This window comes from Brevibacterium sp. VCM10 (assembly GCF_000583215.1).
GTDB classification, from domain to species: Bacteria; Actinomycetota; Actinomycetes; order Actinomycetales; family Brevibacteriaceae; genus Brevibacterium; species Brevibacterium linens.
The window spans coordinates 1-57671 of record NZ_JAJB01000007.1 but is presented as its reverse complement, the minus strand read 5'-3'; the positions used below and the strand labels follow the sequence as shown (position 1 = coordinate 57671).

51 protein-coding genes and 1 tRNA gene (1 of these 52 running past the window's edge) are annotated in these 57671 nt (G+C 64.9%); 40 read left to right on the top strand and 12 right to left on the bottom strand.

What is annotated here, in order from left to right:
- The 5 genes from tig to AD89_RS0101305 form a co-directional block, all read left to right on the top strand.
- Positions 1–573, top strand: the 3' portion of a protein-coding gene (gene tig / locus AD89_RS0101325; protein ID WP_025776811.1) for a trigger factor. Its footprint begins 804 nt before the window's first position; 573 of the gene's 1377 nt are visible here — the last part of the coding sequence; the start codon falls outside the window, past its left edge; it ends in the stop codon at positions 571–573.
- Between the two features lie 238 nt (positions 574–811).
- A complete protein-coding gene (locus AD89_RS0101320) occupies positions 812–1372 on the top strand; it encodes an ATP-dependent Clp protease proteolytic subunit (RefSeq protein WP_051504969.1) in 561 nt (186 codons plus the stop codon).
- Between the two features lie 26 nt (positions 1373–1398).
- Positions 1399–2043 (top strand): ATP-dependent Clp protease proteolytic subunit, encoded by a 645-nt coding sequence (locus tag AD89_RS0101315; RefSeq protein WP_025776809.1) that lies wholly within the window; start codon positions 1399–1401, stop codon positions 2041–2043.
- Positions 2044–2239: 196 nt separating this feature from the next.
- Positions 2240–3523, top strand: coding sequence for an ATP-dependent Clp protease ATP-binding subunit ClpX (clpX, locus tag AD89_RS0101310; protein WP_025776808.1), 1284 nt, complete (start codon positions 2240–2242; stop codon positions 3521–3523).
- Between the two features lie 11 nt (positions 3524–3534).
- Positions 3535–4821 (top strand): MFS transporter, encoded by a 1287-nt coding sequence (locus AD89_RS0101305; protein WP_025776807.1) that lies wholly within the window; start codon positions 3535–3537, stop codon positions 4819–4821.
- A gap of 297 nt (positions 4822–5118) precedes the next feature.
- On the opposite strand, the gene AD89_RS0101300 is transcribed toward AD89_RS0101305, so the two are convergent.
- Both AD89_RS0101300 and valS read right to left on the bottom strand, forming a co-directional pair.
- Positions 5119–5811, bottom strand: coding sequence for an AIM24 family protein (locus AD89_RS0101300; protein ID WP_025776805.1), 693 nt, complete (start codon positions 5809–5811; stop codon positions 5119–5121).
- Between the two features lie 228 nt (positions 5812–6039).
- Positions 6040–8685 carry a valine--tRNA ligase gene (gene valS / locus AD89_RS0101295; RefSeq protein ID WP_025776804.1) on the bottom strand — a complete coding sequence of 882 codons (2646 nt, stop codon included), beginning with the start codon at positions 8683–8685 and terminating at the stop codon, positions 6040–6042.
- A gap of 186 nt (positions 8686–8871) precedes the next feature.
- Here valS and AD89_RS0101290 point away from each other — a divergent pair, with 186 nt between their 5' ends.
- From AD89_RS0101290 to ndk, 6 genes are all read left to right on the top strand, one after another.
- Positions 8872–10062 (top strand): acyltransferase, encoded by a 1191-nt coding sequence (locus AD89_RS0101290; RefSeq protein ID WP_025776803.1) that lies wholly within the window; start codon positions 8872–8874, stop codon positions 10060–10062.
- A 79-nt stretch (positions 10063–10141) separates the two neighbouring features.
- A complete protein-coding gene (locus AD89_RS0101285) occupies positions 10142–10897 on the top strand; it encodes an SDR family oxidoreductase (RefSeq protein WP_025776802.1) in 756 nt (251 codons plus the stop codon).
- Positions 10898–11210: 313 nt separating this feature from the next.
- Positions 11211–14474, top strand: a complete 3264-nt coding sequence (ileS, locus tag AD89_RS0101280) for an isoleucine--tRNA ligase (protein WP_025776801.1) — start codon at positions 11211–11213, stop codon at positions 14472–14474.
- A complete protein-coding gene (locus AD89_RS0101275; RefSeq protein WP_025776800.1) occupies positions 14471–15970 on the top strand; it encodes a bifunctional folylpolyglutamate synthase/dihydrofolate synthase in 1500 nt (499 codons plus the stop codon). The genes ileS and AD89_RS0101275 overlap by 4 nt, the downstream gene beginning before the upstream one ends.
- A complete protein-coding gene (locus tag AD89_RS0101270) occupies positions 15967–16332 on the top strand; it encodes a DUF4233 domain-containing protein (RefSeq protein ID WP_025776799.1) in 366 nt (121 codons plus the stop codon). The genes AD89_RS0101275 and AD89_RS0101270 overlap by 4 nt, the downstream gene beginning before the upstream one ends.
- Positions 16333–16415: 83 nt before the next feature.
- Positions 16416–16835: a nucleoside-diphosphate kinase gene (ndk, locus tag AD89_RS0101265; protein WP_025776798.1), complete on the top strand. Its 420-nt coding sequence runs from the start codon at positions 16416–16418 to the stop codon at positions 16833–16835.
- Between the two features lie 153 nt (positions 16836–16988).
- Here the strand turns inward: ndk and AD89_RS0101260 are convergent, their stop codons facing one another.
- Complete coding sequence (locus AD89_RS0101260) at positions 16989–17636, bottom strand: vitamin K epoxide reductase family protein (protein ID WP_025776797.1); 648 nt, start codon at positions 17634–17636, stop codon at positions 16989–16991.
- A 243-nt stretch (positions 17637–17879) separates the two neighbouring features.
- On the opposite strand from AD89_RS0101260, the gene AD89_RS0101255 reads away from it, so the two are divergent.
- Positions 17880–20912 carry an Rne/Rng family ribonuclease gene (locus AD89_RS0101255; RefSeq protein ID WP_081770299.1) on the top strand — a complete coding sequence of 1011 codons (3033 nt, stop codon included), beginning with the start codon at positions 17880–17882 and terminating at the stop codon, positions 20910–20912.
- An 89-nt stretch (positions 20913–21001) separates the two neighbouring features.
- Here AD89_RS0101255 and AD89_RS17905 read toward each other — a convergent pair whose 3' ends face one another.
- Positions 21002–21895, bottom strand: a complete 894-nt coding sequence (locus AD89_RS17905; RefSeq protein ID WP_231488339.1) for an SPFH domain-containing protein — start codon at positions 21893–21895, stop codon at positions 21002–21004.
- Between the two features lie 643 nt (positions 21896–22538).
- Here AD89_RS17905 and AD89_RS0101245 point away from each other — a divergent pair.
- From AD89_RS0101245 to AD89_RS0101190, 12 genes are all read left to right on the top strand, one after another.
- Positions 22539–24068, top strand: a complete 1530-nt coding sequence (locus AD89_RS0101245; protein ID WP_025776792.1) for an alanine/glycine:cation symporter family protein — start codon at positions 22539–22541, stop codon at positions 24066–24068.
- Positions 24069–24193: 125 nt separating this feature from the next.
- Positions 24194–24511: a chorismate mutase gene (locus AD89_RS0101240; protein WP_025776791.1), complete on the top strand. Its 318-nt coding sequence runs from the start codon at positions 24194–24196 to the stop codon at positions 24509–24511.
- A gap of 247 nt (positions 24512–24758) precedes the next feature.
- Positions 24759–25067, top strand: a complete 309-nt coding sequence (gene rplU / locus AD89_RS0101235; protein WP_025776790.1) for a 50S ribosomal protein L21 — start codon at positions 24759–24761, stop codon at positions 25065–25067.
- Between the two features lie 15 nt (positions 25068–25082).
- Positions 25083–25334: a 50S ribosomal protein L27 gene (gene rpmA / locus AD89_RS0101230; protein ID WP_025776788.1), complete on the top strand. Its 252-nt coding sequence runs from the start codon at positions 25083–25085 to the stop codon at positions 25332–25334.
- Positions 25335–25436: 102 nt separating this feature from the next.
- Entirely contained in the window at positions 25437–27002 is a 1566-nt protein-coding gene (gene obgE, locus AD89_RS0101225) for a GTPase ObgE (RefSeq protein ID WP_025776787.1), read from the top strand.
- Positions 26999–28165 carry a glutamate 5-kinase gene (proB, locus tag AD89_RS0101220; protein WP_025776786.1) on the top strand — a complete coding sequence of 389 codons (1167 nt, stop codon included), beginning with the start codon at positions 26999–27001 and terminating at the stop codon, positions 28163–28165. The genes obgE and proB overlap by 4 nt, the downstream gene beginning before the upstream one ends.
- Before the next feature lie 3 nt (positions 28166–28168).
- Positions 28169–29458, top strand: a complete 1290-nt coding sequence (locus tag AD89_RS0101215; protein ID WP_025776785.1) for a glutamate-5-semialdehyde dehydrogenase — start codon at positions 28169–28171, stop codon at positions 29456–29458.
- Between the two features lie 174 nt (positions 29459–29632).
- Positions 29633–29794 carry a hypothetical protein gene (locus AD89_RS19805; protein ID WP_155807341.1) on the top strand — a complete coding sequence of 54 codons (162 nt, stop codon included), beginning with the start codon at positions 29633–29635 and terminating at the stop codon, positions 29792–29794.
- Position 29795: 1 nt separating this feature from the next.
- Positions 29796–30401, top strand: a complete 606-nt coding sequence (nadD, locus tag AD89_RS0101205; RefSeq protein WP_035319614.1) for a nicotinate-nucleotide adenylyltransferase — start codon at positions 29796–29798, stop codon at positions 30399–30401.
- Positions 30394–31881, top strand: coding sequence for a hypothetical protein (locus tag AD89_RS0101200; RefSeq protein WP_025776783.1), 1488 nt, complete (start codon positions 30394–30396; stop codon positions 31879–31881). Before nadD ends, AD89_RS0101200 begins: the two co-directional genes overlap by 8 nt.
- Before the next feature lie 53 nt (positions 31882–31934).
- Positions 31935–32312, top strand: coding sequence for a ribosome silencing factor (rsfS, locus tag AD89_RS0101195; protein WP_025776782.1), 378 nt, complete (start codon positions 31935–31937; stop codon positions 32310–32312).
- Complete coding sequence (locus AD89_RS0101190) at positions 32309–32905, top strand: histidine phosphatase family protein (RefSeq protein WP_025776781.1); 597 nt, start codon at positions 32309–32311, stop codon at positions 32903–32905. The genes rsfS and AD89_RS0101190 overlap by 4 nt, the downstream gene beginning before the upstream one ends.
- Before the next feature lie 56 nt (positions 32906–32961).
- Here AD89_RS0101190 and AD89_RS0101185 read toward each other — a convergent pair whose 3' ends face one another.
- Positions 32962–34101 (bottom strand): glycosyltransferase family 4 protein, encoded by a 1140-nt coding sequence (locus AD89_RS0101185; RefSeq protein ID WP_197021692.1) that lies wholly within the window; start codon positions 34099–34101, stop codon positions 32962–32964.
- 122 nt (positions 34102–34223) lie between these two features.
- Between AD89_RS0101185 and AD89_RS0101180 the strand changes: the two genes are divergently transcribed.
- From AD89_RS0101180 to AD89_RS0101155, 6 genes are read left to right on the top strand one after another with little or no spacing between them, the layout of a single operon-like run.
- Positions 34224–37262, top strand: coding sequence for a DUF4040 family protein (locus AD89_RS0101180; RefSeq protein ID WP_025776779.1), 3039 nt, complete (start codon positions 34224–34226; stop codon positions 37260–37262).
- Positions 37259–37591, top strand: a complete 333-nt coding sequence (locus AD89_RS0101175) for a sodium:proton antiporter (protein ID WP_025776778.1) — start codon at positions 37259–37261, stop codon at positions 37589–37591. The genes AD89_RS0101180 and AD89_RS0101175 overlap by 4 nt, the downstream gene beginning before the upstream one ends.
- On the top strand, positions 37588–39105 hold the full coding sequence (locus AD89_RS0101170; RefSeq protein WP_025776777.1) for a monovalent cation/H+ antiporter subunit D family protein: 1518 nt from the start codon (positions 37588–37590) through the stop codon (positions 39103–39105). The genes AD89_RS0101175 and AD89_RS0101170 overlap by 4 nt, the downstream gene beginning before the upstream one ends.
- Positions 39105–39479 carry a Na+/H+ antiporter subunit E gene (locus AD89_RS0101165; protein WP_025776776.1) on the top strand — a complete coding sequence of 125 codons (375 nt, stop codon included), beginning with the start codon at positions 39105–39107 and terminating at the stop codon, positions 39477–39479. Before AD89_RS0101170 ends, AD89_RS0101165 begins: the two co-directional genes overlap by 1 nt.
- Positions 39476–39736, top strand: coding sequence for a monovalent cation/H+ antiporter complex subunit F (locus AD89_RS0101160; RefSeq protein WP_025776775.1), 261 nt, complete (start codon positions 39476–39478; stop codon positions 39734–39736). The genes AD89_RS0101165 and AD89_RS0101160 overlap by 4 nt, the downstream gene beginning before the upstream one ends.
- The gene (locus AD89_RS0101155) at positions 39736–40125 is read left to right on the top strand and encodes a cation:proton antiporter (protein WP_025776774.1); all 390 of its coding nucleotides are present in this window, start codon (positions 39736–39738) and stop codon (positions 40123–40125) included. The genes AD89_RS0101160 and AD89_RS0101155 overlap by 1 nt, the downstream gene beginning before the upstream one ends.
- A 63-nt stretch (positions 40126–40188) precedes the next feature.
- Here AD89_RS0101155 and AD89_RS0101150 read toward each other — a convergent pair whose 3' ends face one another.
- Both AD89_RS0101150 and AD89_RS0101145 read right to left on the bottom strand, forming a co-directional pair.
- On the bottom strand, positions 40189–40911 hold the full coding sequence (locus AD89_RS0101150; RefSeq protein ID WP_025776773.1) for an alpha-ketoglutarate-dependent dioxygenase AlkB family protein: 723 nt from the start codon (positions 40909–40911) through the stop codon (positions 40189–40191).
- Between the two features lie 83 nt (positions 40912–40994).
- A complete protein-coding gene (locus AD89_RS0101145) occupies positions 40995–42206 on the bottom strand; it encodes an NAD(P)/FAD-dependent oxidoreductase (RefSeq protein WP_025776772.1) in 1212 nt (403 codons plus the stop codon).
- A 161-nt stretch (positions 42207–42367) separates the two neighbouring features.
- Here AD89_RS0101145 and AD89_RS0101140 point away from each other — a divergent pair.
- The 4 genes from AD89_RS0101140 (at position 42368) to AD89_RS0101125 (ending at position 45658) form a co-directional block, all read left to right on the top strand.
- Positions 42368–42440: transfer RNA gene (locus AD89_RS0101140), tRNA-Ala, on the top strand.
- 117 nt (positions 42441–42557) lie between these two features.
- Complete coding sequence (locus AD89_RS0101135) at positions 42558–42908, top strand: DoxX family protein (RefSeq protein WP_035319612.1); 351 nt, start codon at positions 42558–42560, stop codon at positions 42906–42908.
- 111 nt (positions 42909–43019) lie between these two features.
- The gene (locus AD89_RS0101130) at positions 43020–44372 is read left to right on the top strand and encodes a GH1 family beta-glucosidase (RefSeq protein ID WP_025776770.1); all 1353 of its coding nucleotides are present in this window, start codon (positions 43020–43022) and stop codon (positions 44370–44372) included.
- The gene (locus AD89_RS0101125) at positions 44369–45658 is read left to right on the top strand and encodes an MFS transporter (protein ID WP_035319611.1); all 1290 of its coding nucleotides are present in this window, start codon (positions 44369–44371) and stop codon (positions 45656–45658) included. The genes AD89_RS0101130 and AD89_RS0101125 overlap by 4 nt, the downstream gene beginning before the upstream one ends.
- A 31-nt stretch (positions 45659–45689) precedes the next feature.
- On the opposite strand, the gene AD89_RS0101120 is transcribed toward AD89_RS0101125, so the two are convergent.
- From AD89_RS0101120 to AD89_RS0101100, 4 genes are all read right to left on the bottom strand, one after another.
- Positions 45690–46232, bottom strand: coding sequence for a YdeI/OmpD-associated family protein (locus AD89_RS0101120; RefSeq protein ID WP_025776768.1), 543 nt, complete (start codon positions 46230–46232; stop codon positions 45690–45692).
- A gap of 210 nt (positions 46233–46442) precedes the next feature.
- The gene (locus tag AD89_RS0101110; protein WP_025776767.1) at positions 46443–47918 is read right to left on the bottom strand and encodes a 3-hydroxyacyl-CoA dehydrogenase NAD-binding domain-containing protein; all 1476 of its coding nucleotides are present in this window, start codon (positions 47916–47918) and stop codon (positions 46443–46445) included.
- Positions 47915–48826, bottom strand: a complete 912-nt coding sequence (locus tag AD89_RS0101105; protein WP_025776766.1) for a 3-keto-5-aminohexanoate cleavage protein — start codon at positions 48824–48826, stop codon at positions 47915–47917. The genes AD89_RS0101110 and AD89_RS0101105 overlap by 4 nt, the downstream gene beginning before the upstream one ends.
- Positions 48823–49779, bottom strand: a complete 957-nt coding sequence (locus tag AD89_RS0101100; protein ID WP_025776765.1) for a TetR family transcriptional regulator C-terminal domain-containing protein — start codon at positions 49777–49779, stop codon at positions 48823–48825. The genes AD89_RS0101105 and AD89_RS0101100 overlap by 4 nt, the downstream gene beginning before the upstream one ends.
- A gap of 160 nt (positions 49780–49939) precedes the next feature.
- Here AD89_RS0101100 and AD89_RS0101095 point away from each other — a divergent pair, with 160 nt between their 5' ends.
- Positions 49940–51313, top strand: coding sequence for a pyridoxal phosphate-dependent decarboxylase family protein (locus AD89_RS0101095; RefSeq protein WP_025776764.1), 1374 nt, complete (start codon positions 49940–49942; stop codon positions 51311–51313).
- A gap of 60 nt (positions 51314–51373) precedes the next feature.
- Here AD89_RS0101095 and yczE read toward each other — a convergent pair whose 3' ends face one another.
- Positions 51374–52069 (bottom strand): membrane protein YczE, encoded by a 696-nt coding sequence (yczE, locus tag AD89_RS0101090; RefSeq protein WP_025776763.1) that lies wholly within the window; start codon positions 52067–52069, stop codon positions 51374–51376.
- 108 nt (positions 52070–52177) lie between these two features.
- On the opposite strand from yczE, the gene yczR reads away from it, so the two are divergent.
- From yczR to AD89_RS0101065, 5 genes are read left to right on the top strand one after another with little or no spacing between them, the layout of a single operon-like run.
- The gene (yczR, locus tag AD89_RS0101085; RefSeq protein ID WP_025776762.1) at positions 52178–53668 is read left to right on the top strand and encodes a MocR-like transcription factor YczR; all 1491 of its coding nucleotides are present in this window, start codon (positions 52178–52180) and stop codon (positions 53666–53668) included.
- Positions 53669–53709: 41 nt separating this feature from the next.
- Positions 53710–54489, top strand: a complete 780-nt coding sequence (locus AD89_RS0101080; RefSeq protein ID WP_025776761.1) for a YggS family pyridoxal phosphate-dependent enzyme — start codon at positions 53710–53712, stop codon at positions 54487–54489.
- 46 nt (positions 54490–54535) lie between these two features.
- The gene (locus AD89_RS0101075) at positions 54536–55528 is read left to right on the top strand and encodes an arsenic resistance protein (RefSeq protein ID WP_155807340.1); all 993 of its coding nucleotides are present in this window, start codon (positions 54536–54538) and stop codon (positions 55526–55528) included.
- A gap of 32 nt (positions 55529–55560) precedes the next feature.
- Positions 55561–57018, top strand: a complete 1458-nt coding sequence (locus tag AD89_RS0101070; protein ID WP_025776759.1) for an AlkA N-terminal domain-containing protein — start codon at positions 55561–55563, stop codon at positions 57016–57018.
- A 58-nt stretch (positions 57019–57076) separates the two neighbouring features.
- Positions 57077–57655 (top strand): methylated-DNA--[protein]-cysteine S-methyltransferase, encoded by a 579-nt coding sequence (locus tag AD89_RS0101065; RefSeq protein WP_025776758.1) that lies wholly within the window; start codon positions 57077–57079, stop codon positions 57653–57655.
- The last annotated feature ends 16 nt before the right edge of the window (positions 57656–57671 follow it).

Genomic DNA, 57671 nt, shown 5'->3' with positions numbered 1-57671 from the left:
CTGCGCGTCCAGGCCGGCAAGTCGAAGGAGACCGAGCAGGGTGTGCAGGCACGCGACAAGGTCCTCGAACACCTCATCGAGACCCTCGAGGTCCCGGTCCCGGCCAAGATCGTCACCGACGAGGTCGAGCGTCACCTCGAATCCGAGAACCGTTCGGACGATGACGAGCACCGCAAGGAGGTCACCGAGGAGACCGAGCGCAACCTGCGCACCCAGTTCATCCTCGACGCCGTCTCCGAAGCCGAGAACGTCGAGGTCAGCCAGCCCGAACTCATCGAGTACCTGATCTCCGCGTCGCAGCAGTACGGAATGAACCCGAACGAGTTCGCCCAGATGCTCGACAGCTCCGGCCAGGTCAACGCCCTCGTCGGCGAGGTCTCGCGCCGTAAGGCTCTGGCCGCCGTCCTCGCCGGTGCCACGGTCAAGGACACGGCCGGAAATGTCGTCGACATGGAGGCATTCACCTCCGCCGGCGACGACGCCGAGGATGCAGACGCCGAGGCCGCCAGCGCTGACGCGCAGAGCGCGGACGCTGACGCCGAAGCCCCTGCAGAGGCCGCCGAAGAGAACTGAGGGTCGGCCGCCTCGGCGGTGGAATCCTGATGAGACGGTGGGTGCGGATTGCGATCCGTGCCCACCGTCTCTGCATCTTCAGGTCCCGATCACGCTGAGGGCGAACACAGGCCTCGCCGCGGACTAAAACCCGGGGGAGAGCGGTTAGAGTCCATATCAAGCCATCCACAGAACACAGGAGTGAAACGTGAGCGCATACGACACGACAGCTCCCGTCGGCCTCGACGCCGGTGGGGGAATGGGTCTGGACGACCACATCTTCAATCGTCTTCTCAAGGAGCGCATCATCTGGCTCGGTTCGGAGGTGCGTGACGACAACGCCAACGCCATCTGTGCGCAGATGATGCTGCTCGCAGCCGAAGATCCTGACGCGGACATCTCGCTCTACATCAACTCGCCCGGCGGATCCGTCACCGCCGGTATGGCCATCTACGACACGATGCAGTACATCAAGCCCGATGTCTCCACCGTGGCCATGGGCATGGCCGCCTCGATGGGACAGTTCCTGCTGTCCTCGGGTGCGCCGGGAAAGCGCTATGCCACCCCGCACGCCCGAATCCTCATGCACCAGCCGCTGGGCGGCATCGGCGGTACGGCCACTGACATCAAGATCCAGGCCGAACTGATCCTGCACATGAAGAAGCAGATGGCGGAACTGACCGCTCAGCAGACCGGCAAGTCGCTCGAGCAGATCCTCAAGGACAACGACCGCGACCACTGGTTCACCGCTGAGGAAGCGCTCGAATACGGATTCATCGACAAGATGGTCACCAGCGCGTCCGACGTCGAGAACAACTGAGCAGGAGTGAGGGAAGTATGAATGCAATGAACTTTATGCCGGGGTCGACGGCGTCGAACATGCCGCAGTCGCGCTACGTCATGCCGCAGTTCGAAGAGCGCACACCTTATGGCTTCAAACGCCAGGATCCCTACACCAAGCTCTTCGACGATCGTGTGGTGTTCTTGGGTGCCCAGGTCGACGACACGTCAGCCGACGATGTCATGGCTCAGCTGCTGGTTCTCGAATCGCAGGATCCTGACCGTGACATCACTCTCTACATCAACTCGCCCGGTGGTTCGTTCACCGCGATGACGGCCATCTACGACACCATGCAGTACGTCAAGCCGGAGATCCAGACTGTCTGCCTCGGTCAGGCCGCCTCCGCTGCCGCCGTTCTGCTGGCCGCGGGCACACCCGGCAAGCGTCTCGCTCTGCCGAATGCACGTGTGCTCATCCACCAGCCCGCGATGCAGGGCCAGGGGCAGGGACAGGCCTCCGACCTCGAGATCCAGGCCGCTGAGGTGCTGCGGATGCGCGAATGGCTCGAGGCAACTCTGGCCAAGCACTCGAACAAGGAAGCCTCGCAGATCTCGAACGACATCGAACGCGATCTCTTCCTCACGGCCGCTCAGGCCAAGGACTACGGTCTCGTCGATCAGGTGCTCTCGTCGCGCAAGGACGCGAACTGATCATCGTGCTGAGCACTGGCAAGCGCTGAGAACGGGTTCGTACGATTGCGATCGTACGAACCCGTTCTCGGTTCTGCCCGCCGACACACCGAGACGTGGCTGGGGGCTCGTGTCCGCCACGTATGGGAAGCTATTGAGGTACAGGAAACACGAGCGGTAGAGTTGGGACCAAGCGTCCCGGCGAAAGGTTGTGACAGTGGCTCGCAGTGCGGACGGAGCAGACCTGCTCAAATGCAACTTCTGTGGGAAGTCTCAGAAGCAGGTTCGGAAACTCATCGCCGGACCGGGTGTTTACATCTGCGATGAATGCATCGGATTGTGCAATGAGATCATCGAAGAGGAACTCAGCGAATCCAGTCCGGAGCAGGCCGAGCTCGAACTGCCCAAACCCCGCGAGATCTTCGACTTCCTCCAGGAATACGTCGTCGGTCAGGAACCGGCGAAGAAGGCGCTGTCCGTAGCCGTCTACAATCACTACAAGCGCATCCGGTCCTTGCAGTCGGGCGACGAGAAGACCTTGGGCACCAGCGATTCCGACGTCGAGATCGCGAAGTCGAACATTCTGCTCGTCGGACCCACCGGTTCGGGAAAGACCTACCTCGCACAGTCGCTGGCCAAACGTCTCAACGTCCCCTTCGCGGTCGCCGATGCCACCGCGCTGACCGAAGCCGGCTATGTGGGTGAGGACGTCGAGAACATCCTGCTCAAGCTCATCCAGGCCGCGGACTTCGACATCCAGCGTGCCGAGCACGGCATCATCTACATCGACGAGATCGATAAGATCGCCCGCAAGTCGGAGAACCCGTCGATCACCCGTGACGTATCCGGTGAGGGCGTGCAGCAGGCACTGCTGAAGATCCTCGAAGGCACACAGGCCTCGGTTCCGCCGCAGGGCGGCCGCAAACACCCGCACCAGGACTTCCTGCAGATCGACACGACGAACGTGCTCTTCATCGTTGCGGGCGCGTTCGCCGGAATGGAAGAGATCGTGGCCGGCCGCAAGGGCAAGCACGGAATCGGCTTCGGCGCCCTTCTGCAGTCGAAGAACGACGAAGAGGACCTCTACGCGGACATCCTCCCGGAAGATCTGCTCAAGTTCGGACTCATCCCCGAATTCATCGGTCGCCTCCCGGTGCTGGCCACCGTGTCGAATCTCGACCGTGCCGCGCTGATGTCGATCCTCACTGAGCCGAAGAACGCACTGGTCAAGCAGTATCAGCGGATGTTCGAGTTCGACAGTGTCTCCCTGACCTTCGAGACCGAGGCGCTCGAGGCCATCGCCGACCTCGCTCTTCTGCGCGGTACCGGTGCGCGCGGACTGCGGTCCATCATGGAAGAGGTCCTGCAGCCGGTCATGTTCGACGTGCCCTCACGCGAGGACATCGCCGAGGTGGTCGTGACCAAGGAGGTCGTCGAATCGAACGTCGCCCCGACCCTCGTGCCGAAGTCACGGAACAGGACGAATAAGAAATCTGCCTGAGTCTCTCACGCATGAGACTCCTGGCTGACACACGTCCGCTGCGGTACGCGTCCTTCCGGCGGCTGTGGACGGCCAATATCGTCACCGTCATCGGTGCGCAGATGACCGTCGTGGCGATTCCCGCACAGATCTTCCACCTCACAGGGTCGTCCGGCTACGTCGGTCTCGCCGGTGCGTTCGGTCTGGTTCCGCTCATCGTCTTCGGGCTGTGGGGCGGATCCTTGGCCGATGTCATCGATCGTCGCAGGCTGCTCGTCACCTCGACCGTCGGGCTGATCGTCACGTCCGCGATACTCGCACTCATCGCAGTGCTCAGCGTCGACAATGTCTGGCTGCTGCTGTCGGTGTTCTCCATGCAGCAGGCATTCTTCGCACTCAACCAGCCGGCGAGGGGCGCCCTGCTGCCCTCGATCATCCCGCTCGATCTGCTGCCCGCGGCGAATTCTCTGAATATGACCGTGATGACGGTGGGCGCCGTCGTCGGCCCTGTCGTCGGCGGAGCGCTGATTCCGCTGTTCGGGTACCAGCTGCTCTACGTCATCGATGCCGTGTTCCTCTTCGCCACGCTCTATGCAGTGGTCCGACTGCCGTCGCTGCTGCCGCAGAAACAGCCCGATACCCGGTCGGGATTCAAAGGGATCGTCGATGGGTTCCGGTATCTGCGCACGAACACCGTCGTCATGGTCTCTCTGCTGGTCGACATCATTGCGATGGTCTTCGGAATGCCGCGGGCACTGTTCCCGCAAATCGCCGTCGAGACCTTCGACGGCCCACCCGAAGGCGGCATCGTGTTCTCGCTGCTCTTCGCCGCCCTGGCCGGCGGCAGCGCCTTGGCCGGGATCTTCTCCGGATGGGTCTCACGCGTGCAGCGTCAGGGGCTCGCCGTCATCGTCGCCATCGTCGTCTGGGGTGCGGCCATGACAGTGTTCGGGCTGTCGCTTGAGCTGGCGGCAGGGTTCTGGCTGACCGCGCTCGTCGTCGCATTGGCTGCGATGGCGGTCGGCGGAGGAGCCGATATCGTGTCCGGTGCTTTTCGGCAGACGATGCTCCAGGAGGCTGCCACCGATGCGATGCGCGGTCGGATGCAGGGCGTGTTCATCGTCGTGGTGGCCGGCGGACCGCGGATCGCGGACGTCCTCCACGGCTCCGTCGCAGCCGTCACCGACACCACGGTCGCCTCGGCGGGCGGCGGCATTGCCGTCATCGTCCTTGTGCTGGTCTGTGCGACGATCTTCCCGACCTTCCGGAAATACCGGGTCGAACGCGGCGGCCGCGAACACACGGTCCCCACCGCCTGATCTTCTGTCGTGATGTCCGGGCGGGAACACATCTGCCACAGCATCACCCACAGCGTCACCCACCCTGCCAGCGGCAGAACCTCCCGGTACCGTCGTATCCCTCAGCGTTCTCCGCAAAGCACACCGATGCAGCGTGGTGGCATGGCACGACGGGCGAGGGATGCAGCAGACGACTTCGCGAACTCGGGGGAGGGATGCGCGATGAGGAAGCGTGAGTGCAGATGACGACACCCCCGACTCGCTGCCGAAGCAGCAGGTCGGGGGTGCGTGGTGAGGCAGTGGACGGCCGCCGGCGTGTCAGCTGGTGGCAGCCGAGTAGACGGCGTTCTCCGCAGGCTGGACGACGACGAAGCCGGGGCCGTGGAAGGCCAGCTGCACGGACTCACCGGAACCGCGACCGAAGAATGTGCCGACGCTGACGTCGGTCTTGATCTGCGGAGCCAGGGCCGAGGACCAGCACACGGCGGCCTGCGGGTCGACGAAGGTCGGCTGCTGCGAGCAGTCGAGGACCATGGGCTCACCCTTGCAGCAGATGGCGGCGGTGCCCTGCCCGGCAAGTTCGAGGTTGAACAGTCCCGACCCGCTGACCATGGCACCGACTCCGCCCTTGATGCGCTTGATCTCCCAGTTGAGAGCGTCGTCGAAGGCGAGCAGATTCGCGGTGTTGACGGTCAGCGCGTCCTGTGGACCTTCGAGTGCCATCATGAAGATGTTCGACGCTTCCCGCGCGAAGAACACTTCACCGTGTCCCTCGACGCGCATGACATTGCCGCCTTCCCCGGTGGCCGCCTTCTTCATGAACTGGCCGACCGACTTCGATCCCTGGTGGGTGAAGTGGACATCTCCCTGGTAGGCGACCATGGCGCCCTTGGTGGCGATCATCGGAGCGTTCGGCGTCACCACCGAACGCAGCATCTTGTTCGACTGGAGCGTCCATCGCTCCTGGTTCTGGATCTCGGCGTTGCGCTTGGAGAACAGTTCGCTTCTCACGGTTCTGGGGGCCTTTCGTTCACGGAGGACTTCGTGGTGCTTCGGTGGTCGAGAACCATATTACGGGGCAGAGGTCGCAGGACCCCTTCCTTTCGTGTGTCCGTTCCGGAACATGCGACGAGCCCCACGGCACTCGCTGCTCCGTCTGTGCGGAGGAACGGGTGCCGTGGGGCTCCGGTGGAGCTGATCGGGACGCGGGCCGAACCGGAGGTCCGGCGCGTCCTCGGCTCAGCTCTGTTCGACGAACTCGATCGCGGCGATGGTGATGTCCTCACCGGATTCCTCGGTCGTCAGCGACCTGATGCGGCCCGCTGCTCTGAGGTCACCTTCTGCCGCCGTGATCGCGGAGACGACGGAGGCCGGTGCCTGGATGGTCACCGAGGCGACCTCGGTCTTCTGCGAGACCTTGGCCTCGGTCTTCGTGCGGCGGATCTCGGTCAGTGCCGCAGCCACCGCAGCCAGAAGCTCGGGATCGACGGTCGAACCCGGGTGGCTCAGTGCCTCATCGGCAGGCCACTGTGCACGATGGACCGAACCGGTGCGCCACCAGGACCAGACCTCTTCGGTGACGAACGGTGTGAACGGTGCGAAGAGACGCAGCAGCACGTCCAGGGCCGTAGCCAGGGTGACGTGGGCCGACAGCTGATCGTCGGACCCGGCAGAACCGTAGGAGCGATCCTTGACGAGCTCGACATAGTCGTCGGTGAACTCCCAGAAGAAGCTCTCGGTCACCCGCAGAGCGTGAGAGTAGTCGTAGGCGGCCATATGCGTTCCCGCCTGTGCAACGACGTCGGCCAGTTTCGCCAGCAGCGCCCGGTCGAGATCGTGGGTGACGGATCCGAGCTGACCGATGAGTCCGGCATGCACGCCCTGCGCGAGAGCGAACTTCGACGCATTGAGCAGCTTCATGGCCAGACGGCGTCCGATCTGCATCTGTGTGACGTCATAGGCGGTATCGGCACCGAGCTTCGCACTGGCGGCCCAGTAGCGCACGGCATCCGGACCGAATCCGGGCTTCGCCTCACCGAGGATGTCCGAGGGCACGACCACATTGCCCTTCGACTTCGACATCTTCTTCCGATCCGGGTCGAGGATCCAGCCGGAGAGTCCGGCGTGTCTCCACGGCGCCGAATCGTTGAGCGAGTTCGCCCGGACGACGGTCGAGAACAGCCAGGTGCGGATGATGTCGTGGCCCTGCGGGCGTAGGTCGAACGGGAAGACCTTGTCGAAGAACTCCTCGTCCCGCGACCAGCCGCCGAGCAGCTGCGGGGTCAGCGACGACGTCGCCCAGGTGTCGAGCACGTCCGGATCGGCGGTGAACCCGCCGGGCACATCGCGCTGGTCTTCCGTGAAGCCGGCAGGAGCCTCGGCGATGGGGTCACAGGGCAGCGATTGAGGAACGATCGGATTCTCGTAATCGGGCTGTCCTTCGGCATCGAGGCGATACCACAGCGGGATCGGGACACCGAAGAACCGCTGCCGGGAGACCAGCCAGTCACCGTTGAGATTCTCCACCCAGTTCTCGTAGCGGGAGCGCATGTACGCCGGGTGCCATTCGATCTCGCGCCCACGAGCAATGAGCGCATCCCGCAGTTCGGCCGAACGACCGCCGTTGCGGATGTACCACTGACGACTGGTGACGACCTCGAGCGGCTTATCGCCCTTCTCGTAGAACGGGACCGGATGCGTGATCGGCTCGATCTCACCGATGAGGTCACCGGAGTCGATGAGCATCTGCGCAATGTCCTTGCGGGCGGAGAAGGTGGTCTTTCCGGCCAGAGCCTCATAGTTGGCCACAGCATCGGACTTCGGCGAGCTCGCGATCCACTCGGGCACCTCGAGGTTGAGGCGGCCGCCGCGGTTGATGACCGCGCGGGTCGGCAGATCCAGCTCTCGCCACCAGGTCACGTCGGTGAGATCGCCGAAGGTGCAGACCATGGCGATGCCCGTGCCCTTATCGGACTTCGCGAGTTCATGGGCACGGATCTCGACGCTGACGCCGAAGAGCGGTGAGACGACATTGGTGCCGAACAGCGAGGCATAGCGTTCGTCGTCGGGGTGGGCGACGAGCGCCACGACAGCGGGAATCAGCTCCGGGCGGGAGGTGAGGATGATGATCGGCTCCGCCGTGGTGTCGGCCAGGCCGTCGGCGCCTTCGGGGAAGAACTTCACCTTGTGATAGGCGCCCTCGCGTTCACGATCTTCGAGTTCGGCCTGAGCGACAGCGGTGCCGAAGGTCACGTCCCACATCGTCGGGGCATCCTGCGAATAGGCATGGCCGTTCTGCAAATCGGTGAGGAAGGCCCGCTGGCTCACCGCACGCGAATCGTCATCGATCGTGCGGTACGTGAACTTCCAATCCACCGACAGACCGGTGGAGCGGAAGAGGTCCTCGAACACCTTCTCGTCCTCGGCCGAGAGCTGCTCGCACAGCTCGATGAAGTTCTGGCGCGAGACCTTGACGAAGTCGCGCGAATTCTTCGGTGCCTTCTCCGGCGGCTGGAAGTCCGGGTCGTAGTGCCGACTGGGGTCGCAGGTGACTCCGTAGTAGTTCTGCACCCGTCGTTCGGTCGGCAGGCCATTGTCATCCCATCCCAGCGGGTAGAACACGTTCTTGCCGGTCATCCGCTGATAACGGGCGATGATATCGGTCTGGGTATAGGAGAACACGTGTCCGACATGCAGCGACCCCGAGGCGGTCGGCGGGGGAGTGTCGATCGAGTAGACCTGCTCGCGATCGGTGTCGACGTCGAAGGCGTAGACGTTCTGCTCGCTCCACGCGGCGTCCCATTTGTCCCGCAGCCCCTCGAGGGCCGGCTTGTCAGGAAGGTTCACTGACTCGTGCGTCGAGTCCGAAAAGGCAGGTGTGTTCATAGTTGCTGATTTTCTCACCCGGTTCGCGATCGGCCAAACCGGTTCGCGCCCGTGGCCGCGCGAAGCCCCACCCGAGCTTGAGGGCAGCACTCCCGCCTCGGCTGCCCCAGCTCGACGGCGTGGGAGAGCTCACACTCTGAAGGCGCAGTGAGTCGCCTGCGTCGCGGGCAATGACATCATGGACACATGGCGCCCCTGGACCGAATTCCGACAGAGAATCCGCCGCCCACGTCGACCGCGTGGATGAATCCGGCACGTGCGATTGCGATCATCGCCGTCGTGGCCATCCATTCCCTGGGCACCGTCGTCGAAGAGAACTTCGCGGGAATGGGTCCCGATTGGTGGCTGGCCAACGCCGTCGACTCCGCCTGCCGGTGGTCGGTGCCGGTGTTCATCATGATCTCCGGCGCGTTGGCCCTCGACCCCGACCGGGGCGGCAAGCCGCGCACCTTCCTGTCCAAGCGGGTCCGGCGGATCGGCATCCCCCTCGTGTTCTGGACGATCGTCTATGTTCTGTTCCGCCGCTTCTACCTCCAACCTGATGACCAGGCGTGGAACCCGGGCATCGCGATCCTCACCGGTTCACCCTTCGTCCAGCTCTATTTCCTCTACGTCCTCGCCGGACTGACCCTGCTCACCCCGTTCTTCCGACTGCTGAGCGTCCACGGCTCCCGCCGTCTGCAGTGGGGGACCGGGCTGATCTTCCTCGGCATCGGCATGACCGACCAGTGGGTGTCGATGATCTTCGACGTCGGCGAAGCCAATATCGCCACTCGGTTCCTGCCGATGGCCGGTTTCTACATCCTCGGGTGGGTGCTGCGCGATATCGTCCTCTCCGCCAGGGGCGCCGTCGTGGCCTGGGCGAGCTTCATCGTCGCGTCCGCCGGAACCGCAGTCTGGGCCGGCCTGGGGCCGGGGGAGAAGCCGTGGATGTTCCCCTACGAATATCTCGCCCCCGGAGTCGTCGTCGCCGCCATCGCTGCGTACCTCCTTCTGCATTTCCATATGCGCGAAGGATTCGGATTGCTGCACCGGTTCTACCCGTATTCTTTCGGAGTGTTCCTCCTCCATCCGCTCCTGCTCTACCCGGTGCGCAACGCCATGGGCCTGCCGAACACCGTGCCGGGAGTCCTCCTCCACGCCGTGATCATGCCGATCGCCTACGCGCTCGTCTGCGCCGCGATCACCTGGCTGGCCGTGAAGATCCCGGGTGTCCGCGCCGTCTTCGGCGAGGGCGGCCCGCGCAATCCGCACTCCCGACCGAGCACGCCGACGAACCCTGTCGCACCCGACTCACCCGATCCTGCCCGGAGCCGACCGAATGACAGCGATCCCGACTCAGAAGACACCGCTGCCGGCCGAGAGCCGACTCCGTAGACTGAGAAGCGGACAGGAGATCCCGCGACCGGAATCCCGACTCATGACCCACCGACAGACCCGACAGAGGAGAACTCAGATGGAAACTCTCAGAGCAGTCGTCACAGGAGCCAGTTCCGGAATCGGTGCCGCCGCGGTCAGACAGCTGCGAGACCAGGGCTGGGACGTCGTGGCGGTAGCCCGCCGTGAGGACAAGCTCAAGGCCCTCGCCGAGGAGACCGGAGCCGACTACATCGTCGCCGACCTCACCGATGACGCCGCCGTGGCGTCCATGGCCGAGCAGGTGCTCGCCGGGGGAGTCGTCCATTCCCTCGTCGCCAATGCCGGGGCCGCCTTCGGAACGGACACCGTCGCCGAGGCGTCGGTCGACGGGTGGCGGGACATGTTCGATATCAACGTCCTCGGTGTCCTGCGCGTCGTCAAGGCTCTGCTTCCGGCTCTCATCGACTCCGGCCGCGGAGACATCGTGGTCATGTCCTCGACCGCAGGTCATCAGGCCTATGAAGGCGGTGGAGGCTATGTCGCTGCGAAGCACGGCACCCACTCCGTTGCGGCGACCCTGCGCCTCGAACTCGCCGGCGAACCCGTGCGCGTCATCGAGATCGCCCCGGGAATGGTCGCCACCGATGAGTTCACCTACAAACGGGTCGGCGGTGACGAAGCGAAAGCCGCGAAGGTCTATGAAGGAGTCGAGAATCCGCTCACCGCGGACGACGTCGCCGATGCCATCGTGTACACGCTCACCCGGCCTCACCACTTCAACGTCGATCTCATGGTCATCCGGCCCATCGCACAAGCCGCTCAGCACAAGGTCGCCCGCAACCGCGGACTGTGACTGCTCACGGCTGCTGCCCGCGGCCGGCTCGGGGATGGGTTTCGGCTGAACCCGCCGAGTGGTCTCGGGCGGAGTCGACGGTATACGATTGTCTTGCGTCGATCCGGCTATCACCGGGGAGCATCCGGAAGAACGGAACGAGCGTCCTGATCGCTGCGTTCTCAGTAGACCCGGACGGGTGGACCCGTCATCGTCTGAGTCAATGAGCGATCCGCTGACCGTCCTGAACCGGTCGGACTGCGGATAAGCGAGGTGGTACCGCGGCAGACTGTCGTCCTCGTGACAGTGACCGCAGTGACCCCGAAGGACGCTCATGACCCAGCCTCTCTATCCCAAGGTTTCGACCTCGACGTTCGGACTCTCCAGCTCCCCGAACTTCCCTGCCATCGAAGACGCCGTGCTGCGCTATTGGCAGGAGGACGACACCTTCAAGGCATCGATCGCCCAGCGCGACGCCGGTGTCAACGGCGAGAACGAATTCGTCTTCTACGACGGACCTCCCTTCGCCAACGGTCTGCCGCACTACGGTCACCTGCTCACCGGATACGTCAAAGACGTCGTCCCGCGCTTCCAGACGATGCGGGGCAAGAAAGTCGACCGTCGGTTCGGCTGGGACACCCACGGCCTGCCGGCCGAGCTCGAAGCCGAACGTCAGCTGGGCATCACCGACAAATCCGAGATCGGCCGCATGGGACTGGCCGCATTCAACGACGCCTGCCGCTCTTCGGTCCTCCGCTACACCCAGGAATGGGAAGAATATGTGACCCGTCAGGGCCGGTGGGTCGACTTCGACAATGACTACAAGACGCTCAATGTCGAATACATGGAAAGCGTCATCTGGGCGTTCAAGCAGCTGTGGGACAAGGGCCTCGTCTACGAGGGCTATCGCGTGCTTCCCTACTGCTGGAAGGACGAGACGCCGCTGTCGAACCATGAGCTGCGTATGGACGATGACGTGTACAAGATGCGTCAGGATCCGGCCGTGACCATCGGCTACAAGCTCAAGGACTCCGACGAATGGGTCCTCATCTGGACCACGACGCCATGGACCGTTCCGTCGAACCAGGCAGTGGCCGTCAACCCGGAGATCCCTCTCGTCGCGGTCGTGCCCGGAGAAGACGGAGCAGAAGAGCTCCAGGGCAAGACGCTCATCCTCGCCGAGGCGCGGCTCGGCGCCTATGCCCGTGAGCTCGGTGCCGAACCGCAGGTCCTGCGCACCTTCCCCGGCAGCGAACTCGTCGGCGCCGCCTATGAACCTGCCTTCCCCTACTTCGAGGGCCGACAGGACGAATTCGGCGAGAAGATGCACACGATCCTCGCCGCGGACTTCGTCACCGTCGACGACGGCACCGGTATCGTCCACCAGTCACCGGCCTTCGGCGAAGAGGACAAAGAGCTCACCGACTCGTACGGCATCACCGCCGCCCGCCCCGTCGACGATGCCGGTCGTTTCGATACGACTGTCGCCGACTACGCCGGTCAGCAGGTCTTCGACGCGAACAAGGCGATCATCAAGGACCTGCGCAACCACACCGGGCCGATGGAATCGCGGAATGCGCTGTTGGTCCGCCACGAGTCCTATGAGCACTCCTACCCGCACTGCTGGCGCTGCCGGAACCCGCTGATCTACCGTGCCGTGTCGTCCTGGTTCGTCCGCGTCACCGAGTTCAAGGACCGCATGGTCGAACTCAACGAACAGATCAACTGGGTGCCCGACAACGTCAAGCACGGACAGTTCGGCAAATGGCTCGAAAACGCCCGCGACTGGTCGATCTCGCGCAACCGCTTCTGGGGTTCGCCGATCCCCGTGTGGATCTCCTCCGACCCGGCCTACCCACGCACCGACGTCTACGGATCTCTGGCCGAGATCGAAGCGGACTTCGGCCGACTGCCGCGCAACGATTCCGGCGAGGTCGACCTTCACCGCCCGTGGGTCGACGACCTCACCCGCCCGAACCCGGACGACCCCACGGGCAAGTCTGTGATGCAGCGCATCCCGGAGATCTTCGACGTGTGGTTCGACTCCGGATCGATGAGCTACGCCCAGGTGCACTACCCGTTCGAGAACTCCGAATGGTTCGACAACCATTTCCCGGCCGACTTCATCGTCGAATACGTGGGGCAGACGCGCGGCTGGTTCTACCTGCTGCACGTGCTGGCCACAGCGATCTTCGACCGTCCCGCATTCACGAACTGCATCTCCCACGGCATTGTCTTGGGCTCCGACGGGCAGAAGATGTCGAAGTCTCTGCGCAACTACCCCGATGTCAACGAAGTCTTCAATCGCGACGGCTCGGATGCCATGCGCTGGTTCCTCATGGCCTCGTCGATCCTGCGCGGCGGCAATCTCGTCGTCACCGAGCAGGGCATCCGCGACGGTGTCCGCCAGGTCGTGCTGCCGCTGTGGAACACGTGGCAGTTCTTCGCCACCTACTCCAACGCCGCCGACGGCCCGGCGGGGGAGAAGACCGGCTACCAGGCGCAGACGCGCTATGACTCCAGCCAGGTCCTCGACCGGTATCTGCTGGCCAAGACGCACGACCTCATCACCGAATTCGCCGAGGCGTTGGACGGCCTGGACATCTGGGCGGCATGCGAACTCGTCCGCAGCTACCTCGACATGCTCACGAACTGGTATGTGCGCCGTTCGCGCCGCCGGTTCTGGGACGGCGGTGCCGACACGCATGAGTCCTTCGACGTGTTCTACACCTGCCTGGAGGCATTCTGCCGGGTCGCTGCACCCCTGCTGCCGTTCACGGTCGAAGAGATCTACCGCGGACTGACCGGTCAGCGGTCGGTGCACTTGGCCGACTATCCCGACGCCGATGTCTTCCCCGCCGACGCCGACCTCGTCGCGGCCATGGATCTCACCCGCGATATCTGCTCAACGGCTTCCTCGGTGCGCAAGGCCAATCAGCTGCGCGTGCGCCTGCCGCTGTCGCAGCTGACCGTCGCCACCGACTCGGACCTGAACTCCGACTTCACCGAGATCATCGCCGATGAGCTCAATGTGCGCACCGTCGAGGTCCTCGACGTCGCCGAGGCGGAAGCCGCCGGATTCTCCCTGTCGCAGAATCTCGTCGTCAACGCCCGTGCCGCGGGGCCCCGTCTGGGCAAGCAGGTCCAGCAGGTCATCAGGGCCTCGAAGACCGGCGATTGGTCCGTTGCCGACGGCACCGTGGTCAGCGGCGGAATCGAACTCGTCGACGGCGAGTACACCCTCGAATCCGTCGCCGAATCCGGCACCGAAGGCATGGAACTCGCAGCTCTCGACTCCGGCTTCCTCGCCCTCGACACCCGGGTCACCCCGGAGCTCGAGGCCGAAGGCATGGCCCGGGACGCCGTGCGTGCCATCCAGGGCATCCGCAAGCAGCTCGACCTCGACATCTCCGACCGGATCGCCGTCACCGTCGAAACGGGCTCTGAGGCGGTCGCCGCCCTCGAACCCCACGCGGACCTCATCGCCGGTGAGACACTGACGACCTCGCTGACCTTCGGTCCGGTCGAGTCCGACGCCGAGGTATTCAGTCCCGAAGAGCTTCCCGGCGGCACCCGTCTGGCGGTGAAGCGCGCATGAGCGACGACGACACCTCAGCCGAGGATCCGCTGGCTGCAGCCGAGGAGCTGCTGGCCGCTGTCGAAGGTCCGCAGTCCGGGGACGAAACGGATCCGGAACCTCTGCCCGAACCGGTCGTCGATGAGGCCACTCGCGCGGAACTCGCCCGGGTCTACGCTCTGCTGTTGGCCCGGGCGGGGGAGACCCAGGTCGAACTTCGCCTCGACGCGACCCGGCGGGCGTGTGAGATCCTCGGCGATATCCACACCGCGGCCCCGACGATCACGATCACGGGAACCAACGGGAAGACCTCGACGGCGCGGATGATCGATTCGCTGGTCACCGCACACGAGCTCCGCGTCGGCCGGTTCACCAGCCCTCACCTGCATTCGGTGACGGAACGGATCTCCGTGGACGGTGCCCCCGTGTCCGTTCACACCTTCGTGCGCATCTACGACGAGATCGCCCCGTATCTCGAGATCGTCGATGCTCAGCTCGAGGCCGAAGGCCGTGCGACGCTGACCTACTTCGAAGCGCTGACCGTGCTGGCCTTCGCCGTCTTCGCCGATGCCCCCGTGGATGTCGTCGTCACCGAGGTCGGCATGGGCGGAGCCTGGGATTCGACGAACGTCGCCGATGCTCAGGTGTGCGTCTTCACGAAGATCGGACTCGATCATCAGGCGTTCCTCGGCGACACCATCGAGGAGATCGCCGCAACCAAGGCCGGCATCCTCGATCGCAAAGTCGCAGACTGCCCGGCCCCGGACCCCATCGCCGTGTCTGCCGTCCAGGACGAATCCGCCCAGGCCGTCCTCGATGAGGAGGCCGCCCGTCGCGGGGTTCCGTTGGCCACCGAGGACCGGGACTTCCGCCTCCTCGAGCGGCAGCGAGCCGTCGACGGTCAGCTCATCACCGTGCAGGGCCGCAGGGACGTCTACTCCGACCTGTTCCTGCCCCTGCACGGCATCCATCAAGCTCACAATGCCGCGGTCGCGATCGTCGCGGCCGAAGCCTTCCTCGGCGCCGAAGACAAGCCGCTCGACCAGGTCACCGTGGCCGAAGGGCTGGCCCGGGTGACCTCACCGGGCCGTGCCGAACTCGTGCGCACCGGGCCCAGCGTCGTCGTCGACGGCGCCCACAACCCGGATGCCGCGCATGTGCTCGCCGAGACCCTCACCGAGGCGTTCGACTTCGACTACGTCGTCATGGTGCTGGCGATGCTGGCCGACAAGGACAGCGACGGTGTCATCGAAGAGCTTCACCGCAGCGCCGATGTGTTCGTCGTCAGTGAGAATCTCAACTCCCGTTCGCTGCCGGCAGGCGACCTCGCCGAGGCGGTCAGGGAATGGGTCGACGAGGATTCGGTCATCGTCGCCGCCGATCTCAATGCCGCCCTGATGAAGGCCATCGACCTGGCCAACAGCGTCGATGCGAAGAGCCCGGGGATCGTCGTCACCGGTTCCATCTACACCGTGGCCGAGGCTCGTGTGCTCCTCGGACGAGGGGAGGAGCAGTGAAATCGAAGTACCCCGTCCTGTGCGGATCGATCCTCATCTGCGAACTCGTCGTCGTCTACTTCGCCGTGCTCACGACATTCGGCCTGTCGGTGAAGTCTGCGCAGACCCTGACCCTGGCCCAGCTGCTCATCGGAGCCTCGATCGTCGCCGTGCTGGCGATCATCGCCGTCATCCTGCTGCCCCGGCGGATCGGTGAGAGACGCCCCGGCGTGATCATCGGCTGGGTCGTCCAGGGACTGCTGCTGGCCTCCGGCTTCGTGCTCACCTCGATGTTCTTCGTCGCAGCGCTGTTCATCGCACTGTGGGCGGTGGCCGTCTACTGGTCGGCGCGCATCGATCGTGAGGTCGCAGCGCGGGGCTGACCTGTCAGGGCGCCGAGGCGAGCACCGCCGGGGCGCCCGGGTAGACTGTGCACCGACGTCCACACGCAATCGGAAGGACCGGAATGGAACGTACGCTCATCCTCATCAAGCCCGACGGAGTCGCTCGCGGTCTCGTCGGACAGATCGTGGCCCGAATCGAAGCCAAGGGCTATGCGATCGACGCCTTGGATCTCCGTTCGGCCACCGCCGCCGAACTGGCAGCACACTATGCCGAGCACGAAGGCAAGCCCTTCTACCAGCCGCTCGTCGACTTCATGTCCGAGGGCCCGATCGTCTCGATCATCGCTTCCGGGCAGGGCGTCATTCCCGGCTTCCGGTCGCTGGCGGGCGCCACCGACCCGACGGCTGCGGCTCCCGGCACGATCCGCGGCGACCTCGGCCGCGACTGGGGTGAGAAGGTGCAGAAGAATCTCGTCCATGGATCAGATTCCACCGAATCGGCCGAACGCGAGATCGGGATCTGGTACCCGGCCGAAGTCTGACGGTTCGCAGCACATCGCACACGGCCGCAGTCCGGCCCGCACCGGTCGGATGCGGTGAGGGCGCCCCACCACTCGGTGGGGCGCCTTCGCTGATTCCGCAGCTCGAGAACAGGACGGCGACTGCCGGCTCGGATCACGATCACGTTCGCGGTATCAGAGCAGATTGGAGAAGAACGCCCAGAACTGCACGACGATGCACGCGACGATGATGAGCATCCACAGCACCGACAGGGCGATGTTCTCCTTGGCCAGGACCCTCAGCACCGCATTGTCGGCTGTCCGCCGGCCGAAGACGCCGGTGAGGAGATTGCGGGCGGTGACGGCCATGAACATCGGAATCGTCACGGTCCACACGATGATGCACCACGGACAGCCCACTCCGATCTTGTAGATCGAGACGTAGAAGAGGAACATCACCAGTGCCACGCCGCAGCCCAGCCCGATGTTCAGCCCGATCATCACCCATCGGGGCAGACGGGTTCCGGAGAGGATGAGCACTCCGAGCAGCAGCGGGATGACGAAGGCGGCGATGCCCATGAGCTGATTGGGAAAGCCCAGCAGCTCTGCTTCGGCGTGCTCCATGACCGATCCGCAGGAGAAGAAGGGGTTGAGGTCGCAGGAGAGCACGACGTCCGGGTTCGCGAGCTTGTCGTACTTCTCCGCCGACAGCGAGAACGAGGCGAGGAAGCCGATGACCGAGGCGATGATGAGGAAGATCCCGAACGGAGCGGATCTGAGCACCCACGACGAGGTGGTGCCGGCGGTCTCGAGATCATCGGAATGAGTCAATGTGGTGTTCACCCCTCAAGAATGCCTGTCCGTGCCCGGCACGGCAAACCCCGTCCCAGGAGAAACCTCAGCGCAGGACACTTCTGTGACATAATGGTCTGACGGATACCTGTTCTCACACCGAACAGGAGAAGTGCCTCCACCGAGACGAGGGTATGACCTCGCAGGTCGTCAACAAGATGAGGCAGCACGGAAGGCCTACGCGCTGAGCGCGAGCCTCACGTGCCATCCACAGGTTTCGGTCCAACGCGGACCATGCAAGGATCCGAAGATCCGTACGGTGTGGACGGCGTCTTCGGACTGGGAGATACGATGAACGATACGTCGAACGACGGTACAGAGTCGACAGATCCGACCGATGGCATTCTCGCGGACCTCGCGAATCTGCAGCAGTCGGTCAGTGCCAAGAACGCAGAGCACGAGGATGTCGACGACACCGTGCGCGCACGCCTCGATGACATCGCCGAGGCGGCCGAATCGCTGCGCATCGGCGATGCCGACGACGCCGATGAGGACGAACCCGCCCCCCGCCGAGGCAGCCCGAAGTCAGCACGTGACGCGGTGGCCAATCGGGGGCTCGTCTTCGAGGAATTCGTCCGAGGTGACTCGGACGACGACAGCGACGACGATTCCGATGACGATTCCGATGACAGCGCGGGCCCTGACAACGGGAACTCCGACCGCGCACCGGAGACTGCTCAGGCGGCGCCGAGCTTCGACCCGCGCAATCCCTTCGCGGCACCTGCGCCGCCGGCTGCCGCACCCGAACCCCGCACCACCCCTGCGGCACCCTACGACGGCGGTCTGATCTTCCAGGTGCCGAAGGCCGAACACGCTGAGGTCGTCACGATCGAGGACGACTCCGACGACTGGGACGATTCCCGCGACTCCGATGACGACGCGTCGTCCTCGCAGGAGAACAGGCAGAACGACAACGACGAGGACGAGTCCGCAGCCGGACCGCGCAGGCGCCGAGGCGGGCGCGGACGTCGCTCGCGCAATCGCGATGACTCACACGACGATTCCGCGGACTCCGCCGACGACGCGAAGGACTCCGCGGACGAGACCTCGGATGCCGCCGACGGGCAGAGTTCGAAGTCGTCGAAGCGAGGAACACGGTCGAACAGACGCGGTTCGAAGCAGAGCTCCGATGCGGACGACGATGACTCGCCGTCGAAGTCGGATCACAAGGACTCCGACCACAAAGCCTCCGACGATTCCCATTCGGACGACGACGATGACTCCGACTCCGGTTCACGCCGGCGCCGCCGTCGTCGCTCCCGCACACGCAGCACCGACCGCGACGAGGTCACCTCGCTCAAGGGATCGACCCGGCTCGAGGCCAAGCGCCAGCGGCGCAAGGAAGGACGCGAAGCCGGACGTCGTCGTCCCATCATCACCGAGGCCGAGTTCCTCGCCCGGCGTGAGTCCGTCGACCGCACCATGCTGGTGCGGGAGAACGGCGACCAGACACAGCTCGTCGTCGTCGAAGACGGGATCGCTGTCGAGCACTACCTCAAGGAGAACCGGCAGCAGTCATCGCTGATCGGCAACGTCTACCTGGGCAAGGTGCAGAACGTGCTGCCGAGCATGGAAGCGGCTTTCATCGATATCGGCAAGGGCCGCAACGCCGTGCTCTATGCCGGCGAAGTCAACTGGGACGCACTCGGCATGGACGGCAAGGCCCGCCGCATCGAAACCGCGCTGAGTCCCGGTGATGCCGTGCTCGTGCAGGTGACGAAGGATCCGGTCGGGCACAAGGGCGCCCGACTGACCGGTCAGATCTCACTGCCCGGGCGTTTCCTCGTCTACGTGCCCGGCAACTCGATGACGGGAATCTCACGGAAGCTGCCCGACAATGAGCGGGCACGCCTGAAGAAGCTGCTCAAACAGCTCGTCGGCGATGCGAACGGCGTCATCGTGCGCACCGCCGCCGAAGGCGCCACGGACACCGATCTCTCACGTGACGTCGATCGTCTCGCCAAGCGATGGGAGACGATCGAGAAGAAGTCGAAGTCGACGAAGGTGCTGGCGCCGCAGCTGCTCTACAGTGAGCCCGACATGATCGTGCGCATCATCCGTGATGTCTTCAACGAGGACTTCAGCTCGCTCGTCATCGACGGCGACAGTGCATGGAACACGATCCACGAGTACGTCGAATCGGTGGCCCCGGACCTGCTCGAACGCGTCCACAGCTACAACGAGGACAAGGACATCTTCGACCACTACCGGATCGAAGAGCAGATCCAGAAGGCGCTCCAGCGGACGGTGAATCTGCCCTCGGGAGGGTCGCTCGTCATCGACCGCACAGAAGCGATGACGGTCGTCGACGTCAACACCGGCAAGTTCACCGGATCCGGAGGCAACCTCGAGGAGACGGTGACCCGCAACAACCTCGAAGCCGCCGAGGAGGTCATTCGACAGATCCGTCTGCGTGACATCGGCGGCATCATCGTCGTCGACTTCATCGACATGGTGCTCGAATCCAACCGGGATCTCGTGGTCCGCCGGCTCGTCGAGTGTCTCGGTCGCGACCGGACGAAGCATCAGGTCGCCGAGGTGACATCGCTGGGTCTCGTGCAGATGACGCGCAAGCGCATCGGCACCGGACTCGCCGAATCCCTGGTCAGCGCCGGTGAGGACCTCACCGGTCGGGGACTGCTGCTGCCCGGATCGGAAGAAGACGGCTCGAAGGCTCATCGCGGCAACCGGTCCAACCACGACAACCGTCGTGATCGGAAGCGTCGGAGCGACTCGGGTTCGAAGACCAAACACGGCGAGTCCGAGTCGACCGAGGAGACCGTGTCATCGGATGCGTCCCGGTCGGCCGTCGCCGCGATCGCGAAGGCCACCCTGAAGAAGGACGACACCGAAGCGACCGAGTCGACGTCGAACGCTCAGACTGCTGACTCGACGAACGGCGACGAGACCGGCAAGTCCCGCTCGCGTTCACGCAGCGGTCGCCGCCGTTCCCGCTCGAACCGCAGCGACGAAGCACAGGAGGCGGCGACCGACGAGAAGTCGAGCGCAGAGAAGTCGAGCAGCGGGGAACAGAGCACCGGCGAACCGACGCCGGCTGCCGAACGGAAGCCTGCAGCCGAATCCGAACCGGCCTCCGAAGAGCCGAAGGACCTGCCGTTGATGATCGGCGCGGACAGCGAGACGAAGGTCGCTGCCGCCGCACCGGTCAAGAGCGCTCCGGCGAAGAAGAGCGAACCGGTGAAGAAGTCTCCTGCCCCCAAGCAGGAACAGCTGCCGAGTTCGTTCGTCATCATCGGTCAGGACTGACACCACTGCGTCGTTGAGACAGCAGACGCCCCGTCGACGTCATCCGTCGACGGGGCGCTGTCGTCTTCGGCAGGCGCGGCTCGGGCCGGTCAGTCTGCCGACTGCTGATTGCGGGTGGTGCTGATCGTCGGCTGCGCCGCCTGATCACCGCAGAGAACGATCATCAGGTTCGACACGAGATCGCTGCGTTCGGACTGCCCGAGTCTGACGATCTGACGTCCTTCGATCTCTTCGATCGCCGTCTCCACCATGCCGACGGCGCCTTCGACGATGAGCTGACGAGCCGCAACGACGGCTGTGGCCTGTTGGCGCTGGAGCATGGCACGGGCGATCTCCGGAGCATAGGCCAATTGGGTGATGCGCGATTCGATGACGGTCACGCCCGCGGCCATCACTCTGGCGGCGACCTCATCGGAGAGTCGCGAGGTGATCTCGTCGGCGTTGTCGCGCAGAGACATACGGCGAGGGTCCGAGGAATCGTAGGCATAGGAGTTTGCGATGTGCCGAACGGCGGTCTCCGCCTGGATGGCGACGAACTCCTCGAAGTCATCGACCTCGAACATCGCCTGCGCGGTGTCCCTGACCTGCCAGACGACGACGGCGCCGATCTCGATGGGATTGCCGTCGAGATCGTTGACTTTCAGGGTCGAGGTCTCATGATTGCGGATGCGCGTCGAGATCTGGTCCTTCGTGTAGAAGGGATTGACGAATCGCAGTCCCGAACGTCTGACCGTGCCGACGTACTTGCCGTAGAGCTGGAGGACGACGGCATGTCCGGGCGCGACCGAGGTGCATCCCCTGAACAGGAACATCGAGGCGATGAAACACAGCACGGCGATGACGAAGAGGACGACGCCGACGGCGACCTGGGCGAAGCTCATGACAAAGCCGATGATGCCCATGAGCACAGCGGCGAGGAGCAGGGCGATGGCACCGACGATAGCGAAATAGCCCGAGACCCCGCCGGCCGGCTTCTCGCGCACGCGTTCACCATCGGGGGAGACGATGCGCGTGGGGGCCGAGTCGGGCTGCCCCGGCCTCGCGGGAGGCCGGCCGGTGTTCGGCGCCTGCACAGATGAGCGTCGGGGTCCGCGGTCCGGTGTCTGCGGTGCGGTGGGTCCAGCGCCGGAACCGGACCCCGGGCCTGAACCGGGACCCTGTTCGAGGTGACGACGACTCCGCCGTGTCGGCGGCAGGGGTGAGCCTTCACCGTGGTGCGGCGGGGCACCGGTGTTCGCCTGAGCTCCGGCGGGCGGACCATACTGTGCCGTCGCCTCCGAACCACCGATCGACGCGGACTGTGCTCCCTGGGATCCATAGTGCCCGTTGGGATTCGTCACTGCCTCCGCACCGGGGTATGCCGCAGGCTGACTGTGCCCGGCTTGGATGTGCGTGCTCGGATCTCCGCTGGGAATCGGCCCGCGATCGGCGGATGAGTTGGGAGACCGCGGCGGCCGCTGGCCTGGTTGCTGAGGGTTCTGAGTCATGGTCCCAGTCTAGCCAGCTGATGAGACACGAATCTCAAATGGCCGCAGAGCCGCCTGTTTCGTAACAGTTCGATAACTGAACGCGTCCCATTAGGTGGAACGCTTGAATGTGACGTAAGTCTCAGTAAATTGTCACACTATGAACAATTTCTTCATTTCAGCAGCGCCGGCCTCTCCGGTCGACGATGCCATCAACTCATGGTTCGATCCGATCGCGACGTGGTTCGGCAGCGTCATCTTCTTTCCGATCACCATCGGATCGATCTCGTTTCCCTTCGTCGTCCTGTGGCTGATCTTCGCGGCCGGGGTCTTCACCGTCTACTTCGGCTTCATCCAAGCTCGAGGGGCGAAACTGTCGCTCGAGATCATCCGCGGCAAATACTCGTCGAAGTCCGACCCCGGTGAGGTCACTCACTTCCAGGCTCTCGCCTCCGCGCTGTCGGGTACCGTCGGTCTCGGCAATATCGCCGGTGTCGGTGTCGCTATCGCCCTCGGCGGTCCAGGTGCGACTTTCTGGATGATCATCGCCGGCCTCTTGGGCATGTGCACGAAGTTCGTCGAATGCACCCTCGGAGTGAAATACCGTGAGATCGACGAGAACGGGGTGGTCCACGGCGGACCATTCAAATATCTCCCTGTGGCCTTCCGCCGCTTCTCCAAGCCGGTGGCCACGGTGCTCACCGGACTGTTCGCCATCGCCATCCTCATCTTCGGTGTCGTCGGCGGCGGCATGTTCCAGGCCAATCAGACCTTTGCCCAGGTCCGCACGGCCACGGGCGGCGACGACGGGTTCCTCGCCGGGCCCTTCGCCTCGCTCATCTTCGGAATCATCTTCGCAGCGCTCGTCGCCCTGGTCATCCTCGGCGGGATCCGTTCGATCGCGAAGGTCACCGACAAGCTCGTTCCCGGTATGGCCATCTTCTACGTCATCTCATGTCTCCTCGTGCTCGGGCTCAACTTCTCGAACATCCCGGCCGCTATCGGTGAGATCTTCGCCGGGGCGTTCAACCCGCAGGGTGTGGCCGGCGGCATCGTCGGAGTCATGATCATCGGCTTCCAGCGTTCGGCGTTCTCCAACGAGGCCGGCATCGGATCGGCACCGATCGCCCACTCGGCGGTCAAGACCCGCCGTCCGATCTCCGAGGGATTCGTAGCACTCCTCGAGCCCTTCATCGATACGGTCGTCGTCTGCACCATGACGGCGCTGACGATCATCGTCGCCGATCAGGCCTCCTACCGAGAGGACCTCGGCGCCGGTGAGATCGGGGGCGTGGCCCTGACTTCGGACGCCTTCTCGACCGTCGCCTCGTGGTACCCGGTCCTGCTGGCCATCGCTGTCGCGCTGTTCGCCTTCTCGACCCTCATCACCTGGGCGTACTACGGAGAGCAGGCATGGAGCTACCTGTTCGGCAATGCGAAGGCCAGCGTCACCGTCTTCCGCACACTGGTCTGCCTCTTCGTCGTCGTCGGCTGTGTGGCGACCTTCTCGAAGGTCGTCGAGTTCGCGGACGCCGCGCTCTTCATGTGTGCCTTCATCAACATCCTCGGCCTCTACATGCTCATGCCGGTGGTCAAGAAGGAGATGAAGAAGTACCTCGCCGACCGCAAGGCCGGAACATTGAACGACCCGGACACGACCGACGCGGTCCCGGTCGACCAGCCCGCCTGAATCCGAGCCTCCTCGACCGGAAAGGCAACTCAACCGGACGGGACCTCCTCGATCAAGGATGCCTGTGCGCCGCGCCCATTCGGACGCGGCGCACAGGCATGTCCGGCCATCGATAGACTGGGGGCGTGGATGAGAACAGAGACGACAGAACACGCGCGGTCGAACGGCTGCAGGAGCTGCGGGGCAGCATCGACAATATCGATGCCTCCCTCGTCCATCTCCTCGCCGAGCGCTTCAAACTCACCGAGCGCGTCGGCGAACTCAAAGCCGACCACGGTCTGCCTCCGGCCGACGAGTCCCGGGAGGCCAGGCAGGTCGCCCGGCTGCGGGAGCTCGCCGAGGAGTCCCACCTGGATCCCGAGTTCGCGGAGAAGTTCCTGGCGTTCATCGTCGCCGAGGTCATCCGCCGGCACGAACGCATCGCAGAGGCACGCGAGAGCTGAGTCGCAGAAGCGAGGATCGCGCCCTTTCTGCGGACGAACGAGAGATGGCTCACAATACGCAGATCGTCCGCCCGCCGATGGGGCATGGGTTTGCCGATGCTGCGTGCTCTCGATTAGACTTGACCGTCGGTGCGCGTGACGCGCCACGGCTGGTGATTCCTCTCAATGGGATGTCTGCGGGTTCGTCCCGCGGCAGCCAAGGAACAACCGCCGTTCGTTTGTGTTTTAACAGAAAGAGGGTTCGAGCATGGTCTATGCCATCGTCCGTGCCGGGGGCCACCAGGAAAAGGTGAGCGTCGGCGATATCATCACAGTCAACCGTATGAAGGCGAAGGCTGGAGACAGCGTCGAACTCGATGCCGTACTTCTTGTCGACGGTGAGACGGTCACGACCGATCCTGACGCTCTGGCGAAGGTCTCGGTCAGCGCTGAGGTCGCCGGTGAACTCCGCGGTCCCAAGATTGTGATCCAGAAGTACAAGAACAAGACCGGGTACAAGAAGCGTCAGGGCCACCGCCAGGACCTCACCCGTCTGAAGATCACGAACATCAAGTAAGAGGAGACTTCTCACATGGCAAGCAAAAAGGGAGTCAGCTCGACCCGCAACGGTCGCGACTCGAACCCACAGTACCTCGGCGTGAAGCGCTTCGGCGGCCAGGCCGTCAAGGCCGGCGAGATCATCGTCCGCCAGCGCGGAACCAAGTTCCACCCCGGAGCCAATGTCGGCCGTGGAGGAGACGATACCCTCTTCGCTCTGACTGCCGGAGCCGTGGAATTCGGCACCCGCAACGGTCGCAAGATCGTCAACATCGTCGGAGCCTGATCCTTCCCGGATCCGTTCCGTCGTCAATATGATCTCTCCCTGAACCAAGGGAGCATGAAGGGTGAGTCGAACGACTCACCCTTCATCTGATATAAGGACATTATGGCCACCGAGTTCGTAGACCGTGTCACCGTTCATCTCGCCGCAGGCGCAGGTGGGAACGGGTGTGCCTCGATCAGGCGTGAGAAGTTCAAACCGCTCGGCGGACCCGACGGCGCCGATGGCGGCAACGGTGGGAACATCATCTTCCGCGTCGACCGCCAGACCACGACCCTGCTTCCCCTCCACCACCGTCCGCACGTCCGTGCCGATGACGGCGGGATCGGCAAGGGCGACCTGAAGCACGGCGCCGACGGAAGAGACCTCATCGTCGACGTTCCCGAAGGCACGGTCGTGAAGAACACCAACGGCGATGTCATCGCCGACCTCGTCGATGACGGAACCGAATTCACCGCTGCCGCCGGAGGTCGCGGCGGTCTCGGCAATGCTGCGCTGGCATCGGCGAAGCGCAAGGCCCCCGGCTTCGCGCTCCTCGGCGAGCCCGGACAGACGCTGAGCCTGGTGCTCGAACTGAAGACGATCGCCGATATCGCACTGGTGGGCTATCCATCGGCGGGCAAGTCGAGTCTCATCGCGGCTCTCTCGGCCGCGAAGCCGAAGATCGCCGACTACCCGTTCACCACGCTCGTGCCCAACCTCGGCGTCGTTCAGGCCGGCGAGACGCGTTACACGGTCGCCGACGTTCCGGGGCTCATCCCCGGAGCATCGGAGGGCAAGGGGCTCGGCCTCGAGTTCCTCCGCCACGTCGAACGCTGCGCGGGACTCGTTCACGTCATCGACATGGCCACGTGGGAGCCCGGACGCGATCCCGTCTCCGATCTCACGATCATCGAATCCGAACTCGCCGCCTATGCCGTCGACCTCGACGACGGCAGCGGACTCCTCCCGCTGTCCGAACGGCCGAAGCTCGTGGCGCTGAACAAAGTCGACATCCCCGACGGACGTGACCTCGCCGATATCGTCCGACCCGACCTCGAGGCCGCCGGCTACCGTGTCTTCGAGATCTCCGCTGTCAGCCATGCGGGTCTGCGGGAACTCTCGTTCGCCATGGCCGAACTCGTGCTCGCCGAGCGGGAGCGCCGCGCCGAGCTGGAGGCGACTCCGCAGCGCGTGGTCATCCGTCCGAAGGCCGTCGACGATCGTGGATTCGAAGTCCGTTCCGAACGCAGCGCCGACGGTCCGCTGTTCCGTGTCCTCGGCGACAAGCCTCGGCGATGGGTGCAGCAGACGGACTTCGGCAACGACGAGGCCGTCGGCTACCTCGCCGACCGGCTCGACCACCTCGGTGTCGAAGAGGCCCTGTTCAAGGCCGGTGCCAAACCCGGTGACACGATCGTCGTCGGCGGAGACGATGGAGTCGTCTTCGACTGGGATCCCACGACCGTCGGCGGTGCCGAGCTGCTGGGCTCCCGCGGATCGGATGCCCGGCTCGATGAGGAATCGCGAGCCACTCGCAAGGAGCGCAAAGCCGCCTATCACGAGAAGATGGACGCGAAGGCCGCGACTCGGGCGGAGTTCGAACAGGAGCGCCTGGCCGAACGTACACACCGTGACAGCGCTGACAGTGCACCTGCGACGGAGTCTGCCGAGGGAGCCGGCGAAGAGTGAGCGCCGCAGTGCAGGCGGACTCCTCCGCAGCGTCCGTCCGTGACGACATCGCCCGCGCCCGTCGTGTCGTCGTCAAGGTCGGCTCCTCCTCGCTGACGACGATCGACGGCGGACTCGACGAAGCCAAACTCATCGCCTTGACCGATGTCATCGGTGCCCACCGGTCGGCCGGTCACGAAGTCATCCTCGTCTCCTCAGGTGCGATCGCGGCGGGGCTGGAACCGATGGGACTGAAGAAGCGTCCGAGGGATCTGGCCAGCCAACAGGCGGCCGCCGGGGTCGGCCAGGGACTGCTCATGGCCGCCTATACGCGGGCTCTGGGACGCTATGACCTCGTTCCCGGCCAGGTGCTGCTGAGCGCCGACGACCTCATCCGCCGCACCCAGTACAAGAACGCCCAACGTGCCATCGACAAACTCCTGGCCCTGGGCACGCTGCCCATCGTCAATGAGAACGACGCTGTGGCGACCGAAGAGATCCGCTTCGGCGACAACGACCGCCTGGCCGCGCTGGTCGCCCACCTCTCCCACGCCGATGCGCTGGTGCTGCTGTCGGATGTCGACGCGCTCTACTCTGGTCCTCCGGATCTGCCCGGCTCTCGGCTGATCGACCGCGTCCACGGTCCACGTGAGCTCGACGAAATCGCCATCGGCGGCGTCGGGACCGCCGGCACGGGCACCGGAGGAATGGCCACGAAGGTCGAGGCCGCCATCATGGTCGCCGATTCCGGTATTCCGGCCGTGCTGACCTCGGCACCGCAGGCCGCCTCGGCGCTGGCCGGCGAGAATGTCGGCACGTATTTCGCGGTCACACACAAACGTCGGGGCACCCGTCTGCTGTGGCTGCGCCATCTCGCTCGCACCTTCGGCTCGATCACGATCGACCACGGAGCCGAGGCCGCTGTGCTCTCCCGTGGAACCTCTCTGCTCGCGGCCGGTGTCACCGCCTGCAGCGGAGAGTTCGAGGCCGGTGATCCTGTCGAGATCCGCAACCCCGCCGGTGATGTCATCGCTCGCGGTATGTCGAACTTCTCTTCGGCGGAGCTGCCGCTGATGTTCCGGTCCACGACCGAGGAACTTGGCACCCGTCTGGGAAATGATTACCGTAAAGAGGTCATCCATCGAAACGATCTCGTTCTCACACACGTGAGCGGGGGGAGATAGCCCATGACAGCAGCAGCCGAGATCCACCCGAAGACCGTGCGCGGAGTCACCCGCATCGTCCGCAATGCCAAGGCCGCGTCGAGTCTGTTGGCGACGACCTCGACCGCGGAGAAGAATGCAGCGCTCGGCGCCATCGCCGACGCTCTGCGCAGCAGCACCGACCGCATCGTCAAGGCCAACGATGCCGATATCGCAGCCGGCGCCGAGAACGGGATGAGCGACGCTCTGCTCGATCGTCTGCGCCTCGACGCCGATCGCATCGCCGCGATCGCCGATTCCGTCGAGGACGTCATCGACCTGGCTGACCCCGTCGGCGATGTCGTCGTCGGCCGGACTCTGCCCAACGGCATCCGGCTGACCCAGAATCGCGTGCCCATGGGTGTCATCGGCGCGATCTACGAAGCCCGTCCGAACGTCACCGTCGACATCGCCGTCCTCGCCCTGAAGTCCGGCAACGCCTCGGTCCTGCGTGGGGGGTCGGCGGCGCAGAACTCGAACACGGAGATCATCTCCATCCTCCGCCGCGCAGTCGAATCCGCGGGACTGCCGGCCGACTCGATCAGCGGCATCGACCAGTACGGACGCGAAGGTGCGCACGTGCTCATGAACGCCCGCGACTACGTCGATCTGCTCATTCCCCGAGGCGGCGCTGATCTGATCAACATGGTCGTGCAGGAATCGATCGTGCCCGTCATCGAAACCGGGGTGGGCAATGTGCACATGTTCATCGACTCCACCGCCACCGTGAAGACCTCCGTCGATCTCGTGCTGAATTCGAAGACGCATCGTCCCAGCGTGTGCAACTCGTTGGAGACCCTCCTCGTCCACGAGAAAGCCGCGAAGCGTGTGCTGCCGAAGATCCTCGAACGGCTCGACGGCGCCGGAGTCATCGTCCACGCCGACTCGGACGTCTCAGCACTGGCCCCCGCGGGGATGAAGATTCGCCGGGTGTCACGACGCGACTGGGCCAAGGAGTATCTGGGGCTGGAGATCGCCATCAAACTCGTCTCCGGAATCGAAGAGGCCATCGACCACATCCGCGCCTACAGCTCCGGCCACACCGAAGTGATCGTGACGAAGGACCTCGACAACGCCGACACCTTCGTCACAGCCATCGATGCCGCAGCGGTGGGGGTCAACGTCTCCACCCGTTTCACCGACGGGGGAGAGCTGGGCTTCGGCGCAGAAGTGGGAATCTCCACGCAGAAGCTGCATGCACGCGGTCCCATGGGACTCGAGCAGCTGACGACGACGAAGTGGGTGATGATGGGCAACGGACAGGTCCGTTCCTGAGCCGCCGGCGATTCCGACACCCGACCAAGCGGTTGGTGACCTCCCGATCAGGGGAGGCGTCGGAAGAGGAAGATGTCATGTCGATGCCGGATTCCTGGGTCGTTCATGAGAAACTGAGAAGGTAATGACGCCGACGCGCTTGTGCGCGTCGGACACTGAGTAAGGAGAAAAGACGTGAACGCAGCCATTATGGCCGCCGCAGCCGAAGGTGGGGAGCACGCCGCCCACGTCGAGCTGCCGATGGATCCGATCTGGTACGGACTCATCACCCTGGCGATCTTCATCACGATGGGCCTGGTGTCTCGGTCGTGGAAGGGCATCTCGCACCGCCACTGATATGGCAGAGCACAGACGCAGAGTCGGTGTCATGGGCGGCACCTTCGACCCCGTCCACAACGGCCACCTCGTCGCGGCCAGTGAGGTTCAGGCGACCTTCGACCTCGACGAGGTGGTCTTCGTCCCCACGGGACGGCCGTATCAGAAGGACGTCGAAGAGGTCAGCAGCGCCGAGCACCGGTATCTGATGACGGTCATCGCGACGGCATCGAATCCCCGGTTCACCGTCTCTCGAGCCGATGTCGACCGACCGGGCCCGACGTATACGATCGATACGCTGCGGGACCTCGCCCGCAGCTATGGTCCCGATACCGAGTTGTTCTTCATCACCGGCGCGGACGCTTTGGCTCAGATCCTGACGTGGAAGAATGTGGATGAGCTGTTTTCCCTGGCTCACTTCGTCGGCGTCAGTCGGCCCGGGCACGAACTCCATGGTGAAGGACTGCCGGTCGATCGGCTGAGTCTCGTGCAGATCCCTGCACTGGCGATATCGTCCACGGATTGCAGACAACGGGTGATGGATGGTGCACCTGTCTGGTACCTCGTGCCGGACGGCGTAGTGCAGTACATCGCGAAATACGAGTTGTACAGGAGTGAGAATGGCTGAGGAGCAGTTCACGTCACGTCGAGCACGGCGGGAAGCCGAGAGGCTGGCGGCGGAACAGGCGTTCGAAGCACGAGAGGTTCCTGAGCAGCCGAAGGAGGCTCCGAATTCTCGCGCGGGGCTCCTCAGTCCGCTGCCGCCGAAGAAGCCCGATGCGAAACCCGCTGCCGAGACCAGCGATGACACCGCCTCACGTATCGACCCCGATCCTTCGCCGCGGACCAGCCACGAACGCGGTGCCCTGGCATCTGACCACCCGCAGGAGTCGCGGCCCCCGGTCCATGCCGAGGACCGTCTCGACCCGACTCGGACTCCGCTGCCGCACTTCCAGACCCGAGCAGAGAAGAAGCGGTACCTGCGCGAACACGGACTCTCGCTGAACGGCGATCTGTCCACCGGCGCGATGCCGGTCGTGGCCGACGAGCAGGAACTGGCCGAACGCCAGGCCGCTGCCGAGGGCCGCTTGACCGGTCCGATCCCGGAGGTCCCGGACTCGGACGCCGCACAGTCGGCAGCTACCGGTTCGCAAGGCCTCGAGTCAGACACAGCCGACACGGATGCCGCAGAGAACCCTGCAGATGCATCGTCGGCGTCGAGTTCGGATGCGGATGCCGCGAGCACCGAGCACGAATCCTATGACACCGCCGGTTTCGGGGGAGGCTCCGACGAGGTCGCCGCCCGTGATTTCGAGGCCCCCGTCACTGCTGACTCGGCACCGCGCCCGGCGACCGTTGACAGCGAGCCCTACGACGCGCTGTCGATGCCGTACTCGGCCCTCGACGCAGATGCTCCGGCACTCGGAGACGAGTCCGAGAACGAGAAGCCGGCAGACGCCGCGGACCAGACCGAATCGGCGGATCAGAGCGGCTCGGCCGACACGACAGACTCGGATGCTGTCGCTGGTGCCGTTCACGCAGACGAAACCGGTCCCGCAGACGCACCTGCTCCCGCGGACGGTCACGCTGAGACACCTGAGGCAGAAGCCGCAGGCGAGCCCGAGCCCGCCGGTCGTTCGCGACGGATGCCGATCGTGCAGCCTCCCTCGACGTCCGGAGTGCGCGTCGTCACCGCCGCATCGGCACAGATCCCCGAAGTCGACGAGACGCGTGGGAGCGAAACTCAGCGACAGCAGACCCCGGACTCGGACCGCGGCGAAGAGTCGCAGGCCGGCACGGGTACCGACGCTGCAGATCAGTCGCCGGGTGACGCCGGCTCCGATGACGCGGCACGTGCCTTGGCCGCCAACCCGGAGACCCGCCCGATGGACGCAGTGCCCGAAGCCTGGTCGCTGCCGAATGCCGACTACGAAGACGAAGAGACCGAGAACCCTCCCGGCTCACGCATCCGAGCCAGCTCGGTCACCGGGCAGGACGGTCAGATCCTCATGGGCGAAGAGCCCTCCAAGATGCCCTATATCGTCCTCGGCGTCGCCGCGTTCTTCGCCTTGGCCCTCATCGTCATCGCCCTCGTCATGTTCCTCTGAACATCACACGGGGACACACCACCTCCACCACCGCATCCATGCGAAAGGATCTTGTGAGCGAGATCGCCGAATCCACCCAGCTGCTTCGAACCGCCGCCAAAGCGGCGGACGAGAAGCTCGGAACCGACATCATCGGCCTCGATGTGAGCTCCACGCTCTACATCACCGACGCGTTCCTCATCGTCTCGGCCGACAACGAACGCCAGATCGGTGCGATCATCGACGCGATCGAACAAGAGCTGCAGCTCGTGCACGACCTCACCCCGCTGCGCCGCGAGGGTCGGGGAGGGGACTGGGTGCTGCTCGACTTCGGAGAGATCGTCGTCCATGTCTTCTCTGCCGAACAGCGCGAGTACTATGCGCTCGAACGGCTGTGGAAAGACGTACCGGCTATCGACCTGCAGCTGCCCGAACCCGGCTCGGACGAATGACGAAGACGGTGCTGTTCTGGCGTCACGGACAGACGGACTTCAACGTCGCCGGTCGCTTCCAGGGACAGTCCGACGTCCCCCTCAACGACACGGGCCGAGCTCAGGCCGAAGAAGCCGCTCGACTCCTCGCCGAGTTCGATCCGGAACTCATCGTCTCCTCCGACCTCTCCCGTGCAGCGGCGACCTCCGACAGCCTGGCCACGCTCGTCGGTCGCGAACCCCTGCGCGACGAGCGCCTGCGCGAGACCGCATTCGGTGAGTGGGAAGGGCGCACGCGCTCCGAGGTGGCCGAGATCTGGCCGAACGAACTCGCCGAATGGGCCTCCGGCGCCGATGTCAATCCGCCCGGGGGCGAGTCCCGATCCCAGTCCGGTCACCGCGTCGCAGCCGCCATCTCCGAGATCGTACGGTCGACCGACGCCGAGCCGATCGCCATCGTCGCTCACGGTGCGGTCCTGCGCGCAGCCGCCGAAATCCTGTTGGAGATGAACGGGACCGGTCGGCTCGGCGTCCTCGGCAACTGCGGTCACGGAGAGTTCGGATTCACCGGCCACAGCTGGGTGCTGCGCAGCTGGGGCGCGTTCTCCCGCTGAGCCGGCGGTTCGCGGCACTGCCGGTTCGGTTCTCCGCCGTCCCGGCCGCGCCGGACTCAGCTGTCGGCCGTCCGGGCCGGTGCGACGGATCTGATGAGCTCGACCAGCGAGTCCGCCGACCTCGCCCAATCGAAGGCCTGTGCCTGCACCTGTCCGGCCGCGGACTTCCCCGCCCATCTTTCGGCGTCCGTGAGCCGGGTGATCGCCTCGGCGATCGACTGCGGGTCCTCGGGGTCGAAGTATTCGGCCGCCTCGGCGGCGATCTCCCGAAAGATCGGAATGTCCGAGACGGCCACGGGCACGCCCTGAGCCATCGCCTCGATCACGGGCAGCCCGAATCCCTCGTCGCGCGAGGCCGTGACCAGACCTGTCGACTCGTCGAGCAGGCGCGCGTACTCCTCTTCGCTGACTCCTCGGTGGAAGACGACCTTCGCTCGGTCGGGGATGAGGGCACGCAGCTGAGCTTCCCGACGTCCGTCGATGCGGCTGGCGATGTGCAGGGTCCACCCGGGCAGGTGCTCGAGGGCGCGGATGAGGGCCTCGACGTTCTTGTACGGCAGGAATGCGCCCATGTACAGGAGTGACTTCGCATCGTGTCGGTTCACCGTCCGCGCGGAGGTGGCGGCCACCTCGGCGGCATTGGACACCACCTGTACCGGCCTGCGAGTCAGGTGATGAGCGGCGATGAGATCCTTCGTCGTCTCGGACACTGCCGCCACCGCGTCGGCACGATTGAGGAGGAGCCGCTGCGGGAGGAAACTCAGATGGTACGCCCGCCACAGCAGCCGGACCGGCAACGGCAGATCGCCGGGCGGCTTGGGGTGGGAGTAGTAGATGAGGTCGTGGATGGTCAGAATGAGCCCGTACCGGCGACCGAAGGAGCCCATCGTCTGCATCGTGGAGAACACGACATCGGCTCCCAGGGCATTGAGCTTTCCGGCGATGGCTACCTCGGCGGGGGAGGTGGGGTCTGACAACTCGACCCATGCGCAATCGGGCAGAAGCGCCAGCTGGGCCCGATCGCTGATGATCACAGTGACGTCGATCTCCGTGCCCTCGACGGCCTCGAGCAGAGCCGAGAGCAGACACGAACCGTACCGGGAGATCCCGTCGTGGTGATCGGTGCGGGTGAAGCGCGCGTCGAAGAAGACCGACAGCCTCGGAGAGGGCTGACGGCGCTCTGTGCTTTTGCTCATAGAACTCCGAGTCGATAGTCTGATTCTTCGAAAGTCTGTGTCTGTCAGAATGCGTGTTTTGCGACGAAGGATCAGTGAGTGAAGGAATCATCACCTGTGCCCGCGGCCGTTGAGGCCCGCTCATGATCCTAACGCTAATCGCTCTGGCCGGACTTGTCGTCCTCACCCCGGTCCTCACCCGTTTCGCCGGGCGGGAGAGCGGCTGGCCGCTCGCCGCCGCCTACCTGGGCGTGGCTGCGCTGTTCACCCCTACCGCCGCCGAGGTGATGGCCGGGAACAATCCCGAGACGTCCTATCGGTGGATTCCCAGTCTCGGCGTCGACCTGGCTCTGCGAGCCGACGGCATCGGCGTCGTCTTCACCTATATCGCCCTGATCATCGGGGCAGTCGTGTTCATCTATTCGACCCGCTACCTCAGCCCGGGCCGGAACACGAGCTTCTACTGGCTGATGGTGATCTTCACGTTCTCCATGGTCGCGCTCGTGCTCACCAACGATGTGCTCGTGCTGTTCGTGTGCTGGGAGCTGACGTCCCTGGCGTCCTTCTTCCTCATCGCCCGGTCCGGATCACCCGGACAGGCACCGGCCCTGCGGACGATGTTCTTCACCTTCATCGGAGGCCTCAGCCTGCTGGTGGCCACCGGTGTGATCATCGCGGTGACCGGGACGACGAACCTCGCCGAGGCGATCAGCTCCCCGGTGTGGACGGGCCAGCCCGAGGTCACGACACTGGTGGCTCTGCTCGTCGGCGTCGCCGCCATGACGAAGTCCGCGCAGTTCCCCTTCCACCCGTGGCTGCCCGATGCGATGGCCGCCGCCACCCCGGTCTCGGCCTATCTGCATGCCGCTGCCGTCGTCAAAGCCGGCATCTTCCTCATGCTGCGGTTCTCACCGACCTTCCACGCCACGCCGGCCTGGAACGTTCTGCTCGTGACGGCGGGACTTCTCACTGCGTGTCTGGGCGGCTGGTTCGCACTCAACCAACATGACGTGAAGAAGCTCATGGCCTATTCGACGGTGTCCCAGCTGGGCCTCATCACCGCCGTCATCGGCGTCGGCACCGAGGCGGCCATCGCTGCCGCCACTCTCCACGTCATCGCTCACGCTCTGTTCAAGTCCGGCCTGTTCATGATGGTCGGAGTCGTCGACCACCTCGCCGGCACCCGCGACCTCGCACGGATCCCGAAACTCATGCGGTCCGCTCCGGCGGCGTTCACGGTGATGATCATCGGCTGTGCATCCATGACCGGGATTCCGCCGCTGTTGGGCTTCGTGTCGAAGGAAGCCCTGTTCACGGCCCTGGGAGAGACGCCGGGCGGTCCCTGGGCCGGGTGGGTGGCTCTGCTCGTCGCGGTCGGTGCCTCCGTGCTCACCTTCGCCTATTGTGCGAAGACCGTCTGGGGCAGCTTCATCGACGGGCGCGAACCCGAGTCGGGTGACATCCACCGCGGTTCTCCCGTCATGCTCATCGCGGCGGCCCTGCCGATCCTGGCCTCGTTTCCGCTGAGCTTCGTCCTCTTCCTCCTCGACACTCCGCTCGACCACGTGGTGCGCGCGGCGGTGCCGAACGCCACCGAAGAGGTCCATCTGGCGCTGTGGCACGGATTCAACATCGAACTGCTCGCCTCTGGACTCATCATCGCCATCGGCGTGGTCCTCATCCTGCGTCGCTCACGCGTGTTCGTCTTCTTCCACAAGGCCACGCTGCCGTTCGACGGAGCCGATGTCATCGACTCGCTGACGACGGGCCTCGAACGTCTGGGACACGGTCTTGCAACCTTCGTCCGCCCGATGAACTCCGGACCCTATCTGGCGATGTCGTTGGGCGGGCTGAGCGTGCTCGCCATCGGCTCGATTCCCGTCGTCTTCGCCGACTTGCCGCCGCTGCAGCAGAATCTCAGCCGTCCGGTGGATGTCATCCTGCTCATCCTCATCACCGTGGCGGTCCTCGTCCTGTGCACCTCGCATTCGCGTCTGACCACGGTTGTGGCGCTGTCTGCCATCGGCATCCTCGCCACCGTGCAGATCCTGGCCCTCGGCGCCCCCGACGTCACCCTGACCCAGCTGCTCGTCGAAGCAATGACGATCATCGTCATCATGCTCGTGCTCCAGAAACTTCCCCGGTCGTTCTGGAAGTACCCGAAGCGCAAACAGACGCCGCGACTGCTTCTGGCGGTCATCGTCGGTGCCAGCGCGGCCGGACTCACCCTGGTGCTCAACGGCCGGCGGGAACGCTCCGACCTGGGTCTGTACTATCTCGACAAGGCTCCGGAGATCAGCGGCGGAGACAACATCGTCAACACGATCCTCGTCGAATTCCGTGCCCTCGACACCCTCGGTGAGCTGACCGTCCTCGGCATGGCCGGAATCGCAATCGTCGCTGTGATGTCGACGGTCAAGGACAAGTTCATCGACCCGCCGGCCGAGAACATCCCGGAACCGCCGCGGCCTCCGTGGGTGTCCATCCGCCCCAAGGGCACCACTGCGTACCGTGGCGTCCACGAGGCGTGGCCGAACGTCATCCCGCTGCAGCTGACGCTGAAGGTCCTCGGTCCGCTGTTGGCGGTGAGCTCACTGCTGATCTTCTGGCGTGGTCACAATTCCCCGGGCGGCGGATTCATCGCCGCGCTCGTCGGTTCAGCCGTCATCGGCTTGGCCTACCTGTCGACGCCGAAGGATCGTGCGATCGGTCCGCCGCGGGCACCCCTGTACCTCATCGGCTCCGGCGTGGCCACGGCAGTGGTCACCGGCATCATCGGTCTCCTGTTCGCCGGTTCGTTCCTCCACCCGATGCACGCCGAGTTCGCCGGTCAGCATTGGACGACGTCGATGCTCTTCGATGTCGGCGTCTACCTGGCGGTGCTCGGACTCATGCTGCTCTCGTTCAACCTCCTCGGCGTCTCGGACTCCGCGGCGACTCCGGCCGGTGACGATGTGCTCACCAACGGCATCATCCGACGCGACGTCGAACGCACCCGCGAACGTGCCGATGAGCTGCTCTACGGGGAGTTGAGCGGTCCGATGGAGGCAATCCGCGGGGAACGTCCCGAACGCAGCCGCCGCCGCGGCGCTGAGGATTCCGAGGAAGCGAAGGTGCGGGCGAACTCGACGCATATCCTCCGCGGGGACTCACCGGCCGGCGGAGATGGGGAGGAAGCATGATCCTGGCACTGACGATCGGCGTCCTCACTGCCGGAGGCGTCTACCTCATGATGCAGCGCTCCATGGTTCGGGGAGTCTTCGGACTCACCCTCATCTCCCACGCAGCGAACTTCATCCTGCTCTCGGCCGGTGTCGGCGCCTGGAGAGGCGAACCTCTGGCCGGGCGCGGTTCCCTTGCCGACGCGGCCGACCCGCTGCCTCAGGCATTCGTCCTCACCGCCATCGTCATCACTTTGGCGGTGACGATCTTCATGCTCGCTCTGGCCGTGCTCGGCCATGACGACGACCAGAAACGCAGCCCGGAGACGGGGGAGGAGCGCGACTCATGAATTCAGCCCTGCTCCTCCTGCTCATCGGCCTCCCGCTCCTGGCCTCCGCGTTGAGTGTGCTCATCACCTCACGCACCTTCGACCGACTGCTCCTGCTCGCTGTTCCCGTGTTCGTCGGCGGCAGCGGGATCGGGCTCCTCGGCCTGCACGGCTCGACCCCGGTGATCGCCCATTCCGTCGGCGACTATGTGCCCGGTCTGGCGATCGTGTTCGTCTCGGACACGTTCACTGCGCTCATGCTCGTGCTCACCTCACTCGTCGCGTTCGTCAGCAGCCTGTTCCTCATCTCCACCGGAGAGGATCAGTACCGGTTCGTTCCGGCGCTCATCATGATGATGCTCACCGGAGTCTATGGTGCGCTGCTGACCGGTGATCTGTTCAACCTCTTCGTCTTCGTCGAAGTGATGATGCTGCCCGCCTACGCCCTCATCGCCGTCACCGGCACCTGGCGCAGGCTCGGGATCGGACGACTCTATGTGATGGTCAACCTGCTGACCTCGACGATGCTGCTCATCGGCGTCGGATTCGTCTATGGTGCCACCGGCACGGTCAACCTCGCGGTTCTGGCAGGTCAGGGACAGCCGACCGGCCAGGCAGGGATCGCGCTGGGCGTGGTGCTGCTGTCGCTGTTCATCAAGGCCGGCGGCGCGCCCTTCCACGGCTGGCTCGTCCGCAGCTATCCGAACACCTCGGCGGGCATGATGTCGCTGTTCTCCGGGCTGCATTCGAAGGTCGGGCTCTACGCGATCTACCGCATCTACACCACGGTCTACGGTGAACCCGCGCCGTGGGCGACGGTCCTGCTCATCGTCGCGGTGGCGAGCATCCTCATCGGTGCGGTCTCCGGCTTCGGGCAGGTGCGGGTGCGCAATGTGCTCGGATTCCAGATGACTGCCGGCGTCGGCCACATCCTCGTCGGCGTCACCCTGCTGACCTCGGCGGCCCTCGGCGCCGGTGCCTTCTACATGATGCACCATATGATCACGATGGCCGGTCTGCTGCTCATCATGGGCGCGGTCGAACAGACCTACGGCACGGGATCCTTCCGCAAGCTGTCCGGGCTCGCCTCCCGCGAGCGATGGGCGACCATCCTCATGATCCTCGGACTCTTCTCCCTGGTCGGTCTTCCGCCGACCTCGGGACTGTGGGGCAAGGTCGGACTCATTCGGGCTTCCACGGACACCGGCGGCGGCGTCGGATGGGTCCTTGTCGCTGCGATCACAGCGGGCGCAGCGATCAGCCTGCTGGCGCTTCAGCGCACCTGGCGCAACACCTTCTGGGGACCGCCGATGCAGACCTACCGCCCGGACTCGGCAGAGACCGGGCGTGCCCCAGCCGAACCGATCATGCGCAGCGTGCGCATTCCCGCCCGTCTGCTGGTGCCGGCGACGATCATGATCGGACTCTCCGTTGCGCTCTTCTGCTTCCCGGAGCCCCTGCTCGACCTCACACTCCGGGGAGCCGAGGGTCTGCTCGATCACAGCGACTACATTGAGGCGGTGATGGCACCGTGATGCGTCTCATCCACGGCATCTCCTACGTCGGCTTCATCGTCCGGGCGATCATCACGGGGTCGGCGACCGTCATCGCCCGACTCTTCCGCAGCGACTATGCCCAGCCGATGATCGTCGAGCTGCCGATGCGCTGCGCCACCGACCTCGAAGTCACCCTGTTCGCGTCGTCGATCACCATCACGCCCGGCACGCTGGTCACAGCGATCGCGGCCGGCACGTCGACGACCCCGCCAGTGATCTTCGTCCACGCCCTGTTCGAGGAGTCGGAGGAATCCGCCCTCGACGGGCTCATCGACATGGAGTCACGGCTGCTGTCCATGACCCGTGGACGTGCGCCGGGTCCACACACCGATCTGCAGGGAGGGCATCCATGATCGTCATCGCCGGCATCTGCTCGGTCATACTCGCCGTCGCTATCATCATCGGCCTCATCCGCGTGCTCACGGCCCGCGATCAGGGTTCACGTGCAGTGGTTTCGGACCTCATCTACTTCTCGGCCATCGCGATCGTCACGATGCTCGGCATCATGGTAGCCTCGTCGATCGTCCTCGACGTGGTCTTCCTGTCCTCCATGGTAGGGATCCTCGCCACGATCGCTCTGTCGCGCATCCTCACGAGGGGGCACCGCTGATGAATGAAACACTGGCCACGACCCTCGTCGGGATCTTCGGCATCACCGGATCCCTGCTGCTGCTCAGCTCCGCGCTGGCGATGTTCCGTGTTCGCGACGCCCTGTCGCGGATCAACGTGTTCTCGCCGGCTACGGGCCTGGGCATGCCCTTCATCGTCATTGCGGCCTTCATCTTCGACCTCTATTCGTCCGGGTTCTCCTGGTTCTCGCTGATCATGGCCGTCATCGCAGTGTTGTGCCTGATCATCGTGTCCTCGGTCGCGAGCAATACCCTGGCCAGGTCGACGGTGCTGTCAGGACAGCCGGTGTTCCGGAAGACCTCGCCCAATCGGCTGGCAGCACCGCCAGAAGGGGTTGTCGACATCGACCCCGAGGCGAAGGACTCCTGATCCGACTCAATCAGTTGGGTCTGCTGGATCAGTTGGGTCTGCCGGGCGACCGAACGCGTGGGCTCAGTTCCGCCCGGTCGTGCGCATCGTGATGTTGATCCTGCCCCCGCCGAGGTGGTCCAGCCGTCCCGCGTCCGGTGCGGTTCCCGGCTGGATCGACCTGACCCCGTGGTAGGCGAAGCGGGCAGGGCCGCCGAAGACGAAGGCGTCACCCGAGGCCAAGCGCAGATCCTCGAAGGGACGATTGCGGGTCTCCGTGTTCCCGAACCGGAAGAGGCATGTATCGCCCAATGACAGGGAGACGACCGGCGCAGGGTCGAATTCGTCCTTGTCCTGATGCATGCCCATCTTCGCGTGCTCGTCGTAGTAGTTCACGAGAGCTACATCCGGGTGGTAGCCGGCAGGGTCGAAACCCCATGCGGCGGCCGTTCCTGCAGCGAATTCCCCGGAGTCCTCGACGACCGTGACCGCCGTCTGCAGAACCTGACGGCCCAGGCGGGTCATCCAATCGGGGAAGGGCAGCACCACCTTGTCGTTGACGTCGACGGCACGGCGGTCGTACCGCCCGGGTTGCCAATGCCAGCCCAGCCCGATCGTCGTCACGCTCATCGGATGGCCCGCGATCGTTGCGGCATGAGGGGGAACCGGACCGGACTGCCATTCGGCATAGCGGGCGATGATCCACTGCTGTGCCTCAGCGGTGAGGAAGCCCGGCACCCAGACCGCACCGGGTGCGACGACTGCCGGTCGGCGGTCGAAAGTCTCATCGGCGAAGAGGGAGTCCATGTCTACCAGGATGCCAGAGTGGGCTCGGGACTCATCACGAGACCCGAGCAGACACGAGCGGCGAGTCCGCGAGCCTCTCGGCCTCAGAGCTGGTCGACGGGCACCTGTTCGTCGGCCAGCCGATCGGCGCTGACTTCCTTGCCGATGAGGGCGCGGAGCTCGTCGCCGTAGTCCCAGACATTGACGTTCATGGCCGCGGTGACCGTGCCGTCGCGATGCCAGAAGACGATGAATTCGCCGCTGGACTCGTCACCGCGGATGATGACGTCGTCCGCGGGGTCTCCGCGTCCGACGTATTCCATTCCGAGGTCGAACTGGTCGGTGTAGAAGTACGGCTGCCAATCGTAGGCCTTGGTCCCGCCGCTGATCGTCGAGGCCGCTACCTCGGCCTGGCGAACGGCATTGTCCCAGTGCTCGACGCGCAGACGTTCACCGCGCAGAACGTTCTGCGCGTCTGCGATATCGCCGATGGCGAGGATACTGCCGTCGGAGGTGCGCATCTGTTCGTCGACGATGACGCCGTTGTCGGTCGCCAATCCCGCCGAGGAGGCGAGATCGATGGCAGGATCGGCGCCGATTCCGATCACGACGAGATCGGCGGGAACACTCCCGGCGGTCGTCTCGACGCCCTCGACCGCGGAGTCACCGGTGAACGCGGTCGTCTCCGCGTTCTTGAGGAAGTTCACGCCGTTCTTGCGGTGCAGGTCCTCGAAGTGCTCTCCGAGCTGTTGTCCGAGGACGGTTGAGAGTGGGGGAGCGTCAGTGTGGAGGATCACCGTGACATCGCAGCCGTGGGACTTCGCCGCTGCCGCGACTTCGAGGCCGATCCAACCGCCGCCGATGACAGCGACCTTCTTGCCGTCGCCGAACTGGGAGCGGATGGCCACGGCGTCCCCGGCATCGCGGAGGGTGTGGACGTTGCCCAGCTGAGCGCCGGGGACATCGAGTGTGCGGGGTACGGCCCCGGTTGCGAGGATCGCCTGACCATACGCCAATTCCCGTCCGTCATCGAGGGTGAGGGTCTGAGTGTCTGTGTCGATGGAATTCACCGAGGTGCCGAAGAACGTCGAGACATCGTGAGCGGAGTACCAGTCTTCGCCGCGGAGTGCCGAATCGGCAGGATCCGACCCTTCGATCATCACCTTCTTCGACAGGTCCGGCCGATAGTACGGCGCCGCAGGATCGGCGCCGACGAGCGCGATCTGTGCCGTGTAGCCGGCGTCGCGCAGGGATTCGACCACGGTGCCTCCTGCCAGTCCTGCGCCGATGACGACTGTTCCGAATTCGTCTGCCATTGTCGGTCCTTTCGTAGAGGGGACTCTCTGTCGACTGTACTCGCAGAGTTCACCCGACTCCACCGGATCCGCTCCAGGTGACGGCTGTGCCGATCGACCGATGTCTGCGGCCGCGCGTTTTTGGTCTGCAGCCGGGTGCAGGCGTAAGCTGACTGTGGTCAGGGGCTATAGCTCAGTTGGTAGAGCGTCTCGTTCGCAATGAGAAGGTCAGGGGTTCGATTCCCCTTAGCTCCACACATCGCCCGGTCGCCTCGTTCGATGCCGAATCCCGCGTTGAGGTTCTCATGCCATCGGGAGCAGGCTCTGCGGCAGGAGACATGGCGAAGTGAACAGACTGAGGGCGGACGTGGAATGAAGACGGCGATCATGACCGGCATCCTGGGTCTTGCCGGCGTCGCCCACTTCTCCCGGCCCGATCTCTTCGACTCCATCGTCCCGCCTCGTTTGGGCAACCCGCGATTCTGGACCTATGCCAGCGGCATCGCTGAGCTCGGCTGTGCAGGACTGTTGGCCAACCCGGCCACCCGGCGCCTCGGCGGTGCCGCATCTGCCGCGCTCATGGTCGGCGTCTTCCCCGCCAATATCTACACAGTGGTCCAACACTGGGACAACCCGAAGGGCCGAGCAATCGCCTGTGCGAGGCTGCCGCTGCAGATCCCGCTGGTGTGGGCTGCGGCCGCGATTGCCGCTGACACCGACTGAATCCTCTGCAGCCGCTCCCTGCGTGCCGGACCACGTCGCAGAGCGAACCCGTACCGGCCGGGCTTCGGGTCATCTGTTGCAGGCCCTCACCAACCGTGACATATTCGATTCATGGTGGAGAGATTCCCGATCGACATCCGTGCTGTGGCCGGAATGCACTTCTCCGCGGCCACGGCCGCCTTTCAGATCGAAGGCGCACGCACCGCAGACGGTCGCGGTCGCAGCATCTGGGATGACTTCGTCGATGCACCCGGCAATGTCATCGACGGCAGCACTGCCGAACCCGGCCCCGACAGCTACCACCGCGTCGACGACGACATCGGTCTGCTGGCCGACCTCGGCGTCGACCGGTACCGCTTCTCCATCTCGTGGACCCGGGTCATCCCGAACGCAGGCACGGATGCCTCGGTGAACCCGGCCGGACTCGACTACTACGATCGGCTCGTCGACGGACTGCTCGTTGCCGGGATCACCCCGGAACCGACGCTCTACCACTGGGACCTGCCGGTCGCACTCGAGACGGACGGCGGGTGGCTCAACCGAGACACGGCCTCCCATTTCGGCGACTATGCGGCGGTAGTGGCCGGTCGCCTCGGCGATCGAGTCCGCCACTGGTACACGATCAACGAACCCGCATCGACATCACTGCAGGGCTATGCGCTGGGGGAGTTGGCACCCGGGCGCAATCTGCTCTTCGATTCCCTGCCCACCGTCCACCACCAACTGCTGGCACACGGGATCGCCGCGCCCATCCTGCGAGAACACGGCGCAGTTCAGGCCGCACCGACGCTCAACCACAGTCTCGTTCTACCTGCTTCCCGAGCAGCCGACGACCAGGCCGCGGCCGGCCTGCTCGACGGAATCCTCAACCGGCTCTTCGCCGACCCGCTGCTCCTGGGCACCTATCCCGACCTCAGTGCCTTCGGCGTCGAGCTGCCCGTGGCGGACGGCGATATGGAACTCATCTCAGCACCGAATGAGGTCTACGGCTTCAACTACTACAACCCGACAACCGTCCGTGCCTGTGCAGGACCGATTCCATTCGAGATGGTGCCGACCCCCGGAGCACCCGTGACCGGGTTCGGTCCCATGTGGCCGATCCGCCCGGATACGATGCGCGACTTCCTCATCGACATGGACCGCCGCTACGAATCCGCGCTCCCGCCGATCATCATCACCGAGAACGGGGCGTCATTTCCCGAACCGGAGACCACGACCGCGGAGCTCAGCGATACCGCGCGGATCGACTATCTGCGCGGCCACCTCGGTGCAGTGATCGATGCCAAGGCCGCGGGCGTGCGCATCGACGGATATACCGTCTGGTCGCTGCTGGACAATTTCGAATGGGCCGACGGATGGAGCCAGCGCTTCGGCCTCGTCCACGTCGATATGCACACCGGAACGCGAACGCCGAAGGCCTCCTACCGCTGGTATCGGGATCTCATCTCCGCGGCCCGGTCATGAGCACCCTCAGCCCACCACCTCACCGAGGCGGCTCTGCCTCTCGCGCACGCGTCTCACCGTGGTGGATGGTGTGGTTCACCCTCGCCTGGCTGGCGATCTGGACGGTGCAGCTGACACCGATCCAGCTTCTCCTGCCCCTGCAGCTCGACACTCAGAGCGGACACTGGATCGACGGGGTCATCTGGTCCGGGCTCGTGCTCTCAGCCGGAGGCCTGGCCGGAATCATCGCAGCGCCTGTGGCCGGACGGCTCTCCGACCGCACTCGATCCCGTTTCGGCAGGAGACGCCCCTGGGCGATCGGAGGATCGCTGCTGGCCGCGTTCGGCCTCGTGCTCACCGGCATTGCCGAGGGACCGCTGCTGGTCGGCGCCGCCTGGGTGGTCACCTCGGTCGGTGTGTCCGTGACATCGTCGGCACTGACCGCGCTCATCGCCGATCAGCTCGATGACCAGCGCGGTGCGGCGTCGGCGGCGGCCAGCTCGGCTCAAGCCGTCGGAGTCGTCGTCGGCGTCGCCGCGATCGTGCTGCTGGGTCTGAGCACCGGCGCATCGTACGCGGTGCTGGCCGGATTCATCCTCGTCATCGGCACGGTCACCGCGATTCTGCTGCCCGATCCGCCTCTGCCGCACACAGCCGTGCTCGAGTTCCACGCCCGTCGCGAACTCATCCGGCCGCGGGTGTCCTCGCTCGTCGACCCGAGCTTCACCCGGCTGCTCATCAGCCGATTCATCGTCAATGTCGGCAATGCCTTCGGCACGTCGCTGCTGCTGTTCTTCCTGCTCTACGGAATCACGATCCCGGCCGGCGACGCAGAGAACAGCCTGCTCATCCTCATCGTCATCTACACCGTCTTCGTGGTGGCCGCCTCGGTGCTCGTCGGCATGGTCACGGACAGACGAGGCAGCCGACGCGTCTGGACAGTCATCGCCGCACTCGTCCAAGCTTGTTCGGGAATCATCATCCTCATCAGTCCAGATTTCACCACGACGGCGGTGGCGGCCGGAGTCATGGGCGCCGGATACGGTGCCTATATGGCGGTCAGCCTCGCACTGGCCACGGACCTGCTGCTCGACCCGGATGACCACGCCCGCGATCTCAGTCTGGTCAACAGCTCCGCGAATCTCGGACAGCTGATCGGCCCGCTCCTGGGGGCCGGACTCGTTGCTTTGGTCGGCGGATTCTGGCTGCTCTTCGCCGCGGCGGCAGTCGTCTCCGTGCTCGGGGCAGTTCTCACGCTGACAGTGCATCCCTCACGTGCGGTGCTGCGAGCTCCGCAGTCGGGCTGAGAGACTTCCGCACATTCGGTCGGATGTGTGGTCAGGACAGACCGAGAAGCTTTCCGCTCTTCGACAGCTCCGGATCCGTGCAGGATGACAGGTCGAAGCAGCAGGGACGTCGTTTGCCTGTTTCGAGTTTCGAGATCGCGACGTCGACTCGGCGTGCACGCGTATCGGCGTTCTTCGTCGCCTTGATCCACCGCACCCATTCCCACCGGGCCATCGGCGTGAGGCTGTCCCAGACATCGTCGAGATCGCCGGCGGCATCAAGAGCCGTACGGAGGTCCGCGGGCACCGTCACTTCCGGCCAGGTCTTCGTCGGCGTCACGCCGACTTCGACGTCGGCACCTTCCTTCGCCCCGAGCGTCTCCCACTGGTCCTCATCGAGACTGATCCAATGGCCGCGTCGACCGTCGGGTTCGATGACAGTGCTGAAGTCGATGCCGTCGAGGGTGCCGTCGACGGCGACCTGTCCGCGGGAGGGCAGTCGATCGCTGGCGTCCTGGGGCAGGCGCAGTATCGGGCGGTCGCCCAGTACCTCGGTGGTCGCTGTGAACGTGACGTCGGCAGTCGTGGTGGTCATGGTGACTCCTCATGGAACGGGCGGTCGGGTCCGGACACTCGAATTCGATTGAAGCGATGACTTTCACAATAGCCGCCCGAGGCTGGGCTGACTTCTCGATTCCTGATGAGTTCGCCCGCCTCGGGAACACGACGGACCGGCAGTTCTCATTCCTGCCGGTCCGCGCGGGACGCTGAAGGATCGGTAGTCCTCGCAGCCGCTGGTGGCGGTTCAGCCGATCGAGCGACCGACCCAATCCGGTCGCTCCGTGGTGATCTGTGAGATCCGGTCGGCCACGGTGTCCGGGAAGGGCACGACTCGGTCCGTCGTCTGGTCGACGTGGAGGGCCATGATCTCCTCGGTGGACACGAGTCGGTCCCCGACAAACATCTCATAGGCGAAGTGCAGCTTCTTGTCTCCGGCACTGACGAGATGCGGAACGACGGTGAGTCGATCGCCGAGCGCCGCCTCGTCGAGATAGCGGATATGGGATTCGACCGTGTACAGGGATGCCTTCTGCGATTCCCGGTAGCCGGCGTCGAGTCCGAGCTGATCCATCACCTGATCGGTGGCGAAGCCGAAGACGAGGACGTAGAACGCCTCGGACATGTGCCCGTTGTAGTCGATCCACTCGGGGGCGACCTCGGTGCTGTAGGTGTTGAGCTGCGATTCCGAAGCGGTCGTCGACGTCGATGCGGACTGCGGGGGAGCAGGCACCGCGGTGGCGGGCAACTGCGAGGTCAGCCGACGCAGCGCGATGATCCCGGCGTCACGATGAGCCACGAGGTCGGCGATCGAACGCTCACCGGCTTCGATATCGCAGCCGGCCACAACATCGTCGCGCAGCTGCTGGCTGAGCTCGGGTGCGCTCAGACGGGTCCACGGAGACTTCAGCGAAGGTCCGAAGTGATCGAGCATATGAGCCATTCCACCCTCGCCGCCGGCGAGGTGGAACGTGAGCATCGGTCCCTGGAACGGCCACCGCAGTCCGGGGCCGTCGGTGATCGAGCGGTCGATCTGTTCGACCGTGGCTTCACCCTGGGCGACCATATGAAGGGCCTCCCGCCACTGCGCCTCCTGCAGACGGTTGGCGATGAAGCCGGGGACTTCTCGGTCCATGCGGATGACGGACTTGCCGATGTGGGTGAAGAAGTCAGCGGCCCAGTCGACGGCCGCCGCCGAGGTGGACTGACCGCCGACGACCTCGACCAAGGGGATGAGGTAGGGCGGGTTGAACGGGTGGCCGACGACGAGGCGCTCGGGGTGGGCCGCCTCGGTGGCCATCTCGGTCATGGAATATCCCGAGGTCGACGAGCTGATGACGATATTCGGCGGGCAGAGCCCATCGATCTGGGCCAGCAGCCCGCGCTTGAGCGCGAGATCTTCGGGAGCGGACTCCTGGACGAAACCGGTGCCGGTGATCGCCTCGGCGAGATCGGTGTGGATCGACCATGCGGTCTGGTCGGCTCCCTCGACCATGTCGAGCTCGGCCAGGGCCGGCCATGCCGCGTCGAGGAGCCGTGTGAATTTGTCTCCGGCGTCCGGGGCGGGGTCCCAGATCTTCACCCGGAAGCCCTGAGCGAGGAAGTACGCGGCCCAACCGCCGCCGATGGTTCCCGCGCCGACGCAGGTGACGGTGTCGATCGCGGCGAAGTCGGGGAAGGCAGGTGAGTCGGGAACGGGGTCTGCGGGGGTGGAGTCGGTCACAGGTCACCTCCGGTGATGGTCGGGGTCTGCACGCGCAGGTCGAGGATCTCGCGGGCCTCGTCCGGGGTGGCCACGGCCGCCCCGAGGCTCTCGATGATGTCGACGGCGCGCGCGGTGAGGTCGGCGTTCGTGGCCTTGACACCCTTGGACATGTAGAGGTTGTCCTCGAGCCCGACACGAGCATGACCGCCGGCGAGCACGGAGTGGGCGACCCACGGCAGCTGATTGGCGCCGATGGCGAACGACGTGAATTGGGCGCCCTTGGGCAGCATATTCACCATTGCCCCCAGCAGGCCCGGATCGGCGGGAGCGCCGTAGGGGATGCCCATGCACAGCTGGTACAGCGGCGGGGCATCGATGAGGCCCTCCTCGACGAGGACGTTGGCGAACCACAGATTGCCGGTGTCGAAGATCTCCATCTCCGGACGCACGCCCAACGTCTGGATCCGCTTCGACCCTTCGCGCAGCATGTCAGGGGTCGAGACGTAGAGGTTCGACCCTTCGCCGAAGTTGAGGCTGCCGCAGTCGATCGTGCAGATCTCGGGCAGCAGCTCCTCGACATGGGGGAGTCGGTCGAAGGCGTTGATGAGGTCGGTGCCCGGCATCGTGGTCAGGGGGTCCTGCGGGTCGATGACGAGGTCACCGCCCATTCCGGCGGTGAGGTTGATGACGGGGTCGACGTCGGAGGCGCGGATGCGGCGGACGACCTCGCGGTAGTAGGCGACCTCGCGTGAGCCCTGTCTGGTCTCGAGATCGCGGACATGGATGTGGACGACCGAGGCGCCGGCGCGGGCTGCTGCGATCGCGTCGTCGGCGATCTCTTCGGGTGTGACGGGAACGTGCTCGCTCTTGCCGGTGGTGTCTCCGGCGCCGGTGACGGCACAGGTGAGGATGACCTTGCGGTTCATGATGACTCCTTGGATGGATCGGTGTTGGTGGCTGGCATTGCGGTGGTCTTGGTTGGGCGTTCAGAGGTGGTCGGTGTGGCTGTTGTGGTCGGTGTGGCCGGTGCGGGCGACGGATGCCTGATCGAGCGGTCGAGGTAGGTGCGCAGTCGCTGTGCGAAGGTGTCCGTGTCCATCACTCCGGTGAGCACCTTGATGCCGAGGCCGTCGAGCAGAGAGGTGAGTTCATCGGCCATGGCTCGCGGGTCGCCGGAGCGGAAGCGGCCGGTGCGCTGCCCGTCCTCGATCGTCGTCTGCACGGTCTTCGACCAGCGTTCATAGCTGAGCGGATAGTTCGACAACGTCGAGTCCTCGAGCGACAGCCGAGCCCAGGTCTGCAGCCAGATCGACCATTCGCCGCGTTCGGTGCGTCCCAGCGGCGACTGCAGCTCGAGCAGCCGGTCGAGTCTCAGGGCCGGATCGTCGATGTCGTCGAGCCAGGCGATCTGCCGGTCGAAGGCGAGCTTGACCGAGTAGTCGAGGGCGGCGTCGAAGAGGTCGGATTTGTTCGCAAAGTAGTAGTGAACGCTCGCGGTCGAGACCTCGCAGGCCGCGGCGACGTCGGCAATGCGCACCGCATCGAAGCCGCGACGGCCGAACAGCGTCCACGCCGCCTCGACGATGGTGCGCTTCGGTGTCTCCTCCTCGGACGCGTCGGCGGCGTGGCTCGTCTGCTTCGGCGGCAGCGCGGACACCTGTGACTCGTCACCGAGGATCCACCGAACGGTCACCCCGGTGGCCGTGGCCAAGCCGAGGAGCTCCTCGGCGGTGAACCGGCGACGACCGGACAGAGCTTTGGACAGCTTCGTCTCGTCGATGCCGATGGACTCGGCAACGCGTCTCTGGGACAGGCCGCTGCGGCCGATGGCTCGGCGTGCCCGGTCCGCAGTCGCCTCGGGAAGCTGATCACCGCTCATGGGGCGAACCTACCCCAGTCGGACAGCGGATCGCAAGATCAGATGACTGAAAATCAAAACTTGCGATCAGACTGTGGTTTCACCCACAGTCGCGCGTATGCCGTTAATGTCGTACACGGTGGGAGATCCCCATCATGACCGAGTCCGCCGAGGAGCACCCATGACCGACAGTCTTCATTCCCGCATGCACGTCGTCTCCGATGAGACCCGAAACCTCGTGAACCTCGTACTCGAGTACTCGCGCCGTCGGACTCTGGCCGAGGACACCCCCCTCGACCATCCGACATCGGAGGCCGAGCTGCGTCGACTGGCCGGACCCACCGTCACCGAGGAAGGTCTGGGGTCAGCTCGGGCGTTGGCGATCTTCGAGCACATCTTCGCCCCCGCCTGCATCTCCACCGATCATCCGAAGTACCTGTCGTTCATCCCCAGCGCACCGACGAAGGCCGCGGTGGCCTTCGACCTCGTCGTCTCCGCCAGTGCCCTCTACGGCGGGTCATGGCTCGAAGGCGCCGGAGTCGTCCACGCCGAGAATGAAGTCCTGCGGTGGCTGGCCGGCGAATTCGGTCTGCCGGCGGGCGCCGGCGGAGTGTTCGTCCAAGGCGGCACGATCGGCAACCTCTCCGCGCTCGTCGCCGCCCGCAGCGCCCAGAAGGAGAAGCTCGGCGAGGCTCGGCCGGGACGTTGGGCGATCGTGTGCAGCGCCGAGGCTCATTCGTCGGTCGCCTCCGCGGCCGAAGTCATGGATGTCGACATCGCCCCGGTGGCCACCGGGGCGGACGGGATCCTGCGGCCCGACGGAGTGCGCGAGGCCCTGATCGAGCACGGGGATGCCGTGATTGCGGTGGTGGCCACCTCGGGGACGACGAACTTCGGCACGATCGACGATATCGCCGGCATCGCCGCGCTCAAGGACGAATTCGACTTCTGGCTCCATATCGACGGTGCCTACGGTCTGGCCGCGATGCTCTCACCGCGGGCACGCCACAAGTTCGCCGGGGTGGAGCGGGCCGATTCGCTCATCGTCGACCCCCACAAATGGCTCTTCGCTCCCTTCGACGCGTGTGCGCTCCTCTACCGGGACCCGAATTCGGGGCGGCGAGCGCATACGCAGAAGGCCGAGTATCTCGATACGCTCACCGACGCCCAGGACTGGAGTCCCTCGGACTTCGCTATCCAGCTCACGCGCCGGCCGCGCGGGCTGCCTCTGTGGTATTCGCTGGCCAGCTATGGTGCCGAAACCTATCGGGAGGCGATCGGCCATTCGATCGATCTTGCGCGCGAGATCGCCACGGAGATCAAGCACCGAGAGCATCTGCGACTCGTGCGCGAACCCGAACTCTCAGTCGTCGTGTTCGAGCGTGACGGTTGGCAGCGGTCGGACTATGACGCGTGGTCGGATCGCCTGCTCGAGGACCAGCGGGCCTTCGTGGTGCCGAGCTCGCACCAGGGGCGACCGAATGCCAGGTTCGCCATCGTCAATCCGCTGACGACGTTCGACGATCTCACCGACATCCTCGATTCGATGGAGTGAGCTCACGCGTCGGACGTGTGGTCCGTCCCTCTCCGAGGACTATGCGGAGGTGACGGCAAGTCAGTCCGCGGGGACATCCTCGGCGCCGGCCTCAGGCGTCGGCCGGGGGCGGAGCTCGACGGTGAAAGCGGGAAGCAGGGCCTGGGTGATCGGGCCGATGCCCAGCGCATAGAGGACTGTGCCGACGCCGACGACCCCGCCGAGCAGCCAACCGACGGCGACGACGCTGACCTCGATGAGGGTGCGCACCAGCCGGATCGACCTTCCGGTCACTCGGGACAGCCCCGTCATCAGTCCATCGCGCGGACCCGGCCCGAACTGGGAGCCGATGTACATCGCCGAGGCGGCGCCGTTGAGGACGACGCCGGTGACCATGAGTGCGATGTTCCACCCCAGTTCCTCGGGGCGGGGAAGGAACAGGCGGGTGAGATCGAGTGCGGGGCCGACGAGGAGGGCGTTGAGGATCGTGCCGATGCCGGGCTGTTGACGCAGCGGGATCCAGATGAGGAGCACGAGAAACGCGAGAATGGTGATGATGGTGCCGAAGGTCAGCGGCACGTGGTTCTGGATGCCGGAGTGCAGGACGTCCCAGGGCATCATGCCCAAACCGGCGTTGACCATCATCGCCATCGAGGCGCCGAAGAGATAGAGGCCGAGGATGAGTTGGGGCAGGCGTCGCCACAGCCGTCCGCCGCGCAGCTGTGTGATGGGACCGACATTGGCCAGCTGACGTTTCGGTGCTCTCATCTTCGTCATCCGGTGGCTTTCTCTATGGTGCGATCAAAGGGACAACACCATCATGGCGCAAATTGGTCTTGCGTGAAATAGCCACTTGCAGGAAAGTGGTCTTATGAGGTCCGAATCATGAGCACACTGGTAATGGGCGCCAAACGCCTCGTGGGCATCATCGGGGACGGCCCATGGAAAACGCCTGCTTTCGAATCCCTGGCCGCCGCGGTGGCTGCGGCGATCACCGACGGACGACTGCCGGTGGGAGCCAGGCTGCCCAGCGAACGCGAACTCGCAACCGCCACCGGTCTGTCGCGGACGACGACGGGTCGCGCCTACGCTCAGCTGCGGGAACAGGAGTACATCCTCACCCGCCGCGGCTCCGGCAGTGTCGTTCAGTTGCCCAGCGTCCCCGGCGGCCGCATCGACCATCTGCTCTCACCTGCCGGCGCGGATGAGACGGAGATCGACCTCACCTGCACCGCACCGTTCGCCGCTCCGGACATCCTCGACGCCTACGACCAGGCACTAACGCGTTTGGGCGCGTACCTCCCGGGCACCGGATACTATCCGTCCGGGCTGCCGGTCCTGCGCGAGATCATCGCCGACCGCTATACCCAGCGAGGCGCACCGACCGACCCCGACCAGATCCTCATCACCTCGGGGGCTCTCGGCGGTGCGGCCATCGCCGTCCGCGCCCTTCTCGCCATAGAACCGCATGAAGTCGGCCGCCTCGGCGGGACTCGGTCGACATCGCGAGTGCTCGTCGAAAGCCCGACTTACCCGAATGCGATCGCCACTCTCGAAGGGGCGGGCGCCACGCTCGTGACCTATCCGCTCGAGTTCGGGCCCCAGGGACACCACTGGGACATCGACGCCATGGACCAGCTCATGGGGCAGATGCGTCCGCGCAGCTCGTATCTCATTCCCGACTTCCATAATCCGACCGGCGCCCTCCTGCCCGAAGATCGGCGTCGCGATCTGGCGGAGGTACTGCGCCGGAATCGAGTGGTCCCCGTCTTCGACGAATCTCTCGTCGAACTGGGATTGGAGGACGGCACAGTGCCGACTCCGATGTCCGCGCTGATCCCTGACTCGGTGACGGTGGGCAGCGTGAGCAAGGTCTATTGGGGAGGGCTTCGCATCGGATGGATGCGCATTCCCCGCCACCGAGTGGACCATTTCGCCTCTTCTCGACTCGGGCTCGATCTCGGAGCGCCGGTTCTCGAACAGCTCGTCACGGTCGAACTCATGGAGAACCACGACGCGATCGTCGCCGACTGCCGCTCCCGCCTCAGAGCTGCCCGCGACAAGCTCGCCGCGCAGGTGAAGTCGTGGCTGCCCGAGTGGAAGCTCATCGTCCCAGCAGGCGGTATGGCACTGTGGGCCGAACTGCCGGAGGCACGTTCCGGGGTGCTCTCGATCGCCGCGAGGAACCATGGCCTTCGCCTCGTCGCCGGGCCGAACTTCGCTCCGGCCGGTGGTCTCGATCGGTGGGTGCGACTGCCCTTTACGGTGACGGAAAGCGAACTTGAAGAGGTCGGACCGCGCTTGGCCACTGCATGGGAGGAAGCCAAATCGATGAACGGACGAGGGCCGACCGACCGGGCCCGCATCGTAGCGTGAACACCCCATGCACGGGCAGAGAACCTGAGTACGATGAAAATATGGGACACGACAACGGACTCAGTCATGACGAACAGTACTCGACGGCGACGACAGTCGAGGAGTTCCGCACCAACGTCGCCGAGGTGGAACGCCGGATCGCCGCGGCCGCCGAACGCGCCGGCCGGGACATTACCGACATCGAACTGCTGCCCGTGAGCAAAACCGTTCCCCAGGAGCGCATCCGCTTGGCCGTTGCCGCGGGCTGCACGAAGTTGGGAGAGAACAAGGTACAGGAGGCCCACCGCAAGGCAGAGGAGATGTCTGACCTGGACATCGACTGGGCTGTCATCGGGCACCTCCAGTCGAACAAGGCGAAGTTCGTCGCCCAGTTCGCCTCGGAATTCCAGGCCCTCGACCGTCTCAAGGTCGCCCGAGCCCTCGACCGCAGACTCCAAGGGGAGGGACGCACCCTCGACGTGTACGTCCAGGTCAACACCTCCGCCGAGGACTCGAAGTTCGGAATGCCCCCGGAAGAGCTCCTCGGGTTCCTCAAAGAAGTACGGGCCTTCGACTCCCTCAACGTGCAGGGGCTGATGACACTGGCTCTGTTCTCCTCGGACATCGACCGCGTCCGCCCCTGCTTCCAGATGCTGCGCAGCCTGCGTGACCAGGTGCGAGAGACCGATCCCGATCTGCTCGGTCCGGGCCGGCTGTCGATGGGCATGTCCGGCGACTTCGAAGTCGCCATCGAGGAGGGCGCGAACTGCGTCCGCGTCGGCCAGGCGATCTTCGGCAAGAGGGCGTTGCCGGATTCCTACTATTGGCCCGAAGCTGACTGAGCGGCCGATCTCCGTGCCGACTCCTCGTCGGGAGTTCGGACGTGACATGCCCTCCGCACAGATGAATTCGGAAGCCGTCCTCAGCTCCTCGGTACAGACACTCTGGTGGTTCGGCGGCGCTGTGCTCGGGGTCGTCCTCGGTGCAGGCATCGGCGGCTTCGCTGCTATGGCTGAATCTGCCGTGACACCGTGCCTCATCGCACTGCTCTTCCTCACGTTCCTCGAGATCCCCTTCGACGCGGGTATGCGCGCGATTCGCGACCTGCCTCTTCTCGCAGCGACGGCAGCCTTGAATTTCTTCGTCGTGCCACTGGTCGTCGCTGGTCTCATCGCAGTCTTCGACATCGCCGACCCGCTGCTGCCGGCAGTGCTCATCGTGCTGCTGTGTCCCTGTATCGACTACGTCATCGCCTTCACACGTGCTGCCGGGGGCGCCGCAGATCGACTGCTGATGCTCACTCCCGTGCTCATGATCGCTCAGCTGTTGCTGCTGCCGGTGATGCTCTGGGCGGTCTCCGGAGGTCGCCTGAGCATCGATCTGCCTATTCGCCCACTAGTCGGCGCACTGCTGCTGTTCATCATCCTTCCGCTCACAGCCGCTATCGTCGTCCGCCGTATTGTCCGTCGAACTCCGAGACTGGAACGTCCTCTCGCCGCGACCGCACGCCTGATGGATCCCGTCATGGCGCTGACCCTGCTCGTCATCACTGCCTCAGTCACCCCGCTGATCGCCGGGTCTGCCGGACAGCTGGGGACTGCGGCCATCGTCTTCGTTCTCTTCGCGGTCATCATGACCATGCTCGGATGGTTCGTCACCCGGGTGCTGCACATCGGCCCGCGGCGATCGCGAGCCGTCATTCTGTCGGGCGTCACGCGCAATTCCCTGGTCATGCTTCCGATCGTGCGTGCGATCACCGGTGAGAGAATCGGTCCCGCCGGCGTCGTGACACAGACTCTCATCGAGCTGCTCGTGCTCATCGTCCTCGTCCGTGTGCTGCCTCGTCTGGTCCCCGACATTGCCGTGACCGAAAACCGCTAGTAATCGGTCTCATGCGGGCCCACAATGGAACTATGTTCACGTCCGACCAGTGCTATCAGGCAGTCACCTCCCGCGACAGACGATTCGACGGGATGTTCTTCACTGCTGTGCGCACGACCGGGATTTTCTGCCGCCCGTCCTGCCCGGCGAGGACTCCGCGGCGAGAGAACGTGGACTTCTTCGTGACCGCTGCGGCTGCGGCGGATGCCGGTTTCCGTGCCTGCCGACGGTGCCGCCCGGATGCCAGTCCGAATTCCCCGCAATGGGACACTCGCGGTGACCTAGTGGCCCGCGCCATGCGGCTCATCCGCGACGGTGCCGTCGACCGCGGAGGAGTCGATGCCCTCTCCGACGAACTGGGCTACAGCACTCGTCAGCTCGGGCGGCTCATTCATGCCGAACTCGGTGCCGGGCCTCTGGCACTGGCGCGTACGGAACGGGTCCGGACCGCCCGGACGCTCATCGAAGCCACATCGATGCCGATGAGCGACATCGCCTTCGCCGCCGGTTTCTCCAGCATCCGTCAGTTCAACGACACCTTCCGCGCGATGTATTCGATCAGTCCACGGCAGCTGCGCAAAGCAGGTGCCGAGCAATCGGTGGCCGATGAGCTGGTCCTCAGGCTCGCTTATCGTCCGCCGTTCGATTTCGCGCATCTGCTCGAGTATCTCGCGGTGAGAGCCGTGACTGGGATCGAAGACGTCTCGGACGACGCGTATACCCGGTCGATGAGGTTGGCTCACGGGCCTGCGGTGATTACGGTGCGGCAGGGTGCTGGGGACTTCGTCGACTGTCGTCTCCGCTTGGCCGATACTCGCGATCTCGGCAGCGCCGTCGCCCGCGTCCGCCGACTCCTCGACCTCGATGCCGATCCCGAGGCGATTGCCGAGACTCTGCGGTCCGCAGGTCTGCGCAGCCTCGTCGACGAATATCAGGGAATCCGTTCGCCGGGCAGCAGCGACTCCGTCGAACTGGCGTTGCGGACCGTGCTCGGACAGCAGATCTCTTTGGCCGCAGCCCGGACACACCTGGAACGCCTCGTCGCACAGACCGGAGAACCGCTGCCGAAAGAGATGGTTCTCGGCCGAGTCGACAGAGTCTTTCCCACCGCCGATGCGATCGCTGCGGTCCCCGCATCCGATTGGGCTCTGCCGGCGAGTCGGATCCGGACGATCCACGCTCTGTCGGTCGCTTTGGCCGACGGCAGTGTCGACCTCGGCGCCGGCAGCGACCGTGAGGAAGCGAGCCGGAACCTGCTGGCACTGCCCGGAATCGGTCCGTGGAGCAACGGCTATATTCGCATGCGCGCCTTAGGCGACCCCGACGTCTTCATGGACTCCGACCTCGGCGTGAAGAAGGCCCTTGCCGAGCTCGATGAGACCTCAGCAACCAGCGCCGATTGGAAGGAGATAGCAATGAACTGCAGTCCGTGGCGCTCCTACCTCACGCACCTCCTGTGGGCTCATCATGCTCGCAGCACTACAACCTGACAGCTGCACCGAACGAATCTGACGACCGATGACCCACTTACACGAAGGACATGCAGACATGACCACGACGAACACGACAATGACTCAACCCGACGCCGCACCGGAACTCAACGTCACCATCGATCTGCCGGCCGCCTCGGCGCCGTTGTATACGGCGATCCTCGACACGGAACTGGGACCGATCCTGCTCACGTCCGACGGGATCCACCTCACGGGCCTCTACTTGGAGGTCTCCGAAGCCATCGATGCTCGGCTCGACCGAGCGTTCGGTGTCGAAGCGACTCCGAAAGACGGCCTCGAGGTCTTCCACCGAACGGAGGCGCAGCTGGGGGAGTACTTCGCAGGTGAGCGCTCCCAGTTCGATCTGCCGTTGGCAGCGAAGGGAACCGAGTTCCAGCGCTCCGTGTGGACGGCTCTGACCCAGATCCCGTACGGCAGCACCGCGGGCTATGGAGAACTGGCCGAAATGTTGGGACGGCCAGGCGCGGCACGTGCCGTGGGCGCCGCCAACGGAAAGAACCCCATCAGCATCGTCGTGCCCTGCCACCGAGTCATCGGCGCGGACGGTTCCATGACCGGCTACGCCTGGGGAGAAGAGAAGAAACGTTACTTACTCACCCTAGAATCGCGCCCCTAATTACTACCTGACGGCG

Excerpts from the sequence above, each read along its gene's own strand:
- AD89_RS0101070 (WP_025776759.1), top strand. The coding sequence starts at position 55,561 with ATGTTCACGTCCGACCAGTGCTATCAGGCAGTCACCTCCCGCGACAGA.
- AD89_RS0101095 (WP_025776764.1), top strand. The coding sequence starts at position 49,940 with ATGACCGACAGTCTTCATTCCCGCATGCACGTCGTCTCCGATGAGACC.
- AD89_RS0101105 (WP_025776766.1), bottom strand. The coding sequence starts at position 48,826 with ATGAACCGCAAGGTCATCCTCACCTGTGCCGTCACCGGCGCCGGAGAC.
- AD89_RS0101125 (WP_035319611.1), top strand. The coding sequence starts at position 44,369 with ATGAGCACCCTCAGCCCACCACCTCACCGAGGCGGCTCTGCCTCTCGC.
- yczE (WP_025776763.1), bottom strand. The coding sequence starts at position 52,069 with ATGACGAAGATGAGAGCACCGAAACGTCAGCTGGCCAATGTCGGTCCC.
- rplU (WP_025776790.1), top strand. The coding sequence starts at position 24,759 with ATGGTCTATGCCATCGTCCGTGCCGGGGGCCACCAGGAAAAGGTGAGC.
- AD89_RS0101200 (WP_025776783.1), top strand. The coding sequence starts at position 30,394 with ATGGCTGAGGAGCAGTTCACGTCACGTCGAGCACGGCGGGAAGCCGAG.
- ndk (WP_025776798.1), top strand. The coding sequence starts at position 16,416 with ATGGAACGTACGCTCATCCTCATCAAGCCCGACGGAGTCGCTCGCGGT.
- AD89_RS0101165 (WP_025776776.1), top strand. The coding sequence starts at position 39,105 with ATGCGTCTCATCCACGGCATCTCCTACGTCGGCTTCATCGTCCGGGCG.
- rpmA (WP_025776788.1), top strand. The coding sequence starts at position 25,083 with ATGGCAAGCAAAAAGGGAGTCAGCTCGACCCGCAACGGTCGCGACTCG.
- ileS (WP_025776801.1), top strand. The coding sequence starts at position 11,211 with ATGACCCAGCCTCTCTATCCCAAGGTTTCGACCTCGACGTTCGGACTC.
- AD89_RS0101255 (WP_081770299.1), top strand. The coding sequence starts at position 17,880 with ATGCAAGGATCCGAAGATCCGTACGGTGTGGACGGCGTCTTCGGACTG.
- AD89_RS0101065 (WP_025776758.1), top strand. The coding sequence starts at position 57,077 with ATGACCACGACGAACACGACAATGACTCAACCCGACGCCGCACCGGAA.
- AD89_RS0101275 (WP_025776800.1), top strand. The coding sequence starts at position 14,471 with ATGAGCGACGACGACACCTCAGCCGAGGATCCGCTGGCTGCAGCCGAG.
- AD89_RS0101145 (WP_025776772.1), bottom strand. The coding sequence starts at position 42,206 with ATGGCAGACGAATTCGGAACAGTCGTCATCGGCGCAGGACTGGCAGGA.
- AD89_RS0101305 (WP_025776807.1), top strand. The coding sequence starts at position 3,535 with ATGAGACTCCTGGCTGACACACGTCCGCTGCGGTACGCGTCCTTCCGG.
- AD89_RS0101160 (WP_025776775.1), top strand. The coding sequence starts at position 39,476 with ATGATCGTCATCGCCGGCATCTGCTCGGTCATACTCGCCGTCGCTATC.
- AD89_RS0101135 (WP_035319612.1), top strand. The coding sequence starts at position 42,558 with ATGAAGACGGCGATCATGACCGGCATCCTGGGTCTTGCCGGCGTCGCC.
- AD89_RS0101245 (WP_025776792.1), top strand. The coding sequence starts at position 22,539 with ATGAACAATTTCTTCATTTCAGCAGCGCCGGCCTCTCCGGTCGACGAT.
- AD89_RS0101320 (WP_051504969.1), top strand. The coding sequence starts at position 812 with ATGGGTCTGGACGACCACATCTTCAATCGTCTTCTCAAGGAGCGCATC.
- AD89_RS0101180 (WP_025776779.1), top strand. The coding sequence starts at position 34,224 with ATGATCCTAACGCTAATCGCTCTGGCCGGACTTGTCGTCCTCACCCCG.
- AD89_RS0101075 (WP_155807340.1), top strand. The coding sequence starts at position 54,536 with ATGCCCTCCGCACAGATGAATTCGGAAGCCGTCCTCAGCTCCTCGGTA.
- AD89_RS0101215 (WP_025776785.1), top strand. The coding sequence starts at position 28,169 with ATGACAGCAGCAGCCGAGATCCACCCGAAGACCGTGCGCGGAGTCACC.
- AD89_RS0101175 (WP_025776778.1), top strand. The coding sequence starts at position 37,259 with ATGATCCTGGCACTGACGATCGGCGTCCTCACTGCCGGAGGCGTCTAC.
- AD89_RS0101190 (WP_025776781.1), top strand. The coding sequence starts at position 32,309 with ATGACGAAGACGGTGCTGTTCTGGCGTCACGGACAGACGGACTTCAAC.
- yczR (WP_025776762.1), top strand. The coding sequence starts at position 52,178 with ATGAGCACACTGGTAATGGGCGCCAAACGCCTCGTGGGCATCATCGGG.
- obgE (WP_025776787.1), top strand. The coding sequence starts at position 25,437 with ATGGCCACCGAGTTCGTAGACCGTGTCACCGTTCATCTCGCCGCAGGC.
- AD89_RS0101290 (WP_025776803.1), top strand. The coding sequence starts at position 8,872 with ATGGCGCCCCTGGACCGAATTCCGACAGAGAATCCGCCGCCCACGTCG.
- nadD (WP_035319614.1), top strand. The coding sequence starts at position 29,796 with ATGGCAGAGCACAGACGCAGAGTCGGTGTCATGGGCGGCACCTTCGAC.
- AD89_RS0101100 (WP_025776765.1), bottom strand. The coding sequence starts at position 49,779 with ATGAGCGGTGATCAGCTTCCCGAGGCGACTGCGGACCGGGCACGCCGA.
- AD89_RS0101315 (WP_025776809.1), top strand. The coding sequence starts at position 1,399 with ATGAACTTTATGCCGGGGTCGACGGCGTCGAACATGCCGCAGTCGCGC.
- AD89_RS0101185 (WP_197021692.1), bottom strand. The coding sequence starts at position 34,101 with ATGAGCAAAAGCACAGAGCGCCGTCAGCCCTCTCCGAGGCTGTCGGTC.
- AD89_RS0101285 (WP_025776802.1), top strand. The coding sequence starts at position 10,142 with ATGGAAACTCTCAGAGCAGTCGTCACAGGAGCCAGTTCCGGAATCGGT.
- AD89_RS0101170 (WP_025776777.1), top strand. The coding sequence starts at position 37,588 with ATGAATTCAGCCCTGCTCCTCCTGCTCATCGGCCTCCCGCTCCTGGCC.
- AD89_RS0101150 (WP_025776773.1), bottom strand. The coding sequence starts at position 40,911 with ATGGACTCCCTCTTCGCCGATGAGACTTTCGACCGCCGACCGGCAGTC.
- AD89_RS0101080 (WP_025776761.1), top strand. The coding sequence starts at position 53,710 with ATGGGACACGACAACGGACTCAGTCATGACGAACAGTACTCGACGGCG.
- AD89_RS0101120 (WP_025776768.1), bottom strand. The coding sequence starts at position 46,232 with ATGACCACCACGACTGCCGACGTCACGTTCACAGCGACCACCGAGGTA.
- AD89_RS0101155 (WP_025776774.1), top strand. The coding sequence starts at position 39,736 with ATGAATGAAACACTGGCCACGACCCTCGTCGGGATCTTCGGCATCACC.
- AD89_RS0101130 (WP_025776770.1), top strand. The coding sequence starts at position 43,020 with ATGGTGGAGAGATTCCCGATCGACATCCGTGCTGTGGCCGGAATGCAC.
- valS (WP_025776804.1), bottom strand. The coding sequence starts at position 8,685 with ATGAACACACCTGCCTTTTCGGACTCGACGCACGAGTCAGTGAACCTT.